This is a genomic window from Pedobacter sp. D749, from assembly GCF_019317285.1.
In the GTDB taxonomy this organism is placed as follows: Bacteria; Bacteroidota; Bacteroidia; order Sphingobacteriales; family Sphingobacteriaceae; genus Pedobacter.
Genome location: NZ_CP079218.1, coordinates 346,030 through 403,700 on the forward strand (window position 1 = coordinate 346,030; position 57,671 = coordinate 403,700).

47 protein-coding genes and 1 tRNA gene (1 of these 48 running past the window's edge) are annotated in these 57,671 nt (G+C 39.6%); 21 read left to right on the forward strand and 27 right to left on the reverse strand.

All coding sequences use genetic code 11. From position 1 onward, the window contains the following. Positions 1–113: 113 nt before the first annotated feature. The 5 genes from KYH19_RS01340 to KYH19_RS01360 form a co-directional block, all read right to left on the reverse strand. Positions 114–989: a hypothetical protein gene (locus tag KYH19_RS01340; protein WP_219077286.1), complete on the reverse strand. Its 876-nt coding sequence runs from the start codon at positions 987–989 to the stop codon at positions 114–116. A gap of 11 nt (positions 990–1,000) precedes the next feature. Continuing rightward, the gene (locus KYH19_RS01345) at positions 1,001–1,990 is read right to left on the reverse strand and encodes a hypothetical protein (protein ID WP_219077287.1); all 990 of its coding nucleotides are present in this window, start codon (positions 1,988–1,990) and stop codon (positions 1,001–1,003) included. Between the two features lie 122 nt (positions 1,991–2,112). Continuing rightward, positions 2,113–2,679 (reverse strand): hypothetical protein, encoded by a 567-nt coding sequence (locus KYH19_RS01350; protein WP_219077288.1) that lies wholly within the window; start codon positions 2,677–2,679, stop codon positions 2,113–2,115. 57 nt (positions 2,680–2,736) lie between these two features. After that, positions 2,737–3,267, reverse strand: a complete 531-nt coding sequence (locus KYH19_RS01355; RefSeq protein ID WP_219077289.1) for a hypothetical protein — start codon at positions 3,265–3,267, stop codon at positions 2,737–2,739. Between the two features lie 10 nt (positions 3,268–3,277). Next, the gene (locus KYH19_RS01360; protein ID WP_132400116.1) at positions 3,278–3,607 is read right to left on the reverse strand and encodes a DUF4870 domain-containing protein; all 330 of its coding nucleotides are present in this window, start codon (positions 3,605–3,607) and stop codon (positions 3,278–3,280) included. A 229-nt stretch (positions 3,608–3,836) separates the two neighbouring features. Here KYH19_RS01360 and KYH19_RS01365 point away from each other — a divergent pair, with 229 nt between their 5' ends. Next, a complete protein-coding gene (locus KYH19_RS01365; protein ID WP_219077290.1) occupies positions 3,837–5,681 on the forward strand; it encodes a hypothetical protein in 1,845 nt (614 codons plus the stop codon). 16 nt (positions 5,682–5,697) lie between these two features. On the opposite strand, the gene KYH19_RS01370 is transcribed toward KYH19_RS01365, so the two are convergent. The 3 genes from KYH19_RS01370 to KYH19_RS01380 form a co-directional block, all read right to left on the reverse strand. Continuing rightward, positions 5,698–6,222 carry a hypothetical protein gene (locus tag KYH19_RS01370; RefSeq protein WP_219077291.1) on the reverse strand — a complete coding sequence of 175 codons (525 nt, stop codon included), beginning with the start codon at positions 6,220–6,222 and terminating at the stop codon, positions 5,698–5,700. Positions 6,223–6,246: 24 nt separating this feature from the next. Then, the gene (locus KYH19_RS01375) at positions 6,247–6,906 is read right to left on the reverse strand and encodes a suppressor of fused domain protein (RefSeq protein ID WP_255562525.1); all 660 of its coding nucleotides are present in this window, start codon (positions 6,904–6,906) and stop codon (positions 6,247–6,249) included. An 89-nt stretch (positions 6,907–6,995) separates the two neighbouring features. Beyond that, positions 6,996–7,328, reverse strand: a complete 333-nt coding sequence (locus KYH19_RS01380) for a DUF4870 domain-containing protein (protein WP_219077292.1) — start codon at positions 7,326–7,328, stop codon at positions 6,996–6,998. 199 nt (positions 7,329–7,527) lie between these two features. On the opposite strand from KYH19_RS01380, the gene KYH19_RS01385 reads away from it, so the two are divergent. The 3 genes from KYH19_RS01385 to KYH19_RS01395 all read left to right on the forward strand — a co-directional run bounded on the left by KYH19_RS01385 (position 7,528) and on the right by KYH19_RS01395 (position 13,284). Beyond that, positions 7,528–9,390 (forward strand): LuxR C-terminal-related transcriptional regulator, encoded by a 1,863-nt coding sequence (locus KYH19_RS01385; RefSeq protein ID WP_219077293.1) that lies wholly within the window; start codon positions 7,528–7,530, stop codon positions 9,388–9,390. Between the two features lie 265 nt (positions 9,391–9,655). Next, the gene (locus KYH19_RS01390; protein WP_219077294.1) at positions 9,656–12,013 is read left to right on the forward strand and encodes a TonB-dependent receptor; all 2,358 of its coding nucleotides are present in this window, start codon (positions 9,656–9,658) and stop codon (positions 12,011–12,013) included. 41 nt (positions 12,014–12,054) lie between these two features. Next, positions 12,055–13,284 (forward strand): PepSY domain-containing protein, encoded by a 1,230-nt coding sequence (locus tag KYH19_RS01395; protein WP_219077295.1) that lies wholly within the window; start codon positions 12,055–12,057, stop codon positions 13,282–13,284. A gap of 255 nt (positions 13,285–13,539) precedes the next feature. Here KYH19_RS01395 and KYH19_RS01400 read toward each other — a convergent pair whose 3' ends face one another. Both KYH19_RS01400 and KYH19_RS01405 read right to left on the reverse strand, forming a co-directional pair. Then, positions 13,540–14,079: an AAA family ATPase gene (locus tag KYH19_RS01400; protein ID WP_219077296.1), complete on the reverse strand. Its 540-nt coding sequence runs from the start codon at positions 14,077–14,079 to the stop codon at positions 13,540–13,542. Between the two features lie 119 nt (positions 14,080–14,198). Beyond that, positions 14,199–15,218, reverse strand: coding sequence for a tetratricopeptide repeat protein (locus tag KYH19_RS01405; protein ID WP_219077297.1), 1,020 nt, complete (start codon positions 15,216–15,218; stop codon positions 14,199–14,201). 628 nt (positions 15,219–15,846) lie between these two features. Here KYH19_RS01405 and KYH19_RS01410 point away from each other — a divergent pair. From KYH19_RS01410 to KYH19_RS01420, 3 genes are read left to right on the forward strand one after another with little or no spacing between them, the layout of a single operon-like run. Continuing rightward, the gene (locus tag KYH19_RS01410; protein WP_219077298.1) at positions 15,847–16,722 is read left to right on the forward strand and encodes a universal stress protein; all 876 of its coding nucleotides are present in this window, start codon (positions 15,847–15,849) and stop codon (positions 16,720–16,722) included. 56 nt (positions 16,723–16,778) lie between these two features. Then, complete coding sequence (gene adhP, locus KYH19_RS01415) at positions 16,779–17,816, forward strand: alcohol dehydrogenase AdhP (protein ID WP_219077299.1); 1,038 nt, start codon at positions 16,779–16,781, stop codon at positions 17,814–17,816. 31 nt (positions 17,817–17,847) lie between these two features. Further along, positions 17,848–18,303: a pyridoxamine 5'-phosphate oxidase family protein gene (locus tag KYH19_RS01420; RefSeq protein WP_219077300.1), complete on the forward strand. Its 456-nt coding sequence runs from the start codon at positions 17,848–17,850 to the stop codon at positions 18,301–18,303. Between the two features lie 282 nt (positions 18,304–18,585). On the opposite strand, the gene KYH19_RS01425 is transcribed toward KYH19_RS01420, so the two are convergent. From KYH19_RS01425 to KYH19_RS01455, 7 genes are all read right to left on the reverse strand, one after another. Then, positions 18,586–19,002 (reverse strand): hypothetical protein, encoded by a 417-nt coding sequence (locus KYH19_RS01425; protein WP_219077301.1) that lies wholly within the window; start codon positions 19,000–19,002, stop codon positions 18,586–18,588. Between the two features lie 10 nt (positions 19,003–19,012). Beyond that, complete coding sequence (locus KYH19_RS01430) at positions 19,013–19,729, reverse strand: TNT domain-containing protein (RefSeq protein WP_219077302.1); 717 nt, start codon at positions 19,727–19,729, stop codon at positions 19,013–19,015. Positions 19,730–20,079: 350 nt separating this feature from the next. Then, positions 20,080–20,862, reverse strand: coding sequence for a hypothetical protein (locus KYH19_RS01435; protein ID WP_121282239.1), 783 nt, complete (start codon positions 20,860–20,862; stop codon positions 20,080–20,082). Between the two features lie 312 nt (positions 20,863–21,174). After that, a tRNA-Ser gene (locus KYH19_RS01440) sits at positions 21,175–21,261 on the reverse strand. Positions 21,262–21,433: 172 nt separating this feature from the next. Then, positions 21,434–21,874: a DoxX family protein gene (locus KYH19_RS01445; RefSeq protein WP_255562526.1), complete on the reverse strand. Its 441-nt coding sequence runs from the start codon at positions 21,872–21,874 to the stop codon at positions 21,434–21,436. Positions 21,875–22,422: 548 nt separating this feature from the next. After that, positions 22,423–23,247 (reverse strand): response regulator, encoded by an 825-nt coding sequence (locus KYH19_RS01450; RefSeq protein WP_219077304.1) that lies wholly within the window; start codon positions 23,245–23,247, stop codon positions 22,423–22,425. Then, on the reverse strand, positions 23,232–26,405 hold the full coding sequence (locus KYH19_RS01455) for a two-component regulator propeller domain-containing protein (RefSeq protein WP_219077305.1): 3,174 nt from the start codon (positions 26,403–26,405) through the stop codon (positions 23,232–23,234). The genes KYH19_RS01450 and KYH19_RS01455 overlap by 16 nt, the downstream gene beginning before the upstream one ends. Before the next feature lie 1,924 nt (positions 26,406–28,329). Between KYH19_RS01455 and KYH19_RS01460 the strand changes: the two genes are divergently transcribed. From KYH19_RS01460 to KYH19_RS01500, 9 genes are all read left to right on the forward strand, one after another. Continuing rightward, complete coding sequence (locus tag KYH19_RS01460; RefSeq protein ID WP_255562527.1) at positions 28,330–31,533, forward strand: TonB-dependent receptor; 3,204 nt, start codon at positions 28,330–28,332, stop codon at positions 31,531–31,533. 19 nt (positions 31,534–31,552) lie between these two features. After that, the gene (locus KYH19_RS01465; protein WP_121283419.1) at positions 31,553–33,457 is read left to right on the forward strand and encodes a RagB/SusD family nutrient uptake outer membrane protein; all 1,905 of its coding nucleotides are present in this window, start codon (positions 31,553–31,555) and stop codon (positions 33,455–33,457) included. A 12-nt stretch (positions 33,458–33,469) separates the two neighbouring features. Next, complete coding sequence (locus KYH19_RS01470; protein ID WP_219077306.1) at positions 33,470–34,171, forward strand: DUF3823 domain-containing protein; 702 nt, start codon at positions 33,470–33,472, stop codon at positions 34,169–34,171. 147 nt (positions 34,172–34,318) lie between these two features. After that, the gene (locus KYH19_RS01475) at positions 34,319–35,284 is read left to right on the forward strand and encodes a glycoside hydrolase family 43 protein (RefSeq protein WP_219077307.1); all 966 of its coding nucleotides are present in this window, start codon (positions 34,319–34,321) and stop codon (positions 35,282–35,284) included. Between the two features lie 118 nt (positions 35,285–35,402). Further along, on the forward strand, positions 35,403–36,440 hold the full coding sequence (locus KYH19_RS01480; RefSeq protein ID WP_219077308.1) for a family 43 glycosylhydrolase: 1,038 nt from the start codon (positions 35,403–35,405) through the stop codon (positions 36,438–36,440). A gap of 16 nt (positions 36,441–36,456) precedes the next feature. Further along, positions 36,457–37,536, forward strand: coding sequence for a cellulase family glycosylhydrolase (locus KYH19_RS01485; RefSeq protein WP_219077309.1), 1,080 nt, complete (start codon positions 36,457–36,459; stop codon positions 37,534–37,536). Between the two features lie 350 nt (positions 37,537–37,886). Continuing rightward, entirely contained in the window at positions 37,887–39,740 is a 1,854-nt protein-coding gene (locus KYH19_RS01490; protein ID WP_219077310.1) for a glycoside hydrolase family 2 protein, read from the forward strand. Between the two features lie 246 nt (positions 39,741–39,986). Further along, entirely contained in the window at positions 39,987–40,727 is a 741-nt protein-coding gene (locus KYH19_RS01495) for a glycoside hydrolase family 43 protein (RefSeq protein WP_219077311.1), read from the forward strand. Between the two features lie 24 nt (positions 40,728–40,751). Continuing rightward, positions 40,752–41,507 carry a hypothetical protein gene (locus KYH19_RS01500; RefSeq protein ID WP_219077312.1) on the forward strand — a complete coding sequence of 252 codons (756 nt, stop codon included), beginning with the start codon at positions 40,752–40,754 and terminating at the stop codon, positions 41,505–41,507. A gap of 295 nt (positions 41,508–41,802) precedes the next feature. Here KYH19_RS01500 and KYH19_RS01505 read toward each other — a convergent pair whose 3' ends face one another. From KYH19_RS01505 to KYH19_RS01520, 4 genes are all read right to left on the reverse strand, one after another. Next, on the reverse strand, positions 41,803–42,798 hold the full coding sequence (locus KYH19_RS01505; RefSeq protein ID WP_219077313.1) for a hypothetical protein: 996 nt from the start codon (positions 42,796–42,798) through the stop codon (positions 41,803–41,805). A gap of 40 nt (positions 42,799–42,838) precedes the next feature. Then, the gene (locus KYH19_RS01510) at positions 42,839–43,282 is read right to left on the reverse strand and encodes a GNAT family N-acetyltransferase (RefSeq protein WP_132395205.1); all 444 of its coding nucleotides are present in this window, start codon (positions 43,280–43,282) and stop codon (positions 42,839–42,841) included. Between the two features lie 232 nt (positions 43,283–43,514). Beyond that, positions 43,515–44,330 (reverse strand): MOSC domain-containing protein, encoded by an 816-nt coding sequence (locus KYH19_RS01515; RefSeq protein WP_219077314.1) that lies wholly within the window; start codon positions 44,328–44,330, stop codon positions 43,515–43,517. Between the two features lie 11 nt (positions 44,331–44,341). Then, positions 44,342–46,702, reverse strand: a complete 2,361-nt coding sequence (locus KYH19_RS01520; RefSeq protein WP_219077315.1) for a mechanosensitive ion channel family protein — start codon at positions 46,700–46,702, stop codon at positions 44,342–44,344. A gap of 272 nt (positions 46,703–46,974) precedes the next feature. Here KYH19_RS01520 and KYH19_RS01525 point away from each other — a divergent pair, with 272 nt between their 5' ends. Continuing rightward, on the forward strand, positions 46,975–47,748 hold the full coding sequence (locus tag KYH19_RS01525; RefSeq protein ID WP_219077316.1) for a hypothetical protein: 774 nt from the start codon (positions 46,975–46,977) through the stop codon (positions 47,746–47,748). Positions 47,749–47,797: 49 nt separating this feature from the next. On the opposite strand, the gene KYH19_RS01530 is transcribed toward KYH19_RS01525, so the two are convergent. Continuing rightward, entirely contained in the window at positions 47,798–48,250 is a 453-nt protein-coding gene (locus tag KYH19_RS01530; RefSeq protein ID WP_132395201.1) for a hypothetical protein, read from the reverse strand. A gap of 178 nt (positions 48,251–48,428) precedes the next feature. On the opposite strand from KYH19_RS01530, the gene KYH19_RS01535 reads away from it, so the two are divergent. Further along, positions 48,429–49,097: a hypothetical protein gene (locus KYH19_RS01535; RefSeq protein ID WP_219077317.1), complete on the forward strand. Its 669-nt coding sequence runs from the start codon at positions 48,429–48,431 to the stop codon at positions 49,095–49,097. Positions 49,098–49,408: 311 nt separating this feature from the next. Here KYH19_RS01535 and KYH19_RS01540 read toward each other — a convergent pair whose 3' ends face one another. Further along, entirely contained in the window at positions 49,409–49,918 is a 510-nt protein-coding gene (locus KYH19_RS01540) for a PRC-barrel domain-containing protein (RefSeq protein WP_219077318.1), read from the reverse strand. A 283-nt stretch (positions 49,919–50,201) separates the two neighbouring features. Between KYH19_RS01540 and KYH19_RS01545 the strand changes: the two genes are divergently transcribed. Then, on the forward strand, positions 50,202–50,492 hold the full coding sequence (locus KYH19_RS01545) for a hypothetical protein (RefSeq protein ID WP_219077319.1): 291 nt from the start codon (positions 50,202–50,204) through the stop codon (positions 50,490–50,492). Between the two features lie 65 nt (positions 50,493–50,557). Here KYH19_RS01545 and KYH19_RS01550 read toward each other — a convergent pair whose 3' ends face one another. The 3 genes from KYH19_RS01550 to KYH19_RS01560 form a co-directional block, all read right to left on the reverse strand. Beyond that, positions 50,558–52,831: a GH92 family glycosyl hydrolase gene (locus KYH19_RS01550; RefSeq protein WP_219077320.1), complete on the reverse strand. Its 2,274-nt coding sequence runs from the start codon at positions 52,829–52,831 to the stop codon at positions 50,558–50,560. Between the two features lie 319 nt (positions 52,832–53,150). Beyond that, a complete protein-coding gene (locus KYH19_RS01555; protein WP_219077321.1) occupies positions 53,151–53,750 on the reverse strand; it encodes a GIN domain-containing protein in 600 nt (199 codons plus the stop codon). Positions 53,751–54,316: 566 nt separating this feature from the next. Beyond that, positions 54,317–55,066: a hypothetical protein gene (locus KYH19_RS01560; RefSeq protein ID WP_132395195.1), complete on the reverse strand. Its 750-nt coding sequence runs from the start codon at positions 55,064–55,066 to the stop codon at positions 54,317–54,319. A gap of 370 nt (positions 55,067–55,436) precedes the next feature. Between KYH19_RS01560 and KYH19_RS01565 the strand changes: the two genes are divergently transcribed. Further along, positions 55,437–56,708 carry a sugar MFS transporter gene (locus KYH19_RS01565; RefSeq protein WP_132395194.1) on the forward strand — a complete coding sequence of 424 codons (1,272 nt, stop codon included), beginning with the start codon at positions 55,437–55,439 and terminating at the stop codon, positions 56,706–56,708. Positions 56,709–56,848: 140 nt separating this feature from the next. On the opposite strand, the gene pepE is transcribed toward KYH19_RS01565, so the two are convergent. Next, positions 56,849–57,544 (reverse strand): dipeptidase PepE, encoded by a 696-nt coding sequence (gene pepE, locus KYH19_RS01570; protein ID WP_219077322.1) that lies wholly within the window; start codon positions 57,542–57,544, stop codon positions 56,849–56,851. A gap of 94 nt (positions 57,545–57,638) precedes the next feature. Here pepE and KYH19_RS01575 point away from each other — a divergent pair, with 94 nt between their 5' ends. Beyond that, positions 57,639–57,671: the start of an ATP-binding protein gene (locus tag KYH19_RS01575; RefSeq protein WP_219077323.1), read on the forward strand. It continues 1,047 nt past the right edge of the window; only the first 33 of its 1,080 coding nucleotides appear in the window; the start codon lies at positions 57,639–57,641; its stop codon lies off the right edge, out of view.

Sequence of the window (57,671 nt, forward strand, 5' to 3'; positions counted from 1 at the left end):
ATGAATTTAATTTCATCGTTAGCGATCGCATTAAGATTGCTTCGTCGGCTGAAAAAGCCTTCTCGCAATAACGACCTTTCTATAAAAAAGATAGAAAACTGCGATTATACTTCTCACTCCTGCCTAAAGCTTTTTAACGTGCCATTATTGTTAAACTGCATATCGTAACGCTCGCGGGTGCCATTTATCGTTCTTGGTGCCCAACGCATACGATTATCCCAAATGGTGATATAAGCATCTGATGTTGGCTTTGCGCCTTCAACCTGAGCAGCTTTATCGTTATAAACCTGTATTACACGGTGTGCGTCTGCAAAATGAATTTCGTCTAAAGGAAATGTTCTGCGTTCGATATCTGTGGCCAACACGGGTTTAGGCGCAGACCATGCTCCATCCCGATATTCGTAAGCATCAATATATTTAGGGTTTACAGGATGTTGCAACATCAGGTTTATGGAGCCGTTATCGTAAAAATGAACTGATTGATACAATAAAATTTCTTTATTTCGGTACCGGGGCAATTTTCTCAGTTGATCTTCTGCCTTTTCTAGTGCTGCAGTGCTTAATATTCCTTTTTTAGCTTTTATTACTGGCTTATCTGTATCAATGTTTTTAAGGCCACCTTGTGGCATCTTCATTTCTTTTAGGAATTCGTTTATCCTTTTTTGTATTTCCCTGGCTGCAGAAGGGTCGTTCTTTTGCTTGAGTACTTCAATGTCGTGGAGCATCTCTTTTGCTTTGAGCTCCATTTCGGGTGTATTAACGGTGTCGCTGTTAATCACGATGGTTTTTTCCTGTTGACGCTGTACAGATGTAGTAGAAGATGATTTTTTAATGCCTTTATCCCCTCCATTTTCTCGAAATCTCTGTTGTTGATCATTTTTTTTAACCAGCGAATCGTTTGGATGAAAGGTTTCATCTACACTTTTGGTGATCTGTCTGCAGCTCAAACCAAATAAGCAAAGCAGTACAATCAGGCTATGAAATTGCATTAGGTTTTTCATCAGAATTCTCCTTTAATTTCGTTCACATCTTTTGCAAAGGCAATTTTTTGTGGATTTTCTTTGAGATAAAAAATAGAAAAATATTCCTGCCTAATACTATCCATATCGAGTAGATCTACAATCTTTCTGATGTTTGTCCGATGCTTTTGATTAAACTGATCGGTAAATTCGAGTTCAAAATCGATCATCGGTTGTGCGTTAATGTAAGTTCCGGTTTGACTGAGTTTGACCAACCGGGCAGTGGTCTGCGTACCTTTAAATTTAATCAGGAACAATTGATCAGGTTTGCCGATAAATTTGCGGAGGATAAAAGTTCCGAAAGCACGGTAAAGTAGCAGCATAAACGCACAGGTTAATAATGGGTGGCCAATACTCATAAAACGCCAACCCATGCCCCTGCTTTCTAAATTATAAGAATAAAAATAATATCCAGCAACGATTGCCGCAAAGGTCAGCCAGCTTAAATTTGTAAGCAAAATAATTGTTTTATTAAGGCTAACCTCTGTAGTGGCAAAAATAAAATAAGGGACTTTGTTTACTTCTTTATCTAATAGAATGCCAACGGTTTTACCTACTTCGTAACGGCGTTCGTAAGATTTGGCATCGTTTACTACTGCTTTTTGCATAATCGTGCTGCCCACCAGGTTGTTAAACTGCAAAGTAAGCTCATAGGTGTCGTAAGCTGCACCTGTTTTAAATATTTTTGATGATTCCAATATTTTGGCCTCCCGCGGTTCACCTGTAGTTTTAAGTTTTTCTATATTTCGTTTAAGCGAAAAGTTACGGAATACCCATTTTCGGTAATAGCCAACTAATAACACGGCCCAAAATAATATAGATAAGACAAGCATAGCGAGCGAGTACCATGGATTTTCGCCAATTAGATTGGACATGCTATCGTCTTTGGTGTTGTAATAGATCAACATGGGGAACGGAATAGCGAAAAACAACATGTAAACGATCCCGAATAGCGAAAATCCTTTTCTCATAATTGTTTAGGTTAGATGGGTCACAAAATCATGATTTTACTTAATTGTGCAGTATTTTGTTTTTAATGTAATAGCCAATCAATCACTTTAGAATAGAATTACTGTATCATCGTCCTTTGTTTTTATTCCAGGTTAAAATATTGGCCGAACCATTGATCAAAGGTTTCTTTGTGTTTTTCCTGGGCAGTTTTAATCAACTCATTGGGCGCTTCTATTTGGTGTAAGTTATAATCGCCTTTCATCCATTTTAAATATTTGCCTAAATCTTCAGGCTCTTCATAGCTGTTGTCATCTTTATAGAAATAAGTTTGATCAAATTCCACCCAGATTTCGGTACCGTAGGTGAGTAGATGCAGCAATTTTAAAATATTTTCTGCCACTACATGTACGCCACCTTCATCGCCAAAAACCACGATGGGCATCTGGCCTAAGGGTTTGTTCGTTCCATCGTTCCAAATGGCATAAAATGAGCCTGTACCATTGGCCTGGGCAAAAGGGAGTAACCGGTTTAAAAAATCTTCATCTTCGCTCCAGCTAAGTAGTCCTGATTTATCGTCGATAAAAACACCAAAACCCTGGCTGTAATTTTCAAGAGAAGAAATATTGTTCTGGAAATAAATCAGTTTTTCAAGTTCAACAGGGATTTCACTTAAACCTAAATTTTCTTTAAAATCTATTATGTTTATCATAGGTAGGTTAGTTAATGATAGAATTATTAAATGAAAGAATGAGTGGAACAGCAATAGCTAAAAAGGCATCTTTTTTACCTCAATACCATTGTCCTTTGCGTAGGCTTCTGCGATGTCCCAAAGCTTATTGTATTTCTGTACAAAGGCATCATAACTTTTATTGTCCATTTCGGTTATGGCTACATTAATATCGTTTTCCGGTGCATGGCTATCAATCATTTTTGCAACCCTCAGGTGATCGGTCTCATAGCTTTTTAGTACAAAGGCATAAAGATCAAGCGCCGCATCGATCATCGGTATTGTTTTTTTAGTAGGCTTTAGATCTTTTATCTTTTTTACATTAGCCACTACTGTTGCGATGGAGTTATTTCGAAGATACTTTTCACAGGTATTAAAATCTGGCGTGTTTGTGCCACCCTTAATGTATCTTAGATAAGTATTGAAATATTGCCCGCCAAAGCGTGATATGGAATTGGTATTCAATGCTACCCGGTCAAAATATTCTTCCGGTGTGTTTAAAGAAAACTCGCATGCGGTGATGGTAAAGACCATCACCATTAGCATGACATTTCTGAATTTGAGGCGCATAAACGTCTTATTAATATTTACTAACGAATGAAGACTTGTCTTCAAACCATTTACCAATAAGTGGAATAGGTTTTAAGGCACCATTGGCCGCATTGATAATCCCTATGATCCAAAGAATGATAAATGCATAGCCCACAAATCCTAAAAAGGATAAAGCAGGTACTATACTGGCAACTATGGTAAAGGCTATATTGAAAATAATACTGACAATAGCAAGGCCTAATGACTGTCTTAAGTGGTATTTAAGCAAAGTGTCAGCTTTATCTTTTCCAATAAAATAAGCTACTAACCAACCAATAATGGTAATGTAAGAAACGATTGAAAGGGTTTTGTTGTCCATGATTTCTGTTTTTTAGATTGAAAATTATTTAGATCAAATTTGGTGTTAATTATCACTACCTAAAAGAATCTGCCACCTACAGAGCATCTACAGCATTTTGATAAAACGTCTACAATATATCTACATGTGGTGTTAAACTGTTGTTTGTCAGCTGTTTGTGTTTTGGTGTTGTTTCTGATATTTGTCTGCAATTTTATCCAGGCTCCAATCTTTATGCTAATTTTACGCTATGAAGCATCTGGTTTTTAAAAACATAGTACTCTTTATCGGTATCCTTACGGCTTGCTATACAGCACAGGCGCAAAGTTTATTAGATAGTACAGCGCTTGATAATTTAAGTGAGCAAGATAAACCAGCCTTGCTTACGCAATTGGCAGAAAGATATAGGATTAATGCAAACTATACAGCCGCAATTATAAAGGCGCAAAACAGTGTAAGTTTAGCCATAAAAACCAAAAACTTTACTGAAGCAACAAAAGCATATGCCATGCTGGTTAATGTTTATGCAAATACGAAGCAGTTTGCTTTATTGAAAAAAACGAGCGATACCACGCTATCTATTGGGCAAAAGGCAAAACAACCCATTGCTTTAGCTTATGCTTATTACGCACAAGCTTTATTTTACAATGCTATAGACAATAACGAATTGGTAACCAAATATTGCCAGATGGGCCTTAAGATGTTGGAGAAAAAATATGATCCTTATCTGGCGGCTAAAATATATTACCTGTTATACGCGCTGAATACGAGGTGGAACGATATTAAAAGTGTAAATAGATATGCGCAAAAGGCTCTGGAAAGTGCACTTAAAACTACTGATTACAACCTCTTGAGTAACTGTTATATTGCGTTATCGGTTGCTGCTGATTACAATTTTATAGCCACCAAAAGAGAACTATATAGAGATAGCATCATTTACTATTTAAATAAAGTACAAGATCTCTATAAACAATATCCCCGTTATATCGCCCGAAAAACATATGCTTTATCTTGTGTTAATAGTGCCGATTTTTACTTGAGGTATTTTTCTGATACGGATGAGGCTGCGAAAGCAAATGCCATTCGGTATGCGAGTACGGCCAATAAGGTAATGACTGGGATGTTAAATGGCGAAGAAATTAGGGCAAGTAGTTTGGGTATTTTGAGTGAGTATGCCAAAAGAGATAAAAATTTGGTAATGACTGAAGGGTATTTACAGGAGGCTTACAGTATGATGACAAGTCAGCAAACCCCGTATTATTATACATTGATCAATATCGTAACAGCGTTAGCCACCTTTTATGAGCAAAATGGGAATTACGTGAAGGCACTGGAATTTCAGAAAAAAGCAACAGAATACAATAACAAACTGTTCGATCAGAAGCAGGCTTTAAATGCTCAAAAACTAGAAGTACAGTACGAAACTGAAAAAAAAAACAATGAGGTTAAGCTCTTAAAGCAGAGCGAAAAATATGCGCAGCAACAAAAATATCTATACTTTGGAATTACAATTGCCTCCATATTGGGCCTTATATTTATGTTCCGCTCTTACCATTTTAGGTTAAGGTATTCGTTACAGCGCGAAAAGCAGTTGCATTTGGAAAAACAGGATGCTGAACTGCAGATGAAATTCGAAAAAGAAGAGCAGGCGAGGTTAAAGGCAGAACAGCTATTATTGGAAAGCCAGCAGCAACAATTGCTGAAAGAAGTTATGGCCAACCAGTTACAGCTGGAACATAAAAAGGAAATGCTTTTTCAGATCAAAGAAAAACTCAGCGATAACAATCAACTCAATATCAATAAAATCTGGAATGAAGAATTGCTTTTGGATAATGATTTTGAAGAAGCTAAATTTCAGATCCAACAGGTACACCCAGAATTTTTTTCTCAGCTAAATCAAAGGGCACAACAGAAGCTTACCTCTCTTGACTTAAAACTCTGCGCTTACCTCCATTTAAAAATGGATACCAAAAAAATTGCCCAGCTCATGCATATCGAAGCCAAAAGCGTGCGCATGAGCCGCTACCGGATAAAGCAAAAGTTGGGTTTGGGTAAGGATGAAGACCTGAAGCTGTTCTTGCAGGATATGGGGTAAAATGCGCCTTGTGGCATTAATCCAGTCGGTTGACCGAATTAAACTGTTTTTGTATTTCGGCTAATTGCTTTTCCTTTTTATTGATTAGTTTACGCATTTCCGATTTGTGCTTTAATAATTGACCCTGCTTTGCTATAACACTATCCCGCAACTGCTCAGTATTGGCTTTCTGGCTTTGTTGCTGTACAATAATTTCATGGCGATCAAAAACTTCCAGCTGTTTAACAGCTTTATAATAGTTACATGTTGCTGATTTTAACTCGTTGCCATATTTAATACCACCTGTTTCAAGCGCATTTATTTCACTGATGATTTTATCGAAAGCCTGTTCCTCTTCGGTTATTGCCTGCTGGGCGCATTTAAAATCGCCATCAATCAGGCATTTCAGTTTCCGCTCGTTCGGGCCTTTTTTGCCCACCAGTATATTGAATACTATACGTTCCTTTTGTCCCAGGGCAGTCTTTAGATGAACTGCATTTTTAGACTGGCAAGAAGCTATAACAAAAATCAGCATGACTAAAAGGATATTTATTGGTCTCATATTGGTTAAGGCAAGATTTCTAAATTATTTCCGGTTTAGGTCGGTAATTAACATGGGGTTATCCTTTTTCAGTTTTTCGATCAGTTCTTTAACAGCCCCAATGGTGGGATTTTTTTTCAGTTCTTCTACCTCAGCATCGGTAATGCCGACCAATTGGAGAAAACTGAGTTCGCCGTGAGGGGTTTCAATTTTTCCCAGTTCCGGATCCAATGCAAAAACAAAACCCGTTATTTGGGTATCAGTATTTAATCTTATTGGTCCATTGGCAGGGATGAAGTGGTTCTCTTCAAACCATTTACCGCTCGAAAACACATACCTCGCTAAATTATTCATCACCTGTATAGCCCAGATGGGATCGTTTTCATCATCTTTAAATGGCGCTAACCTAAACGTAAATTCAAAACCCCACTTGCTAAACTCACCGCTGGCCTTTTCTTCATTATAATACAATTCGCTCATGCCGTAGCTGATGATGTGACGGTGAAAGCTTTGGTGGTTGCTATCATAAATACTGGCACCATCAATCGGGTCGGTTCCGCCAGCCACATAATGGATTCCACACAAAGGCGGGTAGTGGCGTGCTTCGGAAGTGCCATAAATTTTTTCCAGTTGATCATCTATGGCCTGCCATCCAGGTGTATCATCGGTTGTAAACTTTTGTCTGTATTCTTCAGTGGTCATCATAAGGTTGATTTAAATTTAAAATGCTTTCAAAGATTTTGCCATTTTACTTTTATTTGGGGCTGCTACAGTTTTACAAAGGTATTTCATGCTCAGGAAATGAAGTTAAATTTCCTTTCAAATACTTTTCCAATTAGTGGAACGGGCTTCTCTAAACCATTATTGGCAGTTACTATGCCCAATAACATCAGGATAAAAGGAAGCAATAAAATAAGGTAAAAGACAAACCCCAGGGAAGGAATTAAGGCCAGAATTACACTGCTCAGGACACTCAATAGGATGGAGGTAATAATAATCCCAAGCGACTGACGCAAATGATAATTGGCCAGGGAGCTTTTTTCGGTTGATTTTTTAAATTCCAGGTAAGAAATAATCCATCCGATGAGTGTAATGTAGGCAACTATTGCAATTGTTTTCTGTTTCATAGGTTTAAATTTTAGTGAATTGAACAATACAAAATTACCAGTGCCTTTGTGCTCCACCAAGAAAAGGAAACCTACACTGCGACTACCAGTTTTTGAAATAGTGTCTACAAGGAGACTACAAAAACCCTTTGAAACAGTTTAATTTCAATTATTTATTGTAATTCTGTTCCTGTAAAAGGTTTCTTTTTTATTTTTGATCATGCAGCTACCACTGAAAAATTTATCAAGTATCCTATTTTGTCTTTTAATTTTTTTTAAAAGTGCCGAAGCACAAAAGATCTATATCGATTCCTTAAATCATTTGCTGGCGCAGAACAGCATTTCGAAAGAAGAAAAGGTTAATCTGCTCTGCAAACTGGCCAAGGCAAATTTTGAAAAAAACCTTCAGCTTTCTTTTCAACAAGCCAATGAGGCCCTTAAGCTTGGAGAAGGGTTAAAGGACGGGAAGAGTAAAGCCATGGCCTACGCAACACTGGTTCATTTGTACGTGTGGAAAAAGGATCTGAAAAGTGCCTATGCAAGTTTAGACAGCGCCATGTACTATGCTCATAAAACAAAAGACCGCGTTACACTGGGTTTTGTATGGTTCAGAAGTGGTTGGTTAGATCTGGTGAACGATGATAATGATAAATCAGCAGCAAAACTGCTTAAAGCCCTCGATTTTTTAAAGGGTCAGCATGCAGATGGCTATGAAAGTACTATATACCATTATCTGGCCAGTTTTTATGGCTATGGCAATGATCCATCTAAGCAGCAGAAATACGCCCGTTTATGTTATTTAAGTGCAATAAAAAGTAAACAGATTGACCTGTTAAATAATGCCTATCTCACTATCGGACAAACTTATTTTGACCGTTTTAAGCTTGATACGCTAAAACGTAATCTGCTCGACTCGGCATTGTTTACCTATAAAAAATCACTTCAGCTCTCAAAAAAGCAGGAGGGGCGCATGCTTATTTACAGCAATACTGCTGCGGCAGCTTTAAATACCGCCAATACTTATTTTCAATATTTTCCACCTTCATATCGCGATAGTGCCGAAAAATATGTCGATATCGCAATGGGTATTGCTACAAAAACAAATTTATTGGAAGTTTTACTAAACTGCTACGGCTTAAGGAGCGAATATGCACTACGCGACGGAAATTACGATGAAGCAGAAAAACTATTACTCACCGGATTGAGTAAAATTTCTGGCAGCATAATAAAAATGCCGCTAACTCAGGCACGGATATACCAGGGGCTTGCAACTATTGCCGAAAAAAAAGGTAATCAGCAGGCTGCCTTAAACTATTTGAAGCAGTATTTTAATTATTATAAAAAGGCTTTTGATGAAGAAAAAATTAACAGCACCATTAGGATAGAAGCACAGTATCAGTCCGAAAAAAAAGCGCAGGAGATTGCCTATTTACACCAACAGACCAAGTATACTAAAAAACTGAATGTTTTTTACATCATTTCAGGTTTGACTGGGATTGCCGCATTGCTTTTACTGCTCATGTCTTATAATTATAAACTCAAGGCATCGATTAGAAAACAAGAGCTGATCGACCAGGAAAAAAAGGCCGCAGAATTAAGGGCGCAGCTAAAAGAGGTTGAAGCGATGCAACTTCAAACAGAACAGGTTTTGCTTAGAGAGCGTCAGGAGCGATTGGAGAAAGAAGTATTGGCCAGTAATTTACAGATCGAAGAAAAAAATGAACTACTGGAGCTCATACCAGAAAAGGTAAATATTGAAAGCCACCTTTCGCTTGATGAGCAGATTAAACGGATTGTGAATCAGCAGAAAAGGATGGATAAAGAATTTGAGGAACATAAGACAGATTTTTTTGATACTAATCCTGCTTTTTTTGAACGCCTGCAAGAGAAAGCGAACCAGACACTTACGCGGCTTGATTTAAAATATTGTTCTTATATGTTGATGGGTTTAACCAATAAAGAGGTTTCCATCCGTTTAGGTATCGAACCCAAAAGTGTGCGTATGAGTCGTTACCGGATTAAGCAAAAATTGGGTTTGGGAAAAGAAGAGGACTTGAATCTGTTTCTGCAGCAGTTAGGTTAAATGCCCTTCCAATAGGCTCAGAATAATATCTTTTTGCGATTTATCCCTTAGGGGATGCGTCAGTTAATACCATTGCTTTTCTATTGGTCCCGGACACCGATATCCGTTTACCTTTATCTGTATCAGGATAAAATTAATCTAAAATGGAAACAGGCCAGAAGTAAAATTTTCCACTCATTATAGTCAAGGATTTATTTATTTTTATTTAGTATGATTATAAATAAATATTTTAGATTTGCGCAATTATCAGATAAACCAATTTTTTATGCTTAAAAATCTACAAAAGTGCCGTTTCGAAAGATTCTATTTCAGAAACAGAGGACTACTGTTTCTATTGCTGCCTGTATTTTTATTATTATCATTTACGGCAGGGGCGCAGACTGCTTTGCTAAGTGGTACCGTAAAAACGGCAGATGGGAAACCAGCAGATTTCATAACAGTATCCATTCCGGAATTAACTAAGAGTACAATGACCAATGAAAGGGGTGAGTTTTCATTCAGCCGTTTACCATTGGGAAGTTATAAAGTGGTTGCCAAAGCGCTAACTTCTTTGGCGCTGGAGCAGCAGGTGAATCTGGTTGCAGGCAACAGAAATAAGGTAAGTTTTATACTCTCTGAAACTTCAAAGCAATTGGAAGAGGTACATATCCTGTCGAGCAAAAGCAAGAAACTGGCCAGTAAGAAAACCGATTACGTAGCCAGGATGCCGCTGGAGAATCTTGAAAATCCGCAGGTGTATAGCGTGGTTAGCAAGGAACTTTTAAAAGAACAGCTTACCGTTGATATTAAAAGTGCCGTTCAGAATACTCCGGGCGCGGTGGCCTATAACTTTCCTGCGGGGGGCGTGGGCATTGCCTTTAGGGGGTTCATCAGCGGTGTTAATGCCAGAAATGGCATGGAGACATCTGCTTCCCGCTCATCACTTGATATTTCCAATGTGGAAAGGATTGAGGTACTAAAAGGACCTTCTGGCACTTTATTTGGTTCTTCTGTTTCCTCATTTGGCGGTGTGGTAAACCTGGTAACCAAGAAACCTTTTGATAGTGCCGGTGTAGAAATATCTTACACAGGCGGAAGCTACAACCTGAACCGTCTTACTGCTGATGTGAATACCCCGCTTAACAAAGACAAATCTGTGTTGTTCAGGATAAATCTGGCGGTAAACAAAGAAGCCAGCTTCCTGAGCTACGGTTTCAATAATACCTATGCCATTGCACCTACGTTGACCTATAAGGTATCTGACAAGCTTAGCTTTAACCTGGATGCAGAACTTTTCAATGCAAACAATACACGCCGTACCTACAACACTTATGCAGCCAGTTCAGGGATAAAGACTCCTGGAGAGGTTTTATTGGATTACAAGACCTCGATGTTCCATGATGACAATAGTGGTAAAACTTCTGCTTCAAAAATCTTTGCACAGGCAGTGTATGAAATTTCAGATAATTGGAAATCGACAACCTTATTCTCTTTTGTAGGTGAAGACGTTGATTATAGCTACCAGTCTTATGCAAACTGGACCTCACCGAGCCAGGTAACCAGACAGGTGGGTTTATGGGGACCGATTTCGAATAACTATACCAATATCCAGCAGAATATAAATGGTCAGTTTTCAACCGGTGGAATAAAACATAAATTCCTGGGCGGTCTAAACTATAGATTCTATGACGGCAGTCGCCGTGCAGGAGGAAATGTACTTACCCTTGATAACATAGATGTAACCAAAACCTTTGCTCCGATAAGAAGAAAGGCAGTTGATGCCGGACTTGTATATTACACCTCTGCCATAGCAGACCAGGAAACCTTGAGTGCCTATGCCTCTGATGTGGTTAACTTTACTGATAGGCTTTCGGCAATGTTAAGCCTGCGTTTGGACAGGTTCGAACGCAGAAAAGTGGCCGCTACAGAAGGATTTAAGCAAACGGCTTTATCGCCTAAATTGGGCCTGGTTTACCAGGTGGTTAAAAATAAGGTGTCGCTATTTGGTAACTACATGAATGGCTTCCAGAATCTTGCCCCTGTAACACAACCCGATGGAAGTACATTGGTTCTTGATCCGGTTTATGCTGTTCAATATGAAGGCGGTGTAAAAGCGGAGCTTTTCAATAAAAAATTAAGTGCTACAGCCAGTTATTATAATATTGCGATCGATAATGCGACCCGTGTAGAAGCCAATTTCACGTTCCAGGATGGAAAACAGAAAAGTAAAGGTATAGATCTTGAACTGATTGGGAATCCAGTTGCGGGCTTGAGTATTGTTGCAGGTTATGCGTACAATGATAACCGCATCGTAAAATCAAGCAATCCAGCCATAGAGGGTAACAAAGCAGTTTCTTCCCCTGAAAATGTGGCGAACTTTTGGGTAACCTATACTTTACAGAACAAGTTAAAGGGGCTGGGGCTGGGTTTCGGCGCCAATTATGTGGATGATAATTTCTTCACTGCCGATAATACTTTTTACATGCCATCTTATACGGTTTATGATGCTACCTTATTTTATGAGCAGCGTAAGTGGAGGCTTGGTTTAAAGGTGAACAACATTAGCAATAGAAAATATTGGGACCTTGGCGGAAACTCGCAGGCACCAAGAAACGCAATGGCCAGCTTGTCATTTAAATTTTAAGTAAACAGGGAGAAGCGCTGAGCCTCTCCCGTTTTTATAATATGCTTACAGATAAACCGAAAAGCCCATCTAAACCGAGAAAATCTACGTTCCGGCGCGTCGTCGAATGGTTGCACCTTTGGCTTGGACTTAGCTCTGGGGTCATTGTCTTTGTAGTCTGTCTGACTGGTGGAATCTGGGTATGGCGCCATGAAGTTTGGTATTTTACCGAAAAGTATCAGCGTGTACCTGTTCAGGAAAAGTCTTTTCTGGCTCCTTCGGTGCTGATTGCCAAATCAGGCAACTATCTCCGGGCGAAAGAACATGCTGAAATTACTCTACAGGGTATCACCTATGGCCGAGCTGGTAGATCGGTGATGTGTTCCTATGGATTACCTGGTGAAAAATCTTCTGAGATTTATGTCAACCCCTACACAGCCGAAATTATTAAAGACAAACGGGCATCTGCCGCATCAGAAAACTTCTTTATTTTCATCAGGGCCGGACACCGTTTTTTCTGGCTTTCCCGAAACATAGGAAGCCCACTCGTCGGTGCTGCCTGCATTGTGTTCCTGGTTATTCTCATTACCGGTCTGATCTGGTGGTATCCCAAAAAATGGACTAACAAAACCAGAGAAAAAAGTTTCAGAATAAAATGGGATGCCAAATGGAAGCGGCTGAACATTGACCTGCATAACGTACTTGGATTTTATAGCTTCATCTTTGTGATCCTGCTCACTGTTACAGGGATTGTATTTACTTTTGAGTGGTTTGAAAAAGGGATTTACAGTGGGCTGACATGGAAAGAAAAAACGGCGTACGAAAAGCCGCCACTTTCGGATACCACAATTACCCAGATCAAATATCAGCAGCCCGTAGATTTACTGTGGAGCAGGATGAATACCGCATATGATCGTCAGAAAATAGGCAGCCTCTGGATCAGTGTACCAGAAAAAGCAGAGGAACCTTACCGTGTATCGGTCAATTTTGGAGACGGAACGCTCCTGTATAATTCCCGCATTCATTATTATGATGGAAAAACGTTGAAAAAACTGCATTGGAGGAGTGATAGGGCTGTTGACTATGAGAAGCTCTCAGTAGGAGAGAAAATATTTCGTATGAATTTTGATATCCACACCGGTCAGATCCTGGGATTGCCAACCAAAATTCTTGCTTTCATTGCCTGCATTATTGGTGCGAGCCTGCCTGTTACCGGGGTAATTATCTGGTACAACCGCAAATGGGGAAAAAAGAAGAAAAAGAAATCGGGTTTAGAACAATCCATGGAGTAGCTGGCCAGGTAGCAATGGGGAGTTAGCATTGAGTTTACAAAGCTTGGTGCAATCCTGCTAAATGTACTCCTTACTTCCGTAAGGAACGGAATATAGGTTTTTCATCAATTGAGTTTGCAGGCATAACATTTAAAACTATTTATACCCGTTTTCCTTACGGAGTAAGAGATTGATGCTTATGTTGAGAAATGTTCTGAAAGCTCTTTCATCGATCCGAAAACAAAACCTCGGCATAAAATATTGATTGCAGGGTTTTTAAACGCCATCAACAACTTCTAAAATACGTTTTAACCGTTCCGATACTGTTGTATCACCCACAATTTTTATTACAGGGCAGTTCAGGCCTTCCAGCCAATTTTCATGGATCCCGATATTTCTGCCTGTAAAAGAACGGTCGTCGTATTTTGATGCCCAATCTATAAATTCCAGGAATAATTTGTGCCGTTGCGCATCGTCATAAATCTGATTTCCATAACGTTCTATTTCCCTTTGCACCAGGCGTTCCATCCTGATTTCTTTTGGCAGGTAAAGGAAAACCGCAAGGTCGAACATTTGTTTCCATTCCTCGCCCCAGCTTACCAGCGAGCCACCCACAATATAGTTTTCTGATTTTCTTAATTCGTCTTTAAGCAACCGGCTCCGTAATTGGGCTTCTCTCTTTACGGTATATGGAACAGCAGATTTTTCCCAGAAAAAACTATCCGTATCAAAATAGGGGATATTTAACCGGGCAGATAAAGTTTCGCCCAAAGTGGTAGAGCCTGCACAGGATGCACCAAGGATATGGATTTTCATGGCATAAAGATATTGCAAATTGTTTTATCGGCTTGTTGAGATCTATAAATATTGTAAGATTAATCGACTCTAAAGGCTCTGTTTCAGGTGTATTTTGCTATGTAAAGAACAGTTCTTTTTTATTTACAATACTTTAATAATAGTTCATTGGCGGTATCTCTGCCCATCTGTTGCAGCTTGGTCCAATCTTCACACGCACCTTTTATGTTGCCGAGTTTCTGTTTACAGATGCCACGGCGATAAAGACTTCCTTCATCATTTGGATTTACTTCCAATGCCTTGTCGTAATGATACAGGGCGAGTTCATAATCCTTTTGATAATAGGCATCATTTGCTTTTTTTGAACTAAAATAGGTTGGTATGACAACTGCCGAGCTCAAGTACTGGAGTTTTAAGTTCATCAGCACTTTTACGTTCCGCCCATTGTGCTTTGCAGGTAACCACATGTTCTGTGCAGAATTAAAAGCTTTGATGTATTCTGCATCAAATTTAGCACTTATTCCCTGCAGTATCCTCAAACTATCAGGCCTTCCATTTTCATTGATGATAAATGTTGATATCAGTTCGACATCCTTAGGCTCTAATTTCTTTTTACCAACTTCTTTATAGATATACTGCTGAAAAGATGGACCTTGAAACTCAGCATAAATTTTTTGGCCCGATTTATAAATGGTATCATTACCAGTGATCTTAAAGATATCATTAGGTGTTAAAGGCAACTTTTTTTGGATAAATTTCTCATTAAAAAGGGTATATTTAATGGATTTTGGATCATCGAGTGCACCTGTTTGCGAACCGCTGACCAGTACAAGTTTATCCTCACTGCTTTCCATAATTCTCAGCGTATTAATCGTTGATCCTGCTTCGGTTTTAACAATGAGTCTATTGCCATTCACCGTAAAAAAGTATCCTGTGTCCCGATTATCATAGGTGCCTGAAATTCCAATCTGCCCATTAGTTAAAAAAGTATATTTTACGTACGTATATTTTAAGATATTATCATCGGGCAGATCTTCACCACTCAGATAATTTACCTTGGTTGCCACATAAGACCCCACAATCTTGGTTTGTGCATGGGTATTTAAGAATAGCGTGAGAAATAAAAGTGTTAGGAAAAAGCTGTTTTTTGTCGTTTTCATCAGAGCGTATAATATACTAAGATAGTATATCGCTTTCTAAATGGATATAAAAATAAAAATATCAACAGATTTTTATTTTTTCGCAGAGAACGGGGAGGGCTGTCCGTTAGTATGGATTTTTAATCTATCTGGGGAGGTTTTTAATGCTTTAATTGGTAGATTGTAAACTCGTCATTATGATCCGATAGCTATTGGATGAAGCGTAACGGAATGTCAGCCCGTACAAGCGGGGGGAATCTAATGGTGGATTTGGAAACGCAAATCCCTCGACTACGCTCAGGATGAAGACCCACATTGAAAACTAATGTCTTTAGGGGCAGAGCGTTCAGTCCACGGTCTAGCACAAGTCTTAGTACTTAACCCGGGCAAGGCCTGACTTGTGCGTTCGTTAAACTCATTAATCGTTCAAATTAAAAAAATCTAAAACACCTGGAACCCTTTTGATCAGGCAAAGGAAATGACGATTCAACTATATCTTTCATTATAAATCCTTTTTTTATTAAAAAACGAGTTCTGGGAATTACTGTTCCTCGCTGCATTTAGCTGAAGATCATTTAAATAGCTGATGCTGCTCATATTTTTAACATGGTTTTTTTACAAACTTTATGCTTAATAAACAGAGCGCAATATGAAAAAGATCCTGGTACCTGTTGATTTCTCTCCAGCAGCAGAGAACGCAGCTAATTATGCAACTGATCTGGCCTATAACATTGGGGCGAGGATAGAACTATTCAATGTTTTTCAGGTTCCTGTGGTTTCTCCCGTTGCAGCATCGATGGTATGGCCTTATGAAGAGTACAGCCAGATGGAGGATGATGCTAAAAAAGCATTGGAGAAATTGCTTCATAAAGTCGAAAAGAAATATGAAGCTGCCTATCAAGATTATAGCCTTAAACCAGAGGTGTACGCAAGATCTGTCAGGGGAGAAGTGGATGATGAGGTTTGTAAATATTTTACCGAATGTAAAATGAACCTTGTGGTAATGGGATTAAATAGTGCAAGCAAGTTCTCCAAAATTTTAATCGGCAGTAATGCCAGAAAAATGATTGAGCGTGAAATACCGCTTTTATTGATCCCCACGGGCTACCAGTTCAAGAAGCCTAAAAAAATTGCTTTCGCCACCGATTTTAGCCATAGTGACATCCCTGTTTTATGTGCGCTTGCCGAATTTGCAAAACCTTTTAATGCCGATATACTCATTATGCATACAGGTAATTCAACATCAGATCCCGCAGCTTACAAAGAAACAATGGAAGGTTTTTTGAACCGGGTTGCCGATAGGGTAAACTATAGAAATATCTACCATAGGCATGTAAACAGTAAGCGGGTTAAGGATGGCCTAGACTGGATAGTAGAAAATGGTCAGATCGATATGCTGGCGATGGTACACCGGAAACACGGATTTTTTTATCGCTTGTTTAATGGCAGCTATACACTAAACATGTCTGATCATATTCAGATCCCACTTTTGGTTTTACCGCCTGAACATCGCATTCCGATGTAAAGCCAGGCGATCATTGCATAAAACTCAATTGTACAATCTATTTCTAAACAAAAAACATGTATCCTAAAACAATGAAAGCCGCTGTTGTCCATCAATATGGGGAACCTCTGGCCATAGAAGAACTTAAGGTCAGAACGCTCAATCAATACGAGATTCTGGTGAAAGTAATTTCGTGTGGTGTATGCCATACCGACTTGCACGCCTGTAATGGGGATTGGCCGGTAAAATCAAAAATGCCATTGGTGCCTGGTCACGAAGCCATCGGTTTGGTAGCTGCCATGGGGCATGATGTTAAAAGTGTTAAAGAAGGCGATGTAGTTGGCGTTCCATGGTTGTACAGTGCCTGTGGCTGTTGCGAATTTTGTTTAACAGGTTGGGAAACATTATGCTATGAGCAGCAAAACGGCGGTTATAGTGTTGATGGCGGTTTCGCAGAATATGTAATTGCCGATTCCAGGTATGTTGCTCATTTTCCTTCGCATGTAAATTTTGCAGAAATGGCACCGATTATCTGTGCCGGGGTTACCGTTTACAAAGGTTTAAAAGAAACCGAGGTAAAAGCAGGCGAATGGGTTGCCATATCTGGTATTGGCGGATTAGGCCATCTGGGTGTTCAATATGCAAAAGCCATGGGTTTTCAGGTTGCTGCAATTGATGTTTCAAACGATAAATTGGAAATGGCCAGAAAACTGGGTGCCGACATTGTGGTTAACGCACTTGAACAGGATCCTGGGGAATTCCTTAAAAAACAAACCGGGGGAATGCATGGTGTATTGGTCACTGCTGTATCGCCTATCGCTTTCAGTCAGGGGCTTTCCGCCCTGCGCAGAAAAGGCACTTTATCGCTGAATGGATTGCCTCCAGGCAGTTTCGACCTTCCCATATTTGATACCGTATTAAACAGGATTACCATCAGGGGTTCTATTGTAGGTACAAGAAAAGACATGCAGGAGGCTATCGAATTTGCCGTAGATGGCAAGGTGAAAGCGCAGATTAAGTCTGCAAAACTGGAAGATATTAATGAAGTATTTGAACAGATGAAAATGGGAGAGATTGAGGGAAGGGTTGTTTTAGATATTTCGGGAACAGCTTAGTAATAAATATTCAACATTAATTTTTTAAAAAATGTTAGGGAAATTAGAAGAAGAGGAAGTCGAAAAACTCCTTAAAGAGCAATATATAGGTCGTTTAGGCTGCCACGCCCATGGGGTGAGTTACATTGTGCCTATTAATTATGTTTACCGCAGCGGTACAGTTTATGCCCATTCTGCTCCCGGACAAAAAATCAGGATGATGAGAAGCAACCCACAGGTTTGCTTCCAGATTGACCAGATCCGCGACACTTTCAACTGGAAAAGTGTGGTGTGCTGGGGCAAATTTGAAGAAATCAACGATACTTCAGAAAAACAAAATGTTTTGCAGGGCATTATCCACCGGATGATGCCCTTAACCAATACACCATCAGAGCAGCCATCGCATGGCACAGGCAAAACAGATGCGCATGATGAAGAAATTATCGTATTCAAAATTGTACTGCACCTAAAAACGGGCAGATTTGAGGTTAATGACAGGAGCAATTGATCCGTTTAAAAGAATATGCTCAGTAATTGAATTAGGACAGGATGTTTAAATAAAAAAAGCCTGAAGTCATGCGATTTCAGGCTTTGTTTCTTCAGCGGGGATGATGGGATGCCTCTGCAACATCTGGAAGGAATTTTGGCTATTATTAAGGGAATTTACAAGAAGTAATTTGTCTTGTAATTTAAGCCTTAAAATCGCTTAAAATAAGTTGCTTGATCAATTTACGCAGAAAAATCGGCCACTTTGCTGAAAAATAAATGGCAATTTTGGGGATATCCAAGCTTAAATTTCGTTATATTTCCATACGCCGGAAATGGTAAGCAAAGTTAGTCCAGGTTGTTTTTCACCATAGCTAAAAACACAAATATATTTTGAATGACAAGACGGACAATCTGTTCCAAAGTACAATGTTGGTAAATCATTTACTGTCAATTCTCCAAAGTGAAGTAAATTTATGGAGGTTTCGGAGACAATTTTATTTTTTAATAATTCATTTTTAGCTAAAACCTTTTCATTATTGTACAATTGAAAAATCGGAAAACCTGATTCATAAGGTGTTATTTTAACGGTATTTTCATGGCCACAGTTACAACATTTGAATTTTACTGGTGCTGAGTTACCGATCTCTGCATTACTGAACGTGTTTTTGGCAACAGAAACCTGTTTTTCAATGAATATTTTTTTTGAAATGGAATACATCTAAATGATTTTATTGTGCAATAACTACGCCCACAGCTTCCGGGTATTTTCCACTCGGGTTTTTCTTAATTGTTACTTTAATATACCCTTCCTGGGCCAATTTATTCCAGGTTTTTTGGTAGCCAGTCGCTGGATCGATCGGGATTTTCCACATGGTCTGCTTACCATTGCCCACCTGATTAAACCAGGGAATAATATCTGCTGTTTGGCCTTTGAAATTTAATGAATTATTTAAAACTTCGATTTCATAATAAAAATCATAAGTATTTTCCGGTTGATTCAAGGCTCTTTGCCCGAAGGTATACACAGATCCATTGATGATTGGACTTGTAAAACTTCCTCCAAGGGTCGGAGCTCCTGTTCCGCTGTAGGTTCCAATCGCACCACTGTATCTATCGTATTTTTGTCCCATCGTGATTGGTGTATCATCTACTGTATTGAAACCTCCGTTTGCAGGTGGCCATTTTCCGTTTAAATTGTTGTTTATAAATAGCGTTTCCAGTTCGCTCCACTTTTGTTTCTTGTATAAATCGTAAACCTGATCCCTCATCGTCTGGCTTACAGTGTTTGAAAGATCATAGGTCGCAGCCAGTTGGTTTGCATTTTTGTAGAAATCAGTTGTTGCCGTAATTGGTGGTTCATCTAAAAGACCATCCTTATCCGAGCGGCAAGCCACAGAGAATAATGCAATGTTTAAAAGTAGAAAGTACTTTAATAAATTTTTCATAGCTGTTAATTTAGTTTAGTAAAATGATGATTTTGAAAATAGATGGGAATGAGCGTAAAATAATACATTATATGTATTGCTAATCTAATATTTTTTGATGATAAAAAATACATTAAATAAAATATTATCTAACATATGTCCCTCCTTACTAGCGCAAGTCTTAATGAGAATGCAGCTGGGTGGATGACTTGCGCATTCACCATATTTATCTAGATGAGATTTTTTTAGAGATGCATTGATTTACCGAAAGCCCAAATCAGGCTTTTGCTCAGGCCGTGGGCGCTAAGACTTGCGCTAGATAGCGAGCATTAACTTTAAGGCAATTAGATTAGAATTGCAAATAGGATGCATTAATCTTCGTCAACCTCATCATTTAATATATTGTACAAGTTCTTAGGTAGAATAATAGAAGATGGAATAGGCACCAACTTAAAAGTCCCGTCCATGTATTGAATTTTAATCGCCTTTAGTTTTGCGGTTTGCACCAAATCTGAGAACCAAACATAAGAAAACTCATATGAGCCTGTTTCTTTTTCTTTTATTGGGCCGACTGCTTTCATAGTCCTAATTGTCTGTCCTTTTGATGAAACTACATCACCAACAGCATTATAGCCGACAAAAGAAAACCAAATATATTTTATTGTTTTCTTTGCTGGATTATACACTTCTATTTTTGCACTCGTTCCGCTTGTGTATTCACTTTCATCGTAGTAACTCCAGTTCAGAACTGCCAGTCCTTTTGTTTTTGTATTGTCTAAAAATGCAAATGCTTTCTTTAAATCATTTCTATAGATTACATCCGCAGCATAACTTGCTTTAGATTTTATGCTATCTAATTCACTAGCATCCCACGTGTCAAATGCTTTTTGATCCTCCTTGTTTATTTTTAGAAAGTCGGGGTTTATGTATAGTTTTCTGTTTTTATAATATACTTCAAAAACATCTCCATATTTATACTTAATGAACGAGCTTACAATCACTAAAGTTTCATCATCTAGGTTGACATCATGATTACCATCAATCACACTTTTAACTGGAACATTACCATCCACAACCCCAAATATCAGATACTTTACTTGCCCAAAGGCTAACAACGGCAATAGTACGATTAGTGTTAAAAGTGTTCTTTTCATAATGAGTTTCAATTTAGTTCTATCTAATGTATGGAATAGGAATGTAAAACAAGTGATTATTTTGTATGCTGCGGTACGGGAAACCTAAAGGAATGCATAAACAGAATGGTGAGGCTTTAGGTTGCTAAAAAAATGGTGTAAGCAATCCAGTCCATACCATTTATAATTTTATCCTCATAGCAACAAAAGGAATAATCAAAGATAAGATTATTTTCAACGATAAACCACTCCAAAAGTACCCCCCTGTCGAAATATAGAGCAATAAAAAAGCCTCTAACGTTATGCTAAAGGCTTAATTTGCTTATTGCATTGCGGAGAGTGGGGGATTCGAACCCGCGGACCCTTTAACAAGTCAACAGTTTTCAAGACTGCCGCAATCGACCACTCTGCCAACTCTCCGCCGCAAAAGTACAAACTTGAAGCAAATCTGCAAATAATTTCTACTTAAATAATTTAATTAATATTTTAAGCCTTGCTAATCATTTAGTTAGTGGGTATAAAAAAAGCAAAAAGCATCAATGTACAGCTTTTTTAAGCCGTTTATGTTGGAGTTTTGTGTTTGTATTTTGAATTATGCAGCCTGTTTTGGCAAGATTTTCTCGTGTTCGACCGATAAAATTCCATTTCCTTCGATGGCAAAACAGATTAATCCAACCAATACTGAAACCGAAAACCAAAATTCTGAGTAGGGTTTAAAAATGCCTCCCGAAATATTGATAAAGAATACGGCCCCGATCAGTATCGGTAAATTAATGAGACAAAACGTACGCGTATAGGTACCCAGGGTAATGGCTAAACCACCAATTAGGTGTAATACGATAATGAAATGTGCCAGTAAGCTGATGCTTATTGCTGTACCTAAAAATGCACCGCGCATGAGGTTGCTAAATGCTGGCATATTGATGTAAAAATCAATGCCCTTCCAGATTAAAATAAGGCCTAATAAGATTCTAAAATAATCTAACCATTTTGGGTGGTGATGATCGCCCCAGTTCTCGATTTTCTTAAGCATTTTCATAACTTATATATTTTGGTTAATACAATTTACATATAATAAAAGATAATAACAATGGCTGGCTAATTATTTGATTTTGAGATGGAAAATGGAAGGAATTGATGTATGAAAAGAAAGATCGTCATTGGGAGTAACCATCAGTTCAGTGGCCTGAAAAAAATAGGAATGAGGTCCTATATGCGCTTTCTAATTTATTAGATTTAAGATTTTGCATCCTGTAAAACTCATTGAGCTAAGATGTCTAAGGTGGTCGTAAAAATTAAAGACTATGCTGTTTAATTAACCACTTTAGACACCTAAGAACATCTAATTCATTAAATAATCCTTTAGGCTTCCACACCATATAAGAACACGTAAGCTTATATGGTACTTAAATGTCTTATATGGTCAAAAAAAATAACACTGAATATCAGTTTTTACATAAACGTCATTATAAGGTACGAAGCAATCTTACAACGATCGCTGCTAGCGTGTGCATTAAGATTGCTTCGTCGGCTGAAAAAGCCTTCTCAATTAAGATTCTTCGCGCTTTATACCCTTTAAAATCACCCTTTTTTCTTTCCTGCGATACTGCCGTTCAAATAATCAGTGGGCGACATTCCAAACTGTTTGGCAAAATTCCGGCCGAAATGGGATTGCGAGCTATAACCCACCATTTCTGAAATTTCGTAAATTTTCAGTAGCCCTTCATTTAAAAGTTCAGCAGCTTTTTTTAACCTCGCTAAATTAATCAGTTCATTCGGACTCAGGTTAGAAATGGATTTGATTTTCCGGTATAAGGTTGGCCTGCTCATATTCATCTTTTCTGCCAGGTGTTCTACATCCAGATCCTGATCGCTGATGTTTTTGTTAATGATATCCTGTAATTTTTCCAAAAACAACTCATCTGCCTTAGAATGGGCAATGCTTTTCAAGTGGAGGAGGGGAGAATTGGAGAAATATTCTTTGATCTTTTTTCTGTTTTTAAGCAGGCTGGAAATCTGCACCTGCAAAAACTCGGGCGAAAAGGGCTTTTCTACATAGGCGTCAGCGCCAAGCTCTAAACCTTCAATTTTAGATTGTAATGAATTTTTTGCGGTAAGCAGTATCACCGGAATATGGCTGAACTCAAGGGTCGATTTTACTTTTGCACAAAATTCAAAGCCATCCATTTCGGGCATCATCACATCGCTGATAATGAGTTGAACAATTTCACGCTGTAATATTGCCAGGGCTTCTATCCCGTTTCTGGCCTGTAAAACATGATATTTTTCATCCAGGTCATCCGAAATGAAATCAAGGATATCCTCATTATCATCGACCAATAATACCACGTTTTTCTCTATTTCCTGTTGATCTTTCATCGTGAGCGTACCTACAATTTCTTCCATTTCCCGTTCAGGTTAAATTCAATAAGTTGATGGATGGGCAGTTCTAATACAAATATATTAAAATGGTGGTCATTAATATCCAGGTACAACTCGCCGCTATGCAACTGTGCGAGCGATTTGGAAATGGAAAGACCTATGCCAGTTCCAGTGGCGATCTGCGTTTCTTTAGCCCTGAAAAAAGGCTCAAAAATCTTCTCCTTGATTTCTGCAGGTATTTTATTGCCGTCGCTTTTAAAGCAAACTTTAAATTTATCCTGTTCTGCTGATTTCTTTAAACTGATTTCAGCTGTCGTTTTTCCATATTTAATGGCATTATCAACCAGGTTGCTGATGATTTTGTAAAAAGCTTCTACATCGATATAGGCTTGGAATGCTTTTTCGGGCAAGTTGATGGTATAACTGATATTCCGTTGCTCGGCTGCGGGCTGAAACTGGATAAAAATATCCTTTAATATCTCGCTGATATCAGCCTTTACAAAGTTCAGCGAAAATTCGCTGGTTTCGGTTTTCCTGAAATCGAGCAATTGATTGGTAAGTTTGAGCAGTCGATCCGTATTGCGGCCCATAATCCGTAAATTCTTTTCTATTGCAGGCACGGCATCGGCCTGTTTAATCAGTTTCTCCATCGGTCCGATAATCAAAGTGAGCGGCGTCCTGATTTCATGGGCAACGTTGGTGAAAAATTCGATCTTCGCCTGATAAACTTCCTTTTGTTTTTCATGCTCAAATACTTCCATCCGCCTGCTGTTTTTGAGTGCAATTTTTCGGTGGTACCTTCGCACCAAAAAGAAAATAATTGCCCCGGCCGCTACCACATAAATAAAATAGGCAAATGGACTGAGATAAAAAGGAGGACGTATTTTGATCAGAAGTTTAACATTTTTGGTGCTCCAGGTGTTGCTTCCTTCAACCAAAGCTTTCACTTCAAAAATGTAATTGCCGGGGGCAAGTTTGGTAAAATAAACCTTCCGGTTAGTCTTTAAATATTCCCAGTTTTTATAAAGCCCTGTCATTTTATAAGCATACTCTGTCATTTCAGGCGATAAATAACTTAAGGCAGCAAAATCGATACTAAAAGATGATTGGTTATGGTTAAGTTCGATGGTATCGGCATAAACAATCGATTTATTAGCAACAGAATCTTTCCCATTTAAACCTATTTCCAAACTGTTGACCTGAAACCCGGTTAAAAATACCGGGGGCTCATAGTTTGTTGCCTTTAAGTTGGCCGGATTAAAGCTTATCAGCCCTTTTACGCTCCCAAAATAGGTTCGGCCATCCTCATCCTGGTAGGCAGAGCTGTAGTTGAACTGATCAGTAAGTAATCCGTTGGCTTTAGAATAGGTTTTGCTTACCCCCGTAACGGGATCGAAGTGAATAAGGCCGCGTGTACTGCTAATCCAGAATTTATTTGCCGCATCTTCTTCGATACGGAACAGGTAATTGCTGGGGAAACCATTTTTTATTCCGTAACGTTTAAATTGATGTGTTTTCTGATCAAACCTGCAAAGTCCACCACCATCCGTAGTTACCCAAATATGCTGTTTGCTATCTTCAAAAATACTGTTTACGCTGTTATGGCTTAAACTTTTCGCATCCGCTGGGATATTTCGGTAGTTCACATGGCCTGGTCTGGATAAGTTAAACTTAAATACACCATCATTAAAGCTGCCCGCCCAGATATTACCCTTACTGTCTTCCATAACCGAATCGTAAAAAATAAAAGGGAGGCCGGTAATAGGGTCGAAATCATCTCTTTTGCGATTATAAAGATAAATCCCGTTGATGGTTCCAACTAAAATTTCACCTGACCGCGTTTTACAAAAAGTAACAATAAAATTGGTACGTAAGGCATTTCCAACACCTGCCTGGTAATGTTTAATTACCTTTTCTGTTTTCAGGTCTAAAACATCCAGGCCATGTTCAAAAGTGCCAATCCAGAGTTTGTCGCCGTCAACCAATAACCCATGGATATTGGAATAGGCAATACTTCCCGGTTTTCCGTCGGGTAAAAAGTGTTTAAATACGCCTGTTTTTACGTCGAGTTTGTTCAGTCCCGCATCCTCCGTACCAATCCATAAATTCCCATTCCGATCTTTTGTAATTTCCCTTACATCGCTTCCGCTGATTGAATTTGTACCTTTTTGCGGAAAGTATTTGGTAAACAGTGAAGTATGGCTCGAATAGTAATTTACTCCTCCAAAGTAGGTGCCGGTCCAAACCCCGCCCTCACGGTCGACACAAATGCTATAAACAGCATTATCACTTAAAGAATAATCGTTATTATATTGTTTTTTGAGGTGGATAATTGCCCCACTTTCATCATTATAAATGTAAATGCCCGATTCTGTAGCAATCCAAAATTCATGCGGGCCTGTTTTTTTGATATCCCGGACAAATATTGGCGTTTGGTCGTCGTTTAATCTGAGTATATTTTTTGATGCTAAAGTAACAGGGTTGAAAAGTTTAACACCTTGATTGGTCGTGCCAACCAATAAATTTCCATCTTCAGTCTCCGCAATTCTGGATACCCAGCCATATTCGGTTTTGGCATTTTTTCCATTAATATTAAACTGCTGAAAATTATTCGTTTTAGGGTTGTATTTTTCTAACGTTCCCTTTCCGGTACTGATCCATACACTTCCATCTTTTAAAATCGTTACCAGTGAGGCATCGAACGGTGCATTAAGGCCAAAAGCCTGTAGTTTCCTGGTACGCTTTTGATATAAATATATCTTGAATGAAGATAGAATCCATAAATGTCCACGCAAATCGCTCGCCAGGTCTGTAATCCGCATCCCTTTAGTTTCTTTTATGATAGCGAAACTTTCTTTTGTTGGATTGTATTGATACACACCATTGTTTGTGCCAACCCAAAGTGTTTGTTCGTGATCGTGGTGAAGTGCAGAAATCAGATCGTTACCCAAACTACCAGCTTTTTCGGTATCGTTTCGGTAGGTTTTAAAAGAATAACCGTCAAACCGGTTCAAACCATCTTTAGTGCCAAACCACATAAAGCCGTTCCCATCCTGCACACTACAAAAGGCCGTATTATTAGAAAGCCCGTTCTCTACCTGGTAATGCCTGAAATAATAAGGTTGCGCCCAAAGCAGGGTGGCCGAAAATAATAGGTATAAAAGGATGATGAGTTTTTTCAAGAGATATTGGTCAGTAGCTTCAAATATATTAAAGAAATGTTTTGCTTTCAGGTTAATTTGAGTTTGAGAGGATTTGTAGAGGAATTGAGACAGATTCTATTTTAATTTGGGAAAGCCTTAAAGATAGAAACTCAGTTTTTATAGAAATGAAATTGCGAACTGCCAACTGCAAATTGTAAACTGATTTGGGCGTTCCCTAAGCTGCGCAAAGGTCGGGCTTTTGCAGGGCTGCGCTTTGCTCCGGTACCGATGAAGAATCGGTACTGAACCCTTACAATCCCTAACGCAAAACCCACAGCTTTATAAACCTCGCAGGTTTTTAAACGGCGCAGTCCTCAATGAGGCCATTAAAAATAAATACAACGCCGAATTAAACCTGCGAGGTCTGATCTAAATTAGGACTACAGGCTTGTGTTAAATAAACCTGATAGAACGGAAAGCCCGGAGCCCGATTTTTCATCGGGAGAGGACTTGAAGAGATAGCAGGGCTTCCCTAACCGAAATGTGCCAGCCGCATCATTTCCAAAAAAACAAAAACCACTTCAGCAGCATATCGACAACTGTCAATTGCCAATTAATCTGGGCGTTCCCTAAGCTGCACAAAGGTCGGGCTTTTCAGGGCTGCGCTTCGCTCCGGTACCGATGAAGGATCGGTACTGGACCCTTACAATCCCTAACGCAAACCCACGGCTTTATAGACCTCGCAGGTTTTTAAACGGCGCAGTCCTCAATGAGGCCATTAAAAATAAATACAACGCCGAATTAAACCTGCGAGGTCTGATCTAAATTAGGACTACAGGCTTGTGTTAAATAAACCTGATAGAACGGAAAGCCCGGAGCCCGATTTTTCATCGGGAGAGGACTTGAAGAGATAGCAGGGCTTCCCTAACCGAAATGTGCCAGCCGCATCATTTCCAAAAAAACAAAAACCACTTCAGCAGCATATCGACAACTGTCAATTGCCAATTAATCTGGGCGTTCCCTAAGCTGCACAAAGGTCGGGCTTTGCAGGGCTGCGCTTCGCTCCGGTACCGATGAAGGATCGGTACTGGACCCTTACAATCCCTAACGCAAACCCACGGCTTTATAGACCTCGCAGGTTTTTAAACGGCGCAGTCCTCAATGAGGCCATTAAAAATAAATACAACGCTGAATTAAACCTGCGAGGTCTGATCTAAATTAGGACTACAGGCCTGTGTTAAATAAACCTGATAGAACGGAAAGCCCGGATCTCAATTTTTCATCCTACCGTGTGGACATATCTTTTTTGAGAATAGTTTAGGCATTTTGCTAACTGATTTTAATAAAGCACAGGTTTTAGCAAAGGACGCCGTCAATCCCAAGTGGCAGAAGGATCAAAAAAACAGGTGCAATACAGAACAAAGGACACTACCAAACCTGAAACGCAGTGGTTTTGTGTTCATAAACGATAATTCAAAGCTATAAAGGAATTGAACACAAAACAAAGTGCCGCTGTTTTTTTGATGAGCATGGGGCAGTGTGAAGCCACCTTGTTGGATTGACAAAGCGCTTTGGGTACTTTGGCGCTCCAAAGTACCATGCCCCTGCGGCATAGAGCAGTAGAATAATATTATGAATTGTATCAAAATGATAGGAGTGTTATCGGTAGAGGACTTGATTGATAGCAGGGCTTCCCTAACCGAAACGTGCCAGCCCCATCATTTCCAAAAAACTGTTGCTTTAAAGATCCTGAGCTGAACTCAGGATGACGCATTGAGCGGCATTTTCCGTGTCTCCGAGCCTCCGTGGCTAAACAGACTCCTTAAATACAAATCGAGACAAAATGGAGAAATATTGATACAAATCCGTATCCCGCGCTAATGCTAAAAACTGAATCTTTGGAAAGAATTAAATCGAACTAAAACCATTTACTTCTAGTATTTAACCAAATTCCTAACCAAATATGAAAAGAAGTTTACTCTACTATGGCGGCTTTGTACGCATGGATTGGTACTTGCTTCAAAAGATGTTTTTGAAACGCAAAATCCTTACTGTTATTTTTACCTCAATTACCGTACTCTTGCTTTCATTTCAGCTTAGTGCACAGGAACAAAGCACCGTGACCGGTACTGTTACTGACGAGAAGGGTGAAACAGTTGTGGGTGCCAGCATTAAAATTAAAGGTACCAGCACAGGGGCAACAACTGATGCTGACGGAAAATTTAAAATCCAGGTGGCAGATAAAAATGCAACCCTGATTTTTATTTATGTAGGTTATGTCAACCAGGAAGTTGCATTGGCAGGCCGTTCGCAGGTTAATGTTAAACTTAAACCCTCCAATAACGATCTCTCAGAAGTGGTGGTAGTGGGGTATAACACACAGAAAAAAGAAGCCATTACCGGGGCAATCTCTTCCATTAGCAGTAAAGACCTCGAAAAAGTACATGGCGGTTCAACCGTGAGTACTGGCCTTGCTGGTAAACTACCTGGGGTTTCGTTCAGGATGCCTGACGGTAGACCGGGATCGAGTGCAAACATCCAGATCCGTAACATGGGTAATCCGTTATATGTAATTGATGGTATCCAGCAGGATGCAGGACAGTTTAATAATATCTCGCCCAACGATATCGAAACCATCAGTGTGCTAAAAGATGCTTCAGCCGCTATTTATGGTAGCAGGGCCGCTAACGGGGTAATTTTAGTGACCACTAAAAGAGGTAAAAACAGTACGCGCAATACTTTTAGTGTTGATGCTTATACCGGATGGCAGAACTGGGTACGTTTCCCTGAAACTACCGATGCTTACCAGTGGATGTTGGGAAAAGCTACCGCAGAATTAAACCAGAACGGCAAAACAGATATTACACCATCAGAACTTGAAAAATGGAAAGCCGGAACAGAATATGGCTATCAGAGCCAGAACTGGAGAGATATCATCATTGCGCCAAACGCGCCGCAATCTTCGATTAATTTGAGTGCTTCTGGTGGCAGCGACAAAGTGAATTATTACTTCTCAGGTACACACCTTGATCAGAAAGGGGTGTATGGAACGGAACGTGAGTTCGATTTTAACCGGACCAACATCCAGAGTAATATAGAAGCTAAAATAACCGACCGTTTTAAAGTTGGTATGCTCATTAACGGCCGTATAGAAAGCCGCGATCAGCCAGGCGTACCGGGTGGTGACGATTATTTTGCTGCACGTTTTGCGCTTTTGAGAAACAGGCCGACTGAACAGGCTTATGCCAATGGTAATCCGAATTACCCGAATGATATCGGGCACAATACGGAACAGTTTGCCGTACAGAGCAAAGCCTTAACCGGTTACTGGAAATCAGACTGGAGGGTTTTACAGACCAATTTATCAGCAAGTTACGATACGCCTATAAAAGGTTTAGAGATAAAAGGTTTATACTCTTATTACATTGCCGATAACGTCATAAACGGCCATGAGTATACTTATAATGTCTATACTTATCATCCTGAAACTGGTGTTTACGAAGAAAAAGTTGGAAGTTCTAACCCATACAGGGAGCGCAGAAACGAAAAGATATACACCAATACCTATCAGTTACAGGCCAACTACAACCGTACTTTTGGTAAACACACTGTTGGTGGCGTTTTGGTAGCGGAGCGTTTAGACCGTTTTAGAACCTATACTTTCCAGCATGCCGTACCACAGACCAATATTCTGCCTGTTTTGCAGTTCGCTGATATGGACGGACAGGATTTCGCTGATATTCAGGAAGAAGAAGCCCGTATTGGTTACGTAGCCAGGGTAAACTATAATTATGACAATAAATATTACCTGGAACTTTCTGGCCGTAGAGATGCCTCATGGAAATTTGCACCCGACAGGCGTGTAGGTTATTTCCCTTCAGCATCCATTGGTTGGAGAATTACCCAGGAGAAATTTATGAAATCGCTTTTAGGCGAAAGTACTGTCTTGAACGATTTGAAACTTCGTGCATCTTATGGTGTGCTGGGAGATGACGATCTCGGTATTGACCCTTTCGCTTACATTCCGGGCTATAGATACAACCAGGGAAGTGTGATCTTAGATGGTAAGAATATTACCACTTCAAGGGATAAAGGTCCGATTATCAATAACCTAAGCTGGCTGAAAAGCAAAATGACAGATATCGGTTTAGATTTTTCATTGTTTAACAGTAAGCTAAGCGGAACGGCAGATTATTTCTATAGAAAACGTACCGGTTTAAAGCAGGTTAAAAATGATGTTGTGGTGCCTATTGAATTGGGATACCCGCTGGCAGCAGAAAACCTGGAAAGTGATGCGCAGTTCGGAGCAGAATTCGCGTTAAATTACAGGGATAAGATCGGAGAATTTAACTACAATGTTGGTGGAAATATTTCCATTAGCCGAAGAAAATTTTTAGATCAGTATAAACCGCGTTACGGCAACTCGTGGGACAATTACAGAAATAGCTATAACCAGCGTTATACCGATATTTTCTGGGGATACGAGGTAACTGGGCAATTCCAGAATATTGATGAGATCAATAATTATAAAGTAAACATTGATGGACAGGGAAACCGCTCTTTATTGCCGGGCGATTTAATTTATAAAGATCAGAACGGCGACGGTGTGATTAATGACCTGGATCAAAGACCGATTGGATATACCACACAAGGTCAGCCGAACATCGGCTTCGGTTTCACCATAGGCGGTTCTTACAAAAACTTTGATTTTTCAGCAGATTTTTCAGGCGGAGCCTTGTACTCATGGAACCAGAACTGGGAACAGCGATGGGCATTCCAGAATACAGGTGCTTTATTGCAGAGTTTTGCTGACGACAGCTGGCACCGTACCAATCCATACGACCTGAACAGCGCATGGATTCCTGGGAAATATCCTGCATTACGATTTAATGATGGCGGACACAGCAATTACAACAAAAACTCTACTTTTTGGCTGCACAATGTAAGGTATCTGCGTGCCCGTACGCTTGAGGTCGGTTATACCATACCCAAAAAATGGGCCGAAAAAATCAAGATCCAGAATGCCAGGGTTTATGTTAACGGATATAACCTCTTTTCTATCGATAACCTGAAAGATTATGGTGTAGACCCTGAAATTGCAGATGATAACGGATTACAGTACCCACAGAACAAGTTTTTTAATATCGGTATTAAATTAACGCTGTAACATGAAAAAGACTAATCAGATGAAAAAAATTATATATGCATTTGCTGCCATCGCCTTTTTGAGTTTTGCGCAGTCGTGTAAAAAAGATTCAGAATTTTTAGATAAACAACCTACCAGTACCCTGCCGATTGATGCGGTATGGAAAGATCCAAACCTGGTGCTTACCGTTGTTGGCGATCTTTACGACCGCTATCCAGATTACCAGACGATCGAGGCATGGTGGACTTTTGCCGTTTTTGACGAAGGTTTTGCCTCCGCCAGCGGTGATTATTTCCGTCACCAGAATTTAGAGTATGGTTATGATGCCTGGAGATACTGGGACATGGGTGTTTACGGTTATATCCGTGACCTGAATATGTTTATTAAACGCGGGCAGGAATCTACCGCTTTAAAAGCAGAAGACCGCGACCGTTTCCTTGCCGAAGCGCGTTTTATCAGGGCGGGGGTATATTTCGAAATGGTAAAAGCAATGGGCGGTGTGCCGTTGATCACAACCGTTTTAGATTATAATTATAGCGGCGACCCAAGTTACCTACAGTTTCCAAGGGCAAAAGAAACCGAAATTTATGATTTCGTGATTTCAGAACTGGAAGCCGTAAAAACCATACTGCCTGATAATCCGACTGTACAGAGCAGGGCTACAAAAGCTGCGGCATTAGCCATGGAATCAAGAGCAGCATTATATGCGGGTTCAATCGCCAAATACAGCAACTCGCAGTTGAGCTTGCCAGGTGGAGAAGTGGGTATATCATCGGGTCTGGCCAATGCTTATTTTACCAAATCCTTAGCTGCCGCAAAAGAGATTATCGATGGCGGCAAATATTCGCTTTACAAAAAGAACCCTAATTTATCTGAAAATTTCGCCGCGCTTTTTACTGATAAAGGCAGTAATCCGGAAGTGATTTTTGCGAAAGATTTTAAATTGAAAACCAATAAGGTTCATGGTTTTACGATCGATAACCAGCCACGTTCTTCTGCAGAGGAAGCGCAGGGTGGACGTTTAAATCCATCGTTAAACCTTGTTCAGTCTTTCGAAAAACTGGATAATACTTATGCATCCATGGCCTCGGTTGATGGAAGTGGTAACCCGGTTTATTACAGTGGTATCACCGATATTTTTGCGGGTCGTGATGCACGCTTGGCAGGAACGGTAATTCTTCCGGGAACGCAGTTTAAAGGCAAAACCGTTGATATCTGGGCTGGCTACCAATTGGCCGATGGTTCTATCGTAACAGGCGATAACTTCGGACAGAACAAAACGAATGTTCTTCCGGGAAATGCAGGTTCTGTACAAGTGGTTGGTGCTGATGGTCCTGTAGATGGACTCGAATTCAGCGCACAGTCAGGCTTTTATGTTCGCAAATATTTAGATCCAGCAACAGGTTCAGGACAGATCGGTACCCGCAGTGATGTTTGGTGGATCCGTTACCGTTATGCCGAGGTATTGTTAAATGCAGCCGAAGCAGCTTTTGAACTGGGCGATCCCACTACAGCAGCTAACTATATTAAACAAGTAAGAGATCGTGCAGGATTAACTGTTGCTTTAACCCCGGCAGAGATCACTTTCGACCGTATTGTACACGAGCGTAAAGTAGAATTAGCCTTCGAAGGACATGAACTTTGGGATATGAAACGCTGGAGACTGGCTGATAAAGTTTGGAACGGCAATAACATGTCTGCAGCCGATTTTATCAATGCAAACAATATTGGTAGCGCAACACGCACCAGTACGCAGGTATTTGGCTTGTGGCCATACAAATATTATAACCCTGGCAACGCAAACCATTTGAAATATATTTTTAAAGTGATTAAACCAAGCCGTGTAACCGCTGCACACCGTTTCCGTATCGGAAATTACTACTCTTCAATCGGGCAGGATGTACTTAACGGAAACCCTAAAATTGTAAGAAACCCTAACCAATAAGCAGATATAGATATGAAAATTAGATTTTATTTCATGATAGGGGCACTTATTGCCGTTCTTTTTGCTTCATGTAAAAAAGATAACTACGAAGCACCTGAAGCCGATTTTACCGGGCGGATCGTTTATAAAGGAGAACCCATCAGTGTTCAATATGGTCAGGTTAATTTCGAACTCTGGCAGTCAGGTTTTGGGAATTATTCCGCGCTGAATGTTAATGTGAGCCAGGATGGAACCTACTCTGCCAAATTATTCAACGGAGATTATAAATTGGTTTTTTCTCCAAACCAGGGGCCTTTTTTATGGAAAAAGAATGCTACCGGAAGACAGGATAGCATTGCGGTAAACATTAATGGCAGTAAAACCATAGATATTGAGGTAATGCCTTACTATATGATCCGCGGAGCCACACTTACCGCTGCAGCAGGTAAAATAAATGCTTTTTGTAAACTTGAAAAAATCATCACCAATGCCGATGGCAAGGATATCGAAAATGTATCGCTCTATATTAATAAAACACAGTTTGTAGATGGTAGTAATAATATCGCTACCCAGCAGATCAGTGGTGCAGCCATCGCCGACCTCAACAACCTGAGCATGAGTGTTACGATCCCAAACATTACACCTACTCAAAATTATGTTTTTGCCAGGATAGGTGTTAAAATTGCCGGTGTTGACGATCTGATTTTTACACCAGTAAGTAAAATAGGTTTTTAATTTTTTTAAATTTTCGTCATTCCCGCGCAGGCGGGAATCTTAATGCGCAGATAACCACTCATTATACATTAAGATTCCCAATTGGGTTGGGAATGACGATCAATGTAAATATTATTATTAATCAATATCTTACTCTTAGTAAAGCCAATGAAATATATTTATGCCTTTTTTTTATGCTTTTCATTCTGTTCCATTAGCAAAGAACTACTTGCAAAACCGCTAAATGATACCCTTTATCTTGCCGATCCGACCATTTTTGTAGATAATGGCCGTTATTATTTATATGGTACGAGTAGCGATCAGGGTTTTTTGGTTTATGTTTCAAAAGACCTTAAAAACTGGAGCAAAAAGTCAGAAAATAATGGATTTGCTTTAAAAAAGGATGATGTCTTCGGTAGCAAGGGTTTTTGGGCCCCGCAGGTATTTAAAAGGGGGAATACTTATTATATGGCCTACACCGCTGATGAGCAGATTGCCATTGCTCAGAGCAAAAGTCCTTTAGGTCCATTTAAACAGGAAACATTAAAAGCCATTTCTGGCACAGGAAAACAGATCGATCCCTTTGTATTTACCGATGCAGATGGGAAGAATTACCTATATCATGTAAAACTTGATAAAGGCAACCGGATTTATGTATCCGAACTGAAGGCTGATTTTTCGGATGTCATCCCGAACACTGCAAAGGAATGTTTATCTGGAACCGAATTCTGGGAAAATACCGCAAAAACCGATTGGCCGATAACCGAAGGCCCAACGGTACTCAAAAAAGATCAGCTTTATTACCTTTTTTATTCTGCAAACGATTTCAGAAATCCCGATTATGCGGTGGGTTATGCTACTTCGGGCTCACCAACAGGGCCGTGGACGAAATATGCGGGAAACCCGATCATTAGCAGGAAGTTGTTAAAATTTAATGGAACTGGTCACGGCGATTTTTTTACCGATAAAAACGGGGATTTGCAGTATGTATTTCACATCCATCATAACAATCAAAAAGTATCGCCAAGAGCTACAGCTATTATAAAGGCTGCTTTTGTAAAAGATAAAAACGGTACTGAACAAATGCATGTCGACCCTAAAAGTTTCCGCTTTTTAATGCAGGGCGCAAATTGATTGCTTTTGTAGAAATATTGAAACAAAAAAAAGGCTGGTTTCAGAAAAGAAATCACTTTTTTTAAAGATTGATAAAATGCAGCAGCATGAGAAAAATAGCAGGTGTAAAGCTTTAAAAATGAATAGATTGAAACTAAAATTATTTTTCGCACTTTGCTTATTGGTGATGGGAGGGTTAAATGCACAAACATTTACCAATCCCTTATTGCCATCCGGTGCCGATCCTTATAGTTATTATAAAGATGGTTATTACTATTATACCCATACCACTGGTAACCGTGTAGACCTTTGGAAAACCAAAACCCTTGATGGCCTTAAAAATGCCGAGCGGAAAACCATTTGGAAAGCACCTGCCGGAACGATGTACAGTAAAGAAATATGGGCACCTGAGGTGATGTTTTTAAGGGGGAAATGGTATGCTTATTTTGCTGCTGATAATGGCAAAAATGAAAACCATCGCATGTATGTTTTAGAAAATGCTTCGGCCGATCCAATGAAAGGGGAGTGGGTATTTAAAGGCAAGGTTGCCGATCCTACTGATAAATGGGCCATTGATGGAGATGTAATCGATTTTAAAGGTCAGCTGTATATGATCTGGTCGGGCTGGGAAGGAAATGAAAACGGTAAACAGGAAATTTTTATGGCTAAACTTAAAAATCCGTGGACGGTGGATGGAAACCGCGTAAAAATTTCTACCCCAAAATTCGACTGGGAAAAAAATGGCGACTTAGGCGGTGGCGCCCACGTTGATGTAAATGAGGGGCCACAGTTTCTGGTACATGGCAATAAAATTTTTATCATTTATTCAGCAAGTGGTTGCTGGACAGATTTTTATGCCCTGGGCATGCTTTCGGCTTCGGCAAAAAGCAACCTGCTTGAGCCAAAATCATGGACGAAAGCCGATCAGCCTGTTTTTCAACAGTCGCCAAAAGATGGCGTTTATGCCCCTGGGCACAATTCGTTTTTTAAATCGCCTGATGGTAAAGAGAACTGGATTCTATACCATGCAAATGATAAACCCGGCCAGGGCTGCGGAGGTTTCCGCTCACCCCGGGCTCAAAAGTTCACCTGGAATGCCGATGGTACACCAAATTTTGGAACTCCGGTAAAAGCGGGATTGAGCTTAACATCACCATCAAACCGAAATAAAAAATAATCAGATAAATACCGATATGAATTTAAAAAACTATGCGCTACTTATTATACTGAGCCTAAGCATTGGCACCGGTTTTGCGCAAAAAATAAAAAAAAGCACCGAACTTGCAAAAGTTTGGTCCGTAGAAAAAGCCAATGCCTGGTACAAAGAACATAAATGGTTAACCGGGGCAAACTACATTCCTTCTAATGCCATTAACCAGTTAGAAATGTGGCAGGCAGATACCTTTTCACCCGATTTGATTGATAAAGAACTTGGCTGGGCAGAAGGTATTGGCTTTAACACGCTGCGTGTTTTCCTGTATAGCAAAGCCTGGAGCCAGGATCCGGAAGGTTTTAAAAAACGCATGGAGCAGTTTTTAACCATTACCCAAAAACATGGCATCAAGCCCATGTTTGTTTTTTTCGATGATTGCTGGAACAAAACTTCGGCCATTGGTAAACAGCCTGAACCAAAAACGGGTATCCACAATTCGGGCTGGTTGCAGGATCCTGGTGATCCGGCTTTTAAAGAAGAAGCCAACTTCCCCGAACTGGAAAAGTATGTGAAAGATGTGCTAACCCATTTTGCACACGATAAAAGGATTTTACTTTGGGATTTGTACAATGAACCCGGAAACAGCGGAAAATTGGAAGCAACTATTCCTTTGTTAAACAAAACCATCAGCTGGGCGCGTTCGGTTAATCCCGATCAACCGATTTCAATCGGCTTGTGGAGTTGGGGTTTCGAAAAACTGAATGCCATACAGCTCGCCAATTCGGATATTATAACGTACCATAATTATGAGGCGCCAGAGTGGCACCAGAGAACCATTGATCTGCTAAAAGCAAGTGGCAGACCGCTGATCTGCACTGAATACATGGCACGATCACACAATAGCCGTTTCTCTAACATTTTGCCAATGCTTAAGGACGAAAACGTGGGTGCCATTAACTGGGGTTTTGCTGCGGGTAAAACCAATACCAAATATGCCTGGGATACCCCGCTTGCTGATGGATCTGAACCGATTGAGTGGTTTCACGAGATTTTTCAGCCCGATGGTACACCATACCGCCAGGACGAAGTTAACCTGATCAAAAAACTCAATAACAAATAAATTTTATCAGGTAGGAGATCCGAAGAAGAACTTTATAAAATTATTGTTAGTCTGAGGGTAGTCGAAGACCCCTAGTTAAAAAAAGTCCTTCTACAGGTTAACATTGACAAAATCCAATAAAATAGCCGTCATCTCGACTGTAGCGCAGCGAAATGGAGAGATCTATCTAAACAGATTTCTCGACTGCGTTGCACTCCGCTCGAAATGACGGTAACTCGGGGGATTTTTACGAGTAGATTAATTGCTGTCATTTGTATTGACTTACGAAACAAATAAGCCCTCAGCAAACTATTCTCTGCTTAAATTAACAACATTGACAAACCCAACCTAAACACTCAAATTTTAAACCAATGAATAAAAAAGTATCTATTTTCTTATCGCTGCTGGGGCTCTCACTTTCCCTATCTGCACAGCAGCAAGACAAATCGTGGAATATAGTGAAAGGGAAAATCTCTTCACCATGGGCACAGGAAGTTAATCCTAAGAATGTATTACCAGAATATCCTCGCCCTCAACTTGAGCGTACGGGTAACTGGAAAAACCTGAATGGTCTTTGGGATTATGCCATTTCCGGAAAATCACAGCGTCCGGCCATTAACCAAGGTAAAATACTCGTGCCATTCGCGGTAGAATCAGCACTTTCGGGTGTTGGTAAAACGGTTGGTAAAGACAGTTTATTATGGTATAAAACCGTATTTACAGTGCCTTCGAACATGAAAGGCAAAGAAATTTTGCTTCATTTCGGTGCTGTTGACTGGAGATCGACCGTTAGCATCAACGGTAAAGAAGTAGGAAAACATGAAGGCGGTTTCGATCCTTTTAGTTTTAACATCACGCCATTTTTAAATAAAAGCGGCAACCAGACCTTAACCGTCGAAGTTTGGGATCCGACTGATGAAGGACCTCAACCAAGAGGTAAACAGGTTAAAAGACCTGAAGGCATCTGGTACACACCGGTAACGGGCATCTGGCAAACGGTATGGATCGAAGCGGTAAACAAATCACATATCGATCACATTAAGGTAACACCAGACATTGATGAGCAATTATTGGCTGTTACGCCAGTTTTAAAGGAAGCTGCTTCAGGCGATCAGGTAAAAGTTTCGGCCTGGGATGGCACGACAAAAGTTGCCGAACAAACCGGTGATGGTAGCGGTACAATTACTTTAAAAATTGCCAATCCAAAGTTATGGAGTCCTAAAAGCCCGTTTTTATATGATTTAAAAGTAGAGTTGCTTGCCAAAAACAAGAAGGTTGATGAGGTGAAAAGTTATTTCGCCATGCGTAAAAGCTCGATCGGGAAAGACCAGAACGGCATTCAGCGCATGTTATTGAACAACGAATTTGTTTTTCAGTACGGTCCGCTTGATCAGGGATGGTGGCCGGATGGTCTGTACACCGCGCCGACTGATGCTGCTTTGAAATTCGATGTGGATAAAACCAAAGAAATGGGTTTCAACATGATCAGAAAACACATTAAGGTAGAACCGGCCCGTTGGTATTACTATTGCGATAAAGCCGGAATGCTGGTTTGGCAGGATATGCCGAGCGGCGATCTGGGGAATGGCTGGGAAAATCGTCCTGGTATTTTAGACCATGGTTCCGATCAAAACAGGACTGCTGAATCTGAAGGATATTTTAAAAAAGAGTGGAACGCCATTATCGATGCACTTTATAATGTGCCTTCTATTGTAGTGTGGACACCTTTTAACGAAGCCTGGGGACAGTTTAAAACCATAGAAATTGCCAAATGGACCAAGGAGAAAGATCCATCAAGGTTGGTGAATACAGCAAGTGGCGGTAACTTTCATCCGGTTGGTGATATTATCGATCTGCACAATTACCCACATCCAGCTATGCCAAGTCCTGACTATTTTGGAAAGGATTATGCACTTGTATTGGGTGAGTTTGGTGGACTCGGCCTGCCTATTGATGGCCATGTGTGGCAACAGAAAAATAACTGGGGCTATCAGAGTTTTAAAAATAAAACGGATCTGTTTAACAAATACGCAGAGTTTGCCAAACGTTTAGAGCAATTGATCCCACTAGGACTTTCTGCCGGAGTATATACCCAAACTACTGATGTTGAAGTGGAGACGAATGGACTGATGACCTACGACAGAAAAGACATTAAATTTTCAGAAGCACAGATGAAGGCTTTGCATGATAAATTATACCAGATTAACGTACCAGTGCAGAAATAAAATGCTATAAAATCGTCATCTCGACTGTGCTGCTCTTCGCTACCATGACAGAATCAACTAGTGTGGTCGTCATTCTCGCGCAGGCGGGAATCTTAAAGCACTTGCAGTATGATTCCCAATCAAGTTGGGAATGACGATCTCTTGTAGTCTAAAATTCTGAGTAAAAAAGCTGTCCTTCATATTAATTTTTATACAATAAATTATCCCACGAAATGGCGATTTTTTTACATAGATCTATTAACAATAATGATGAGAAAAAAAATAAACTTTTCGTGGTATGCTGCCCTGGCGGTAATTGCTAAACTTCTTCTGATCACGAACCTTTTACCGGCACAAACTATAATCGAACCTGTAATTGCCGGAGATTTTGCAGACCCCTCTATTATCCGGGCAAATAATCAATATTACGCCGTAGGTACTTCATCTGAATGGGCACCTCATTTCCCTATCTACAGCTCAAAAGATCTGCTGAACTGGAAACAGTCCGGTTATGTTTTTGAGAAGGCCCCAGCATGGACATCGGGTTCGTTTTGGGCACCGGAGTACGATTATCATGATAAAACCTATTTCATTTATTATACTGCGAGAAGGCAAAAGGACAACGTTTCATGCATTGGTGTGGCCACTTCAAAATATCCCGATCGGGGATTTATTGACCAGGGTATTATTATAGACTATGGAAAGGAAGCAATCGATGCATTTGTTTACCTTGACGGCAATACGCGTTACATTACTTTTAAAGCTTACGGTTTGGATAAACGACCAATTGAGATTTTAGCTTTAAAGCTCGCTAAAAACGGACTTAAAGTAGAGGGAGAGCCTTTCTCTTTACTTAAAGATGATCAAAAGATTGGCTTGGAAGGGCAGAGCATCCTGAAAAAAGATGGCTATTATTATCTTTTTTACTCTGCGGGAAACTGCTGTGGCGCGCAATGCGATTATAATGTGAGGGTAGCCAGATCAAAATCTTTTGCCGGACCATACTAGCTTTATGCTGCCAATCCTCTGTTAATGGAAAATGAATATTGGAAATGTTCAGGACACGGTACGTTTGTAAAAGCTGCAGATGGAAAAGATTATTACCTCTACCATGCCTACAATAAAAAGACCAATGTTTTCTCGGGAAGACAGGGCATGTTAGCCCAATTGAACTGGCCAGCGAAAAATGTATGGCCGGTTTTAAAAGAAAAATCAGGCCCAAGCCTTAACCGGGATTTGAAACTGAACTTCACCAGGCCCCAAATTGATAAAAATTGGCAATGGGATTTTAGAAACTCGACGCCAGGAATTTTGCAAAAGAACGGGCAGCTTCATTTATCCGGGATTATTAATAAAGATAACCTAAGCGGGATAGCATTAACCGTTAGACCTACATCAACAACTTTTGAAGCGACTACGACTGTAACCAATACCAATAGTGCACTAAAAGGTTTAGTGTATTATGGCGATGCAGGCTCGGCTATAGGCATTGGCATAGCTGGAAATGAAATAGAATTTTGGAAGGTAGAAAATAAAACCAGAACGGTATTTGCAAAGGTGAGAATACCAACAACAGTTCCGGTTGAGCTTAAAATGAAAACCGCAGATGATTTAAACTTGCTTGTATCTTTCAGAAAACCTAATGAAGAATGGCAAAATGTTCAGGCTAAGGAAAAAATTACGGTTAACTTTTTACCACAGCGGGATAGAAGCCCGCGTATTGGTCTTCTTTTTAATGGAAGTGTTAGTCAGGATGCTGATTTTTCAACTTTTGAGTTAAAGTATTGATTTGGTAAAAGCTTACTATATGCTAATTTAATATCCTTTGTTTTGGGAAATGGATGTTTAGCGTACTTCGGGAACAGTAGCCCCGTTATTCGCTTTATCCCGATAGAAAAAATCGGGATGCCCGCTACTACCGGGTTTATTGAACAAGGGTTGCTACATAAAACCCTAAACTATCAGATGGAGGACACCAAGAAAAATGTGCAGCTGAAGAATCTGATAAAAAATCAGACCTTTCATTTAAAAAAAAAACGAATGATCGCTTATTGATTGCAAGGAAATAATTTAATTGCGGCCACTAAGCCCTCGCCAGCCTGAATTCATTGTAACACATTATAATATTAAACCCGAGGAAAATGATGGTCTCCGAACTCACTTTCAATCTATTGATATCAACTCCTAAAATAGAAGAAATAAAAAGGGTAGAGAAAACCAGTATTGCACTCAAAAATATGCTGATAAAAGCCGAATGCAGCAACATCGTAATCCTGAATAGGTTTGCCTGAAAGAAATATTCGGGGTTGCGGATCATCTGTACCAGATTAACAATAATGAAAAAGCCGATAAGCACCACGTAAACGTTCATATAAGGCGTGGCATTATCCCATACCAAGAGGTCAAAATATCCTTTCGAAGCAAAATAAATAATAATTCCGAGGCAAATCAGGGTTTTAAAAGCCATCCAGAATTTTTTGCCTGAAAGCAGCAGGTATAATTTAGGGTATTTAACGTTGTCTACATGGTGGGCGATTCCCAATAATTTAGCAGATGGAGGTACAAAAGGATTAAACATGCCTAACAGTATAAGCATAATGGTGCTCATAAACTGAAAAATGGCATCACTGATCAGCCGCTCCATTTTTTCCTGATTAAGTAAGGTATCGTTCGAATAGGTAAATATCGATAACGAGATAAGTATAATAACCACAAGATGAAATATTACACCAGCATAATTGCTTAAACCGGGTTTGTTTATTTGCTGCCCTTCGGTAGCCTGAGATTTGTTACCTAATGAGAATTTAGCTGATAGTGCTTTAAGCGAACTGGCTGCGCCCCTTGCCATCAGGGCAATGGCAAGAACAAAAATTCCGATACCAATAATAAAGGAGGCGATACCTGCGGCTTCAAAGCTGTATAATCCAAGCAGAAAAATAAGCGTTCCGATGCTAAGCGCCATATGTTTATACTTGATTTTGGTTAAACCATGCATGTTGAGCAGAATGGTGTAAAATAGTCCAAATGCGGCACCTATCGCGATGGCCATTAATAGTTTGGCTATGATATTTCCGGGCATAGTTTAGATAAAAGGTTGTTTGCTAACGATAATCAAATTTTTACTTCTGTAAGGCCATAGAAAGTATAGGGAAAGGTTTTCCTGCTCCATCCTGCTCACTCCGTTCGAAGGTTACAAAACCAAGCTTTTCATAAAAACCTACTGCTTGTTTGTTCTGCTCGTTTACATCTACTGTATTGACATCATGTTCATCTTTTGCAAAATCAATCAACGTTTTACCGAACCCTTTTCCTCTGGCATCGGGATGAATAAAGAGCATCTGGATCGATTTTTTGTTGATGCCTATAAACCCCATCACTTCTTCTTCAAACTTAGCAGCGTATAACCGCACCTGATCAAAATATTCAGTTAAAATCAGCGAGCGGTAGGTCATAATATCATTCTCAGAAAGAAAATGGTGTGTTGCTCTTACCGAACTTTCCCAAACCGCAATTAGTTTTTCGTAATCTTTTCTACCTGCAGCTACAATTATTGCTTCTTTCATTCAATGAATATTAAATTATTTTTTTCCTTATTTAAGGTGCAAAGTATTCGTTAAACGTTAAATGCGGTGAAAAGTTTGCGCACTAACATAAAGCATTTTGCGTCACGGAATGAGCTTAGGTGATCTCAGGTGACTAAGGTGGTCAGAAAATATTGAATAATTAAAGTCTTAAGATTTTTTACCAATAAGAAATTAAGGTTGTTGAGAATTTTACCGGAATATCCATTCCATCTTAAGCCTTCCATGTCATCACCTTTAATTCGTCACCCACACTAATTACCCCACTTTGCTGGTGCAGTAAATTTTGCCCGAATAGGATTTTTTTACCAACTGTACGGTAACCGGCCAATGTCCTCAATGGTTCCTGTCCTTTTTCGCCAGTTTGCTGATCTATGGTAATAAGCACACACCGCGCGCATGGTTTTACTGCCGAAAATAAAACCTGACCGATTTGAAAATCCTTAAAACAGTCCTCAATGTGAGGTTCACCACCTGTAAAAACAAAATTTGGGCGGAAACGATCCATTTTTATCGGGTTTTCGAGTTTTTCATTCAGCCCGTCAAGTGAATATTGACCTATGATCAGGCAAGGATAACCATCGGCAAAACTTACTACTTCATTGTTCGATGCATATCTTGGATCTACCATCCTTTTTTCTGCCACCGGCATTTTTACCAGCCTCACCTTAAGCTTGAGGAAGTTAGAAAACCAATCGCTTACCGTTTTATTTACTTCGAGTGCAGTGGCAGTATCATTCCAGATGACAACTGAAATTTGTTCCCCGGTATCTTCATCCAAAGAAAAGGATATGTTTTGCGCAGGCAATTTTTTATGAGAAACGCTTAATTTACCATCTGCAATATTTACCTTTAGTAGTGCCAGTTTAAAATGTTTCCTTTGGGTAATAAATATTCCTTCTTCATCAACAAGCATCCACCGTCTGTCGTATTGTAAGCCGCTTTCTTCGAGTTTTGCTGTCTGAAGACTGATGCCTCCCAGCGATTTAATCGGATAGACATATAACTCGGAAAGGAAAAAAGTATTCATGCAATTTATTATTATAAAATTTCAATTCCTTTTTGTTCGAAGGATTCAAAAATCTGTGCATTGATCATGCTTTTGGTCAGATCAGCCTTTGAAATATCCTTACACCAGAAATAAATGTTGATTTTGCTGTTGAGTTTGCTCACCGGACTGATCATGATCACAGGTTCTTTGCTAATAAACACGTTGTCGTTTTCGCCTATAATTTCCCTGATCAGGTTGACTACATCGGTGGTATTAAATGGCTTGGCAATCGATAAAGAAATGTTTACGCGCATCAGGTTATTGCTCAGCGTCCAGTTGATAATGTTATTGGATAGGATGGCACCATTGGGAATGATAATTTCGGCACCCTCTTCGCTAAGCAGTGTACTCGCACGAACACCGATCTCTTTCACGCGGCCTTTCTTATCGCTTAGTTCTACAATATCGCCTATCCGGATGGTTTTATCAAAAATAAGGATAATCCCTGATACAAAATTGCTTACAATATTCTGTAAGCCCAACCCAATTCCAACGCCCAACGCACCCAGAATAACCGTTATTTTATCGATTGGTAGCCCGGAAGCTGCAACAGCGATTAAAAAGCCTCCAATTAATAACACCAAACGGGTTACGAGTAATTTTGAACGCTCTCCTTTGTTATCCTCAAAATTATCATCGCCAGTATCGCCAAAGAAATAGGCAATGTATTTTTGCAAAAAGTTGGCAATCCAGATAATACCCAAAAACAGTACAATGCCCCCAAAGGTAAAAGAGAAACTGCCTATAATTCTTTTTTCAGTAAGAACTTCCATTACCGACTCGTAGAGACCATTAAATATATTCAGGTTGGTGGTAAATATTACAAACCAGATAATGGTAGCACCAATACCTGTGAGCCTTTTTAGTCCTGCAATTACAGGTAGCCAGTCAAAATACTCCGGAAATCCCTTCCGAATCCTGCTGCTTTTCATCTGCAATAAAAAGGCTTCTACCAATACTTTGGCCAGAATGGTTAAGGATATCGCATTTAAAAGTGAGCTTACCCCGGTTGAATAAAAAATCTGCGTGAGGGTAAAGCGGCCAAATAAATTACAAAATATGGCAATGATGGCAAAGCCAACATATATAAATCCTGTGATGAGGATCATTTTGTATTTTTTGGCTTTTTCATCGAGTATTTTCCATACCATAACACCATATGCAACTGAACTGGTAGTGAGGAATAACAGGAGCCAGCGCTGGTATCTGGGCGGCATACCCAAAAGACGTAAGAAAACGGGTGCAAGAAGGAGTATCACGAATATGCACCAATAGTAAAATAACTTTGAGTTTAACCTTTTGCGGAAATATACCGTGAGCAAAATCGCTAGGATAATCTCTACTGTTTCTATGTATAGTGCAGGCGCCCTCAAATCGAAAATAGGTGCCAGTGCAAAGAGCATGATGAAAGTGATTAAATAGGGCTGCGGACTGATCAGCGAAAAACCATCAAGCGTTTCTAAACGGCCACGCTGTTTTACGCTTCTAAAGTTGAAGAATACCCATAAGAAAAATATGGTACAGGTAAAAAATAACAAGATTCTGCTGCTCCTTGTATATATGAAATAATACCGGGATATTTCCTGCTCTCCTTTAATAAACCTGCGGAACCCCATACTTTTATTGGCCGGCTTGTTTACTGATTCCCATAAATAACGGCGCTCTTTGCCAAAAGCTTTAATGCTCACCGCATCGAGCTGGCTATCGGTAAGATACATTAACTCTTTAATATTGATGAGATTGGATGAAGTTCTGGCCTGTAGGTTATTGATTGATAAAGTAGTCGTTTTTAGCAAGCTATCCATCACTAAACGTTTCTTCTTTAGTTCTGCAAATTCACTTTTAAACATAACCTGCACCGCAGGTACTGTAAACACTTTAATCAGTACGGTATCTTTACGCAGGTTAAGAATTTCAGTTTTTAATGCCCGTAATTCCTTTTCATATTCATCAAGGTCTGCTAAACAATCTTTGTTATTGCTTTGTAGTTCTGCCAATAAGGTTTGATCCATCTGCAGGTTTTGCAGATTTGGGTACCTGTCAAGCTGTGTCAGGCGGCTTTTTAACAGTGCTAGTGCGGCTTCATCCTGGATTAAATGTGCTTCTATAGGTTTAAGTTTCTTAAATGAACCAACCGTTACCGGCACTTTATTAACTGTTTCAAATACTTTTTCCAGGTGTGCAAGGTAATCGCCTTTGGTCAGCGTAGCAGAATCTGAAAGAATGGATACATCCTGCCCCTTATCTGCTAACTTGTCTTTTTGTGCAAATGCATTACCTGTAACCAGAAAGGTAAAAAGCAGTAGTATCAGATTTCGAAACAGTATCGGGAAATTATTTATTGTTATCATTGAATTTAAGGCAGTATTGGAAACATCCTTTATTATGGATATATATCGCCAAAAATAAGGATTAGAATTGATTTTACGTCCGGTGCTTTTGGCTATTTCATTTATACTGAACCATTAAAAATGTCAGCGCATTAATGACAGAGAGAATTTTATGAAAATAATACTGGAGTTCAATAAAAATTAAATAATTTCAATTAGCATTTGCTACCATTTACAACAGTTACCAGCTAAAAAATAAATAAAAGCTGCAGGAAATTTACCATAAACAATCGATGAAGAAACAGACTAAAATTATCCTCGGGATTTTAGCGTGTATCATGATGATGGCTATTGTGTTGATGTATAAACGGCATTGGTTTGGCGCAGGTATGAAACCCAAACAGGCAGCAATCAGTAATTCTGATCGTGTTGTTGTGCGCGATACACAGGAAGTAATTCTTAACCCTAAAAAAGAAAGTCCGAAGGAAGCGACGCAAGTCGAATTTCCACCAAACGGAAACAATATTGAAGATTTTGTACCAGAATTGTATAAAATTATAATGGATGCCGAAGGCCTGTTAAATAATGACGAACTGGAAGATGTAGTATTGGTGCTCCGGAACAAGACAGACAGTACAGATTTACGGCCTACCTTAGTTTTATTGAAGCAGCCCGAAGGTGGGTACCGTTTATACGCCAGCGCCTGGCTGGCTATTGGCGCTGCCTATATTAACGGCGATTATCAGCAATATGACAGTGAAGACATCAGCATAGATCAGAAAAGAAATTTAATTATATCCACTTACGGTAGCGGTCCGGTAGGTAACCGCGAAACCAGGTACCGTTTTATCGATAACGAACTTGTTTTTACCTACATGGAAAAGTTCAATGCGGGTGCAGGCCAGCAAACCAGGGTAACGTATGATGTTTTAAACCGGAAGGTAACGGTTGAAGATATCAATACCATGAAAGAGGATATGCCTGCTGCGGTTAGCCATGGTACTTTGCCACAACATCCACCTTATCTTTTTAAAGAGCTGGATCCGACAACGGTCTTTTCTGAATAATCAACCAAATGCAGCTGTTCTTTTAACGTTGACCCGGAGATAATCATATCTATTCCTTTGTGAGGTAAATATTCATCACGCCCCTTGCAGCAGTTTGGTTAGTTCCATAAATGAGCGATTGTTTATCCGTTATCTCCGAGCTAATCCGCATGTACTGATCAGTCTGTGCTACAATGCTCCAGGTGGTCTGTGCGGCAAAATTAGGATTGCTAAAAGTGAGAATACGATTATCTGCATTTCGTCTCAGAATATAGTCTGAAAACTTTATCGATGCATTAATATCAGTAGAAACTTTTACCTGTTTATCATCAAATGTCCAGTAAGATTTTACAGCATCAGCTATGATATGGCTAACTTCGATTCCGGAAGCATTGTAAAGCTGAAGGTCATACCCACCTGTCGACCATTTGCCGCTCAAGGTTTCACTCGTGGTATGATCGGTGTCTTTTTTGCACCCCGATATATTGATTACAATAAATAATAGAAATAAAACACGCTTCATGGCTGGCCTTTAAGTAGTTGAAGTTAAATAAATCGAAATGAATTCACAAATCTAATATCTTGCTCACTTAGCTACTGGTAATTTGATAAATGAGTGAACTCTTTTAAATTTATTTACCTCAGCCTGTAGCAAGTAACGCGATATCCACGTTTACATTTTAAATTAACACTAAGCACTAATGAAAAAAATCGTACCAATTTTGTTCGTATTATTTTGTATCGCTGGATGTAAAAAGGAAAAACAGGGAAATTATTCCGAAACCATAACCAAGGGAGAAAAATGGGGAATAAAGATCGGCAGCTCGCCCGCTGAAGTATACGCCCAGTTGCAAAAGGCAGGCACAACCCTCGACTTTCAGAATGTGGCAATTTTTGGCCACAAGCCCTATAGTTCACCAGAAAGCCTGGGCCAGCTCCTTCCATATTATTACGCACTCACTATTTATAACAATACCGGAACCTTAGATCGTGTAGTGCTGCTTTTTAGCGGAGACAAAGTGCAGCAGATTGCTACAGGCGGCGGCCTCACCACACCAGTAAACAAATGGCCTGAAAATGCGGCTGATGATACGGCGATAAAAGTTGATGATCCGGTTTCAGGTTTAACAGCAAAGCTGATCAAAATCCATCAGTTATCAGCCTATGCAGCTTACGGATTTGTACTTTCTGATAAACCATTAAACAAGCCATACGATCCGGATATGAATAATCACGATGACTGGCAGTTTGGCTTTTCAGACTTTGTAAGTGCAAGCATCAGCGGATCTTCAACAGTAACCCTTCATTTTAGGTCAAGTAAGCTGGAGCGTATCGTGCATGATTATCGCGAAGGGCAAATATTTAATTAATTCCAAATACGCTGAAATTAAAAAGCAAGTATCAAAAAAGATCAGATAAATGTTTTACTGAAATTCCAGGGGTAAATTAGTGGAGAGATCCTTTGCATAGTTCAAAGATCTCTCCACTATGCGTTGCTCCGGTCGAGATGACGACTTTTCTTAGAACTTTTCATTGATAGCTTGTCGAAGGACCTGTTAAATAGGTTTTAAGGTGTTTCGACAAGCTCAACATGACAGCATTTAAGGTGAAATGGTTATACAACATCTTTTCTAATGTAATTAGCGATGCCTGTGTACCACATACAAAATTAATGCATTAATTAAATTAATGGATCAGAATCCTGATTGCGAGGACTTTGTTCCGGAAAACTATTCCTATCGAAATGGTGGTGACGATAAAAGTTTGCACGGTCAATCTCTACAATTTCATCCTCCATCCGCAATGCCGCCGGACTGCCGATCACGTTGCGGATTTGGTTCTCCAACTCAGGCGTAACTTCACCAATAATATATCTCGGCATTGCCCTGAACTGGTCATGGTGAATATCGGGTAAAATAACTTCTTTTTTACCTTCACCTAAATTTACGAGGCCGATTGGGATCAGCACAACTTTTTCTTCCAAATCTTCGCCCATATCAGCAAGTTCCACAATAACGTACCGTATTGCATTTTGCTCGGGATCAAATAAGAGGTCGCGCACTTTTCCAACCGGATCGCCGGCTTCATTTCTTACCGGCCAGTCTTTAATGTCGGCCTCGCCATCTGTTAATTGATAAATACTTTTTGAGAGCTCTTCTAAATTGCTGTATACAATAGTTCCTGAATTCATAATTGCTTTTTTTAAAGGGGCGATTAGTAACGATGCCCATTTTTACAACAAGTTTTTCAGGAGATGGTTTTTATGTTAATGCACCGTTTTACAAAAAATGGGCAGCTTAAACGAATATCGAAAACTGTGAAATTATCTATAAGTATTTGTTGTTTAGTATTTTATGTTAATGTTGCGGAATGTGGAAAGCTACAGGATATCAATCAAAATAATTTTTTATCAGGTGGCTACCATACTGTTTTACAATTATTTTGTATAATAGTTAAAATTGAAGCAGAAGTTAATGAAGAATATAGCTGAATTTAAAAAGTCATTAGAAAAAGATAGGCCAGAAAGCAACATGTCGGTTCAGCTTCGTGCACTCTGGTACGATGCAAAAGGAGATTGGCATACGGCACATAACCAGGTCGACCATTTAGAGGATATTGCCTCTGCCCGTATCCACGCCTACCTGCACCGCAAAGAAGGCGACATCTGGAATGCCGATTATTGGTATGCTAAGGCTGGCGAAAAAAGGCCACAATTATCATTAGATCAGGAATGGGAAGAATTGGTACAACGGTTTTTATTATAACAGTGGGTATATTGGGGAAATGATACCACAAAACGATATTCATCTCCCCAAATCTCCAATCCTTTTTATTTGGCAGGCATTTTAAATGAAGGTGGAAGGGAAGTTTCATCCGCTGCCCATAGTTTATTCGGACGTTTGCCCATCACGAGCTCCAATACGCCTCCTCGCATTAAATCCTCGTGAGTAAACCACGATTTGTTCCATACCTGTCCGTTTAGTTTAGCCGATTGAATGTATTTATTTTCAGGAGAATAGTTGATACAGTTCAGTTCAAACTTCTTGCCATTTCCCAGATTCAGTTTTACGTTGGCAAAAGTGGGGCTGCCAATAACATACATGGGCAAGCCCGGGGTTATCGGGTAAAAACCCATTTGCGAAAATACCACAAAAGAAGTAAGACCACCGCCATCTTCATCACCGGGGATACCCATTAAATCGTTACGGAACCATTGACTTAATAAACTGCGTACCCTTTTTTGCGTGCGCCAGGGCTGTCCGGCGTAATTGTACAAATAAGGTATATGCATGGCAGGTTCATTACCCATAGAGAACTGGCCAACATTGCCTGTATGATCAGGCAACTGCGAATAAAAATCAAACCTGCTTTTCCCGAGTGGAGTGTTATACATTTTCTCCAGTTCATCAACAAAGGCCTGTTTTCCGCCAATCATATTTACTAAATCGCCCAGGTTGTGCAATACATCCCATCGGTAAAGCCAGCCATTATTTTCGTCATAAGTTTCTCTGGCACCAAGTCCGCCCGAAAAGCGGTAATCCAGCGGTTTAATAAACTTGCCTTCCGCATCTTTCGGGTGAAAAAAACTGGTCTCCGGATTAAAAACAGTATGGTAGCTGGTGCTTTTATCTAAAAAGTATTTTGCCTCATCGGTTTTACCTAATTGTTGAGCAATTTTGCCCAGGCACCATTCATCATAAACTGTACCCAGGGTTACCGCTATAGGCTGGCGTTTTTCAAAATCATGAACTTCTGCTGCGGTTTCTTTTTCGCCTTCAGGTAAAGCAGGAAAATAGCCCTTATCTTTAAAAAACTGATCTAAAACACCTGCTTTTTTTGACGACCATGGCGCCAGGGTTTTTTCGGTAATGGCTGCTTTACAATACTGATAAGCTTCATCAAGATTAAAACTTCTTAAACCTTTGTTATAAGCATCAATTATAGTCGCCACACCATGATTGCTATTCATCCTCCGGCTATCACCAGTTACCTCTGGAAAAGTTGGCATCCAATGGTCGTTCATCTGTTGCGCCATGCGCAGGTAGGAATTAATCATATTGCCTTCCATTTTTGGCTCGATAATCACACGGAGCGGATGTGTAGCCCGGTAAGTATCCCAAATCCAGTCGTCAGTAAAAAATGGCACGCCGTTATCATTATGCACTTTTCCGTCGAAGGCGCTAAAATATTTTCCATCTTCAGATAAGCTGATCATCCTTTCGTATGTGCGATAAAGGGAAGTGTAAAATATGGTTTTGGCTGTTTCATCAGTCCCCGTTACCATGATCTTTCCAAGTGTAGCATTCCAGATATCTTTTCCCGTCTGTGCCACCTGGTTCAGGTTATAATCCTTGATTTCGCGACGGAGATTCTGCTTTGCCTGTTCTTCGCTAATAAACGATATACCATAACGGGCCTTAATCTGCCTGGTTTGAGCAGGAAATTTTAAAATAAGATAAGCATCACGGCCTGAAGCAGACTGTTCCCCTGACTCAATTTTGTTTCCATGATGCCTGCCTGATTCAAGAGGTGTTAAATCCATTTCGAAGTAAAGGTAAACCCTGGTATTATTGTCTAGTTTCTGAAAACCACTTACCACATTTTGGCTCACCTTCAGCACTCCGTTTCTGGTGTTTAAAACCAGATAAGCCGGAACATTTGTCTGCGAAAAATTGAGTGCATAGATTCCTGATTGGTGCGATGGCGCAAATTGTACATTTATCCCATAATCATCCAGGTCAACTTCATAATAATAAGGCTTAATCACCTCATTGTCGTAGCCATACGAAATTACGTTACCTACGTTTTTGAGGTCGCCCTGAAAAGGACTCAAATTAAATGCCGAGCTGCCCCGGTGGCTGGTAACCACAACAGGCAAACCATCTATAACATTACTGGTAAAATTATCACGCTCCGGATAAACCCTTAATAAGCTGTTAGGTAAATGAACAGTAGGGTATGTGGGTACAAGTAAATGGCTAATGTTGCCGATGTATGGATTAACATAGTCTACAGGCTGTTTTTTGGCTTGCGCATGGGCAAAATTGATACAAGCGGTTAGCAAAAATAGTATGCTTAATATAGGATATGTATATTTTTTCATTTCTGGGATTTGATTAGATGTGGTAAACATAATACTTTTCAAAAATGATATTCAGCCATTGATGAGTTGCCAACCGGATCATTAATGATGAAAATCTTATTAATAGTAAAACGATTTATCAAATCTAATGGAAAGGATTAGTTTATCAAAAAATCAACAGCATAAAAGTTCTTTCTTATTTAGCCTGCTTGCATCTTACTCTGGTAAATTGCAATGCTTTCGCCAGAAAAATGATGTTACAACCTGCAGTTAATACTGTATAAACAAAAAAAGAGCGATGAATAGATTCCATCGCTCTTCGACTGTTAAATTTTATTTATTATTTTGCTAATGAAGCAGTTTGTGTTGTTTCGGTTACTGGCGAGCTCATTTGGGTTTTCATTGCAGCAAATCTGTCTAAATTCAATTTTGGTGTGCTTCCCATTACCAGGATATGTTCTGCTGTAGCTCCGCTTAATTTTAGATCTGCACGACCTTCAATTACGGTGTATAAACTTTCTGTATTTGAATTGATCTCGGCAACAGCATCTCCTTTTAAGAATAACTGAAGGTATTTCGAATCCAGTTTACCTGCAGTTTTTACCACTGCATTTTCAGAAGCCTGTACCCTGTAAATATTCTTTACATAAACGGTAATCTTAGCTGTATTACCATCTGCCGAAGTGATTTTTAGCGCATGTCCATCCTGGATCACTTTTACCTTCCCAGTGTTATCGTCATTATAGCTTACACTTTCTTTTTGCCCTTGTACCAATGTGATTTCCACATTTCCACTTACAATAACCTGGCTGATGTTTTTAGGTGCCGACATTTTAATTGGCTGTTTCTCGTCTGCCATTACATTTGTGGAGAAAATAGCAGAACTTAAAACGATAGCTGCTAATACTGATTTTGTTAGGGTTTTGATAGAGGTTTTCATAATGCTGTTGTTTATATTTTATAATATTTTGTTTCTGTTTTAATGATAAGACGCAGGTATTACAGAAACGTTGCAGCAGAAAATCCTCAATTATACCAACACAGCTTAATTCTCGACGAACAGGTTTAAAAATCGGGCGAAAAAGTGTTCGTTTTCTGAATGAATTCTAAAATTGCTGATTTTACGGACAAGTACTATTCATAATTCCAGAAATTAACCAATAACTAAATAGATATAGAATTGTCCTCCTGAGGGATAATTTATGGTATAAAATCAATATGAATGACAGGAGATTTTAACGGAAATATCTCGCTGAGGCATCGTCATTGCGAGAAGGCTTTTTCAGCCGACGAAGCAATCTTACAACGATCGCTATTAGCTTGCGCCTTAAGATTGCTTCGTTCCTCGCAATGACGGCTTTTCTATTGGAGTCTGTCGATGATAGCTTGTCGAAGGGCCTGTTAAAGGTGTTAAAAGGCCCTTCGAAACATTCGTGAAGCTCAGTACAGGCTAAGCTCAACGTAAGAAATTCGATTGAATTACAAATATAATACAGTCTCCTATAACTAAAATTTAATCGATAGTTTTTCAGAAATGAGCGCATTGTTTTTATAGTACTCGAAAAACCAACTTCCATTCTTTTTTAAAACTATGCCGTTTGCGTTCCCATTGTTAGAAATATAACAGTCCTCGATTGAGGTTTTTAATAAGGTCATTACAATTTTAGGTGTTGCATCGATCAGTTGGTAACCATTACTTATGGGTTGCGCATATAACATCGCTCCTTGTTGGTCGGTTTTGGTAGCCATAGGCTGTTCAGCAGGTACAGGTGCAGTTTTGGCCTCTGTATTTGTATTAGCTAGTACTACACTTGTCGCCACAGGGAGGCTACCCGCCACATACTTTAAATCGTTAAAAGAGGTAAAAGCATCTTTCAAGGCAAAATTATAAGAAGTTTCATATTCTTTCTCTCTGCTTTTTCCCTCCTTGCTCTTCATCACCACAGTGCCCTTACAATCTTTAAGTAAAAGGGTAAGATTGGTAACAAACATGCTGTTTTTTTCCTGTAGTTCTACTACCAGGGCCTTGCACCTATCTTTCGCAATTTCTTCAGGTATTTCGGCATTGTCAAAATATACAGTAAAGCCTTTTTCCTCAAAAAAAGCCTTAATCAGGGCATTTAAGCCGTATTGGTTAACCTGTTTGAGAAAACTGAATTTCTCGGGTACAATAATGTATTTGTAATTCCCGGCATTAGACTGTGCCTGTACTGAAAAAGAGATTGCTAAAAGGATAATAAAAAGATATCTTTTCATAACGGTTAATGGAGTTTGGATAAAATTCCGCCTCAATTTATAGAATGAAACGGAGAAAATCAAATTTATCATCCCGTAACACAATCCGTATTAATCAATCTGTTTTTCGATTAGATCTTAATGGTAAAACAACAAAGTTTATCATCATCCATTGCATTAATCGATTCAATTGTTTATTATTATGGCGATTAATGATCATAACACTGCGCTTGTCGCGTGTAATACAACCAAATATTCCAGAAAAATGGAGGAGCGCCAACTCATTGAATTAAAAGGCTGGTTTAAATTTCAGCGTATTTGCAACCAACGTTGGTAAAAAAACTCTTTCTTACTGCAAAATTAAAACCAAATATAACCTAAATCTGAGCACATGCTTAACATTCAAACCACAAAACTATTCTGGGCAAGTTGTCTAGCATTACTAGTCACCTCCCTTTCCTTCGGTATCCGTGCTGGCATAATGAACCAGCTTGGAATCGATTTCCAATTAAGTACCTCACAGTTAGGTACTATTACTGCTGCTGCCTTCTGGGGCTTTCCATTGGCCATTGTGGTTGGAGGATTTGTAGTGGATATGATTGGCATGAAACGTTTGCTGGTCATGGCCTTTATTTTTCACCTGGCGGGAATTATCCTTACCGTTTTTGCGCAGGGCTACTGGAGCCTGTTTTTATCTACCTTGCTGATCGGCATTGCCAACGGTACTGTAGAGGCCGCCTGTAATCCACTGGTTGCCACTTTATACCCGGAGAATAAAACAACCAAATTAAATCATTTTCACTTATGGTTTCCCGGAGGTATTGTAATTGGTACACTGCTGGTTACCTTGTTTGTTCACCTTGGATTGGGCTGGAAAGTGCAGGTGGCCATGATGATTATTCCTACTTTAATTTATGGGTACCTTTTTTCAAAATTAGATTTCCCAGTTACCGAAAGGGTATCATCTGGTTATTCCAGTTCAGATATGTACAAAGCAGTACTTTCTCCATTATTTATTTTTATGTTCATCTGCATGTTCGGTACCGCCATTACCGAGTTGTTTACAGGGCAATGGATAGGCTTACTGCTTAAAAATGTAACAGATAATGCCATTTTATTGCTTACTCTTACAACCGGGATTATGGTAATTGGTCGGGGTTTTGCCGAGCCTGTAGTACACCGTCTTGCTCCTCAGGGTGTACTGCTCTTATCTGCAATATTTGCTGCAGCCGGACTTTACATGCTGAGCACTTTTACAGGAAATTCAGTTTTCTTCGCTGCAATTGTTTTCGGTATAGGAGTTTGTTATTTCTGGCCAACGATGATTGGTTTCGTCGCTGAAAATGTTCCTAAATCTGGAGCACTGGGCTTAAACCTGATGGGTGGCGCGGGAATGTTTGCTGTTTCTATTTATACCATGTTTATGGGTAGTTTTTACGATAACCTGATTGTTAAACATTTACCCGCTGGCGCCTCGTTTGATGCGTATTTAAAAGCTCCTGAAAATTCTGCATTCGCACAGGCGCTTGCCAATGCCAAAAATCTGGCTGGTCCTGAAATTCTGCGTGCTACATTGATTATTCCAATCATATTAATTGTAGCTTTTGGCGGATTGGTGATCTACCTGCGTTCACGAAAAAAGGCCAGTGCTGTAGCATCATAATTTGATGGATGATGATCTTATGGACTATCAGTTTTAGATGAGACGAATAATAGCTACAAGTTTATGATGTTAAATTGATCATAACTTGTAGCTATTTGAGTTTTTATTTTTCTACGCTGTATCTTTCTTGAATAAATTAATTATAACAAAGAACTACCTGGTGTGCATTCATACGGGGCTTTGCCTGCTTCAAAAATTCTAGTGCTTTCACTACCTTCGGTGGTTAATTTATTATTTAATATCCTGATCCAATTGCCTTCACGTAAGCCTATTACTTTGATGTTGTTCTGGGTTAGGAATTCCATAATCCTCGTTTCCCTTGTTTCTCCATTATGTTTTAACTCCGGATTTGGGTCAAGATAATGAGGATTAAGATTAAAAGGAACCAAACCCATACATTCAAAAGAGGAAGGATACACGATAGGCATATCATTGGTAGTTTTCATATTTAAGCCACCAATATTGCTTCCGGCACTACAGCCCAAATAAGGTTTGCCCAGTTTGATATTTCCACTAAGATGCTTCATCAACCCAAGTTCATGGAGTGTTTTTACCAGAAGAAAAGTATTCCCTCCACCAGTAAAAAATCCTTTGGCTGCATCAATGGCGTGAATGGGGTCATTAAATTCATGCAGACCTTTAACACTGATATTTAGCTGTGAGAAAAATTCGCGGACTTTACCCGTATACTCTTCATGTGAAATGCCTCCAGGTCTGGCATAGGGAATAAATACAATTTCATCTATTCCGGTAAAAAGCGTAATGAGTTCATCTTTTAGGTATTCGAGGTAATTGCCGCCGAATAGGGTAGAAGTAGAAGCGAGGATAACATTCATTTGTTGTGCTTTTATAGGCAATAATAATGTTTTTCCGTTAAAATTTATTATCTATCTTGCAGTGCCGATTCAGACTCAAGCTGTAGGCTAAATCATGCAAAACAAATCCGAGCGAATCAGTGCACTT

Bases quoted from the DNA above. Each gene is read 5' to 3' on its own strand.
- KYH19_RS01460 (WP_255562527.1), top strand. From the start codon at position 28,330: ATGAAAAGAAGTTTACTCTACTATGGCGGCTTTGTACGCATGGATTGG.
- KYH19_RS01515 (WP_219077314.1), bottom strand. From the start codon at position 44,330: ATGAATACTTTTTTCCTTTCCGAGTTATATGTCTATCCGATTAAATCG.
- KYH19_RS01420 (WP_219077300.1), top strand. From the start codon at position 17,848: ATGTTAGGGAAATTAGAAGAAGAGGAAGTCGAAAAACTCCTTAAAGAG.
- KYH19_RS01350 (WP_219077288.1), bottom strand. From the start codon at position 2,679: ATGATAAACATAATAGATTTTAAAGAAAATTTAGGTTTAAGTGAAATC.
- KYH19_RS01485 (WP_219077309.1), top strand. From the start codon at position 36,457: ATGAATTTAAAAAACTATGCGCTACTTATTATACTGAGCCTAAGCATT.
- KYH19_RS01345 (WP_219077287.1), bottom strand. From the start codon at position 1,990: ATGAGAAAAGGATTTTCGCTATTCGGGATCGTTTACATGTTGTTTTTC.
- KYH19_RS01400 (WP_219077296.1), bottom strand. From the start codon at position 14,079: ATGAAAATCCATATCCTTGGTGCATCCTGTGCAGGCTCTACCACTTTG.
- KYH19_RS01530 (WP_132395201.1), bottom strand. From the start codon at position 48,250: ATGAAGCGTGTTTTATTTCTATTATTTATTGTAATCAATATATCGGGG.
- KYH19_RS01340 (WP_219077286.1), bottom strand. From the start codon at position 989: ATGCAATTTCATAGCCTGATTGTACTGCTTTGCTTATTTGGTTTGAGC.
- KYH19_RS01365 (WP_219077290.1), top strand. From the start codon at position 3,837: ATGAAGCATCTGGTTTTTAAAAACATAGTACTCTTTATCGGTATCCTT.
- KYH19_RS01520 (WP_219077315.1), bottom strand. From the start codon at position 46,702: ATGATAACAATAAATAATTTCCCGATACTGTTTCGAAATCTGATACTA.
- KYH19_RS01500 (WP_219077312.1), top strand. From the start codon at position 40,752: ATGGAAAATGAATATTGGAAATGTTCAGGACACGGTACGTTTGTAAAA.
- KYH19_RS01360 (WP_132400116.1), bottom strand. From the start codon at position 3,607: ATGGACAACAAAACCCTTTCAATCGTTTCTTACATTACCATTATTGGT.
- KYH19_RS01385 (WP_219077293.1), top strand. From the start codon at position 7,528: ATGCAGCTACCACTGAAAAATTTATCAAGTATCCTATTTTGTCTTTTA.
- KYH19_RS01430 (WP_219077302.1), bottom strand. From the start codon at position 19,729: ATGAAAAATTTATTAAAGTACTTTCTACTTTTAAACATTGCATTATTC.
- KYH19_RS01370 (WP_219077291.1), bottom strand. From the start codon at position 6,222: ATGAGACCAATAAATATCCTTTTAGTCATGCTGATTTTTGTTATAGCT.
- KYH19_RS01510 (WP_132395205.1), bottom strand. From the start codon at position 43,282: ATGAAAGAAGCAATAATTGTAGCTGCAGGTAGAAAAGATTACGAAAAA.
- KYH19_RS01380 (WP_219077292.1), bottom strand. From the start codon at position 7,328: ATGAAACAGAAAACAATTGCAATAGTTGCCTACATTACACTCATCGGA.
- KYH19_RS01475 (WP_219077307.1), top strand. From the start codon at position 34,319: ATGAAATATATTTATGCCTTTTTTTTATGCTTTTCATTCTGTTCCATT.
- KYH19_RS01445 (WP_255562526.1), bottom strand. From the start codon at position 21,874: ATGCTTAAGAAAATCGAGAACTGGGGCGATCATCACCACCCAAAATGG.
- KYH19_RS01555 (WP_219077321.1), bottom strand. From the start codon at position 53,750: ATGAAAACCTCTATCAAAACCCTAACAAAATCAGTATTAGCAGCTATC.
- KYH19_RS01405 (WP_219077297.1), bottom strand. From the start codon at position 15,218: ATGAAAACGACAAAAAACAGCTTTTTCCTAACACTTTTATTTCTCACG.
- adhP (WP_219077299.1), top strand. From the start codon at position 16,779: ATGTATCCTAAAACAATGAAAGCCGCTGTTGTCCATCAATATGGGGAA.
- KYH19_RS01465 (WP_121283419.1), top strand. From the start codon at position 31,553: ATGAAAAAAATTATATATGCATTTGCTGCCATCGCCTTTTTGAGTTTT.
- KYH19_RS01535 (WP_219077317.1), top strand. From the start codon at position 48,429: ATGAAAAAAATCGTACCAATTTTGTTCGTATTATTTTGTATCGCTGGA.
- KYH19_RS01540 (WP_219077318.1), bottom strand. From the start codon at position 49,918: ATGAATTCAGGAACTATTGTATACAGCAATTTAGAAGAGCTCTCAAAA.
- KYH19_RS01560 (WP_132395195.1), bottom strand. From the start codon at position 55,066: ATGAAAAGATATCTTTTTATTATCCTTTTAGCAATCTCTTTTTCAGTA.
- KYH19_RS01390 (WP_219077294.1), top strand. From the start codon at position 9,656: ATGCTTAAAAATCTACAAAAGTGCCGTTTCGAAAGATTCTATTTCAGA.
- KYH19_RS01550 (WP_219077320.1), bottom strand. From the start codon at position 52,831: ATGAAAAAATATACATATCCTATATTAAGCATACTATTTTTGCTAACC.
- KYH19_RS01435 (WP_121282239.1), bottom strand. From the start codon at position 20,862: ATGAAAAGAACACTTTTAACACTAATCGTACTATTGCCGTTGTTAGCC.
- KYH19_RS01410 (WP_219077298.1), top strand. From the start codon at position 15,847: ATGAAAAAGATCCTGGTACCTGTTGATTTCTCTCCAGCAGCAGAGAAC.
- KYH19_RS01495 (WP_219077311.1), top strand. From the start codon at position 39,987: ATGATGAGAAAAAAAATAAACTTTTCGTGGTATGCTGCCCTGGCGGTA.
- KYH19_RS01470 (WP_219077306.1), top strand. From the start codon at position 33,470: ATGAAAATTAGATTTTATTTCATGATAGGGGCACTTATTGCCGTTCTT.
- KYH19_RS01545 (WP_219077319.1), top strand. From the start codon at position 50,202: ATGAAGAATATAGCTGAATTTAAAAAGTCATTAGAAAAAGATAGGCCA.
- KYH19_RS01355 (WP_219077289.1), bottom strand. From the start codon at position 3,267: ATGCGCCTCAAATTCAGAAATGTCATGCTAATGGTGATGGTCTTTACC.
- KYH19_RS01525 (WP_219077316.1), top strand. From the start codon at position 46,975: ATGAAGAAACAGACTAAAATTATCCTCGGGATTTTAGCGTGTATCATG.
- KYH19_RS01565 (WP_132395194.1), top strand. From the start codon at position 55,437: ATGCTTAACATTCAAACCACAAAACTATTCTGGGCAAGTTGTCTAGCA.
- pepE (WP_219077322.1), bottom strand. From the start codon at position 57,544: ATGAATGTTATCCTCGCTTCTACTTCTACCCTATTCGGCGGCAATTAC.
- KYH19_RS01490 (WP_219077310.1), top strand. From the start codon at position 37,887: ATGAATAAAAAAGTATCTATTTTCTTATCGCTGCTGGGGCTCTCACTT.
- KYH19_RS01450 (WP_219077304.1), bottom strand. From the start codon at position 23,247: ATGGAAGAAATTGTAGGTACGCTCACGATGAAAGATCAACAGGAAATA.
- KYH19_RS01425 (WP_219077301.1), bottom strand. From the start codon at position 19,002: ATGTATTCCATTTCAAAAAAAATATTCATTGAAAAACAGGTTTCTGTT.
- KYH19_RS01480 (WP_219077308.1), top strand. From the start codon at position 35,403: ATGAATAGATTGAAACTAAAATTATTTTTCGCACTTTGCTTATTGGTG.
- KYH19_RS01505 (WP_219077313.1), bottom strand. From the start codon at position 42,798: ATGCCCGGAAATATCATAGCCAAACTATTAATGGCCATCGCGATAGGT.
- KYH19_RS01375 (WP_255562525.1), bottom strand. From the start codon at position 6,906: ATGATGACCACTGAAGAATACAGACAAAAGTTTACAACCGATGATACA.
- KYH19_RS01395 (WP_219077295.1), top strand. From the start codon at position 12,055: ATGCTTACAGATAAACCGAAAAGCCCATCTAAACCGAGAAAATCTACG.